Source organism: Streptococcus ratti FA-1 = DSM 20564 (assembly GCF_000286075.1).
GTDB lineage: Bacteria > Bacillota > Bacilli > Lactobacillales > Streptococcaceae > Streptococcus > Streptococcus ratti.
In genome coordinates this window covers 115,343-173,013 of record NZ_AJTZ01000003.1, presented here as the reverse complement: position 1 = coordinate 173,013, position 57,671 = coordinate 115,343, and the positions used below count along the sequence as shown (strand labels likewise).

At 40.0% G+C, this 57,671-nt stretch carries 51 protein-coding genes and 1 pseudogene (2 of these 52 running past the window's edge); 48 read left to right on the top strand and 4 right to left on the bottom strand.

All coding sequences use genetic code 11. The features are described from left to right. Both SRA_RS01560 and SRA_RS01555 read left to right on the top strand, forming a co-directional pair. Positions 1-174, top strand: partial view of a metal ABC transporter ATP-binding protein gene (locus tag SRA_RS01560; RefSeq protein WP_003086864.1) — the 3' end only. Its footprint begins 528 nt before the window's first position; the window shows 174 of its 702 coding nt (coding positions 529-702); its start codon lies beyond the left edge, outside the window; the stop codon is at positions 172-174. Further along, positions 174-986, top strand: a complete 813-nt coding sequence (locus tag SRA_RS01555) for a metal ABC transporter permease (RefSeq protein ID WP_003086863.1) — start codon at positions 174-176, stop codon at positions 984-986. The genes SRA_RS01560 and SRA_RS01555 overlap by 1 nt, the downstream gene beginning before the upstream one ends. An 80-nt stretch (positions 987-1,066) precedes the next feature. On the opposite strand, the gene tyrS is transcribed toward SRA_RS01555, so the two are convergent. Further along, a complete protein-coding gene (gene tyrS / locus SRA_RS01550; protein WP_003086861.1) occupies positions 1,067-2,323 on the bottom strand; it encodes a tyrosine--tRNA ligase in 1,257 nt (418 codons plus the stop codon). Between the two features lie 159 nt (positions 2,324-2,482). Between tyrS and pbp1b the strand changes: the two genes are divergently transcribed. From pbp1b to SRA_RS01465, 17 genes are all read left to right on the top strand, one after another. Beyond that, positions 2,483-4,852 carry a penicillin-binding protein PBP1B gene (gene pbp1b, locus SRA_RS01545; RefSeq protein ID WP_003086859.1) on the top strand — a complete coding sequence of 790 codons (2,370 nt, stop codon included), beginning with the start codon at positions 2,483-2,485 and terminating at the stop codon, positions 4,850-4,852. A 262-nt stretch (positions 4,853-5,114) separates the two neighbouring features. Then, a complete protein-coding gene (gene rpoB / locus SRA_RS01540) occupies positions 5,115-8,678 on the top strand; it encodes a DNA-directed RNA polymerase subunit beta (protein WP_003086849.1) in 3,564 nt (1,187 codons plus the stop codon). Between the two features lie 77 nt (positions 8,679-8,755). After that, entirely contained in the window at positions 8,756-12,385 is a 3,630-nt protein-coding gene (rpoC, locus tag SRA_RS01535; protein WP_003086847.1) for a DNA-directed RNA polymerase subunit beta', read from the top strand. A 120-nt stretch (positions 12,386-12,505) separates the two neighbouring features. After that, positions 12,506-12,874, top strand: coding sequence for a DUF1033 family protein (locus SRA_RS01530; protein WP_003086846.1), 369 nt, complete (start codon positions 12,506-12,508; stop codon positions 12,872-12,874). 247 nt (positions 12,875-13,121) lie between these two features. Next, the gene (locus SRA_RS01525; protein WP_003086844.1) at positions 13,122-13,730 is read left to right on the top strand and encodes a PepSY domain-containing protein; all 609 of its coding nucleotides are present in this window, start codon (positions 13,122-13,124) and stop codon (positions 13,728-13,730) included. Between the two features lie 143 nt (positions 13,731-13,873). After that, positions 13,874-14,566: a response regulator transcription factor gene (locus tag SRA_RS01520; protein ID WP_003086843.1), complete on the top strand. Its 693-nt coding sequence runs from the start codon at positions 13,874-13,876 to the stop codon at positions 14,564-14,566. Then, a complete protein-coding gene (locus SRA_RS01515; protein ID WP_003086842.1) occupies positions 14,529-15,878 on the top strand; it encodes a sensor histidine kinase in 1,350 nt (449 codons plus the stop codon). The genes SRA_RS01520 and SRA_RS01515 overlap by 38 nt, the downstream gene beginning before the upstream one ends. Positions 15,879-15,930: 52 nt before the next feature. After that, positions 15,931-16,872 (top strand): competence type IV pilus ATPase ComGA, encoded by a 942-nt coding sequence (gene comGA / locus SRA_RS01510; protein ID WP_003086841.1) that lies wholly within the window; start codon positions 15,931-15,933, stop codon positions 16,870-16,872. Next, positions 16,796-17,839, top strand: coding sequence for a competence type IV pilus assembly protein ComGB (gene comGB / locus SRA_RS01505; RefSeq protein WP_404827213.1), 1,044 nt, complete (start codon positions 16,796-16,798; stop codon positions 17,837-17,839). The genes comGA and comGB overlap by 77 nt, the downstream gene beginning before the upstream one ends. Beyond that, on the top strand, positions 17,839-18,153 hold the full coding sequence (gene comGC, locus SRA_RS01500) for a competence type IV pilus major pilin ComGC (RefSeq protein ID WP_003086839.1): 315 nt from the start codon (positions 17,839-17,841) through the stop codon (positions 18,151-18,153). Before comGB ends, comGC begins: the two co-directional genes overlap by 1 nt. After that, positions 18,140-18,547 (top strand): competence type IV pilus minor pilin ComGD, encoded by a 408-nt coding sequence (gene comGD / locus SRA_RS01495; protein WP_003086838.1) that lies wholly within the window; start codon positions 18,140-18,142, stop codon positions 18,545-18,547. Before comGC ends, comGD begins: the two co-directional genes overlap by 14 nt. After that, complete coding sequence (gene comGE / locus SRA_RS01490; protein WP_003086837.1) at positions 18,519-18,812, top strand: competence type IV pilus minor pilin ComGE; 294 nt, start codon at positions 18,519-18,521, stop codon at positions 18,810-18,812. The genes comGD and comGE overlap by 29 nt, the downstream gene beginning before the upstream one ends. Then, positions 18,799-19,233, top strand: coding sequence for a competence type IV pilus minor pilin ComGF (gene comGF / locus SRA_RS01485; protein ID WP_003086836.1), 435 nt, complete (start codon positions 18,799-18,801; stop codon positions 19,231-19,233). The genes comGE and comGF overlap by 14 nt, the downstream gene beginning before the upstream one ends. Further along, positions 19,211-19,618, top strand: coding sequence for a competence type IV pilus minor pilin ComGG (gene comGG / locus SRA_RS01480; RefSeq protein ID WP_003091335.1), 408 nt, complete (start codon positions 19,211-19,213; stop codon positions 19,616-19,618). The genes comGF and comGG overlap by 23 nt, the downstream gene beginning before the upstream one ends. Positions 19,619-19,666: 48 nt before the next feature. Continuing rightward, complete coding sequence (locus tag SRA_RS01475) at positions 19,667-20,620, top strand: class I SAM-dependent methyltransferase (RefSeq protein WP_003086833.1); 954 nt, start codon at positions 19,667-19,669, stop codon at positions 20,618-20,620. Positions 20,621-20,679: 59 nt separating this feature from the next. Beyond that, on the top strand, positions 20,680-21,879 hold the full coding sequence (locus SRA_RS01470; protein WP_003086832.1) for an acetate kinase: 1,200 nt from the start codon (positions 20,680-20,682) through the stop codon (positions 21,877-21,879). A gap of 202 nt (positions 21,880-22,081) precedes the next feature. Then, positions 22,082-22,759, top strand: coding sequence for a CPBP family intramembrane glutamic endopeptidase (locus SRA_RS01465; RefSeq protein WP_003086831.1), 678 nt, complete (start codon positions 22,082-22,084; stop codon positions 22,757-22,759). A 115-nt stretch (positions 22,760-22,874) separates the two neighbouring features. On the opposite strand, the gene proC is transcribed toward SRA_RS01465, so the two are convergent. Both proC and pepA read right to left on the bottom strand, forming a co-directional pair. After that, positions 22,875-23,645 (bottom strand): pyrroline-5-carboxylate reductase, encoded by a 771-nt coding sequence (gene proC / locus SRA_RS01460; protein ID WP_003086830.1) that lies wholly within the window; start codon positions 23,643-23,645, stop codon positions 22,875-22,877. Positions 23,646-23,736: 91 nt separating this feature from the next. Further along, positions 23,737-24,804, bottom strand: a complete 1,068-nt coding sequence (gene pepA / locus SRA_RS01455; protein WP_003086829.1) for a glutamyl aminopeptidase — start codon at positions 24,802-24,804, stop codon at positions 23,737-23,739. A 118-nt stretch (positions 24,805-24,922) separates the two neighbouring features. On the opposite strand from pepA, the gene SRA_RS01450 reads away from it, so the two are divergent. The 16 genes from SRA_RS01450 to SRA_RS01375 all read left to right on the top strand — a co-directional run bounded on the left by SRA_RS01450 (position 24,923) and on the right by SRA_RS01375 (position 39,325). Beyond that, positions 24,923-25,210 (top strand): DUF4651 domain-containing protein, encoded by a 288-nt coding sequence (locus SRA_RS01450; protein ID WP_003086826.1) that lies wholly within the window; start codon positions 24,923-24,925, stop codon positions 25,208-25,210. Beyond that, positions 25,207-25,536, top strand: coding sequence for a thioredoxin family protein (locus SRA_RS01445; RefSeq protein ID WP_003086824.1), 330 nt, complete (start codon positions 25,207-25,209; stop codon positions 25,534-25,536). Before SRA_RS01450 ends, SRA_RS01445 begins: the two co-directional genes overlap by 4 nt. Before the next feature lie 63 nt (positions 25,537-25,599). Next, positions 25,600-26,226, top strand: a complete 627-nt coding sequence (gene ytpR / locus SRA_RS01440; protein ID WP_003086821.1) for a YtpR family tRNA-binding protein — start codon at positions 25,600-25,602, stop codon at positions 26,224-26,226. 392 nt (positions 26,227-26,618) lie between these two features. Continuing rightward, positions 26,619-27,014, top strand: coding sequence for a single-stranded DNA-binding protein (locus SRA_RS01435; RefSeq protein ID WP_003086820.1), 396 nt, complete (start codon positions 26,619-26,621; stop codon positions 27,012-27,014). A 469-nt stretch (positions 27,015-27,483) separates the two neighbouring features. Continuing rightward, the gene (locus SRA_RS01430) at positions 27,484-28,443 is read left to right on the top strand and encodes a sugar ABC transporter substrate-binding protein (protein ID WP_003086818.1); all 960 of its coding nucleotides are present in this window, start codon (positions 27,484-27,486) and stop codon (positions 28,441-28,443) included. Beyond that, positions 28,443-29,768 carry a sensor histidine kinase gene (locus SRA_RS01425; RefSeq protein WP_003086816.1) on the top strand — a complete coding sequence of 442 codons (1,326 nt, stop codon included), beginning with the start codon at positions 28,443-28,445 and terminating at the stop codon, positions 29,766-29,768. The genes SRA_RS01430 and SRA_RS01425 overlap by 1 nt, the downstream gene beginning before the upstream one ends. Next, positions 29,765-30,445, top strand: coding sequence for a response regulator transcription factor (locus SRA_RS01420; RefSeq protein WP_003086814.1), 681 nt, complete (start codon positions 29,765-29,767; stop codon positions 30,443-30,445). Before SRA_RS01425 ends, SRA_RS01420 begins: the two co-directional genes overlap by 4 nt. Then, the gene (locus SRA_RS01415) at positions 30,438-31,745 is read left to right on the top strand and encodes an ABC transporter substrate-binding protein (protein ID WP_003086812.1); all 1,308 of its coding nucleotides are present in this window, start codon (positions 30,438-30,440) and stop codon (positions 31,743-31,745) included. Before SRA_RS01420 ends, SRA_RS01415 begins: the two co-directional genes overlap by 8 nt. A gap of 295 nt (positions 31,746-32,040) precedes the next feature. Continuing rightward, positions 32,041-32,478, top strand: coding sequence for a PTS sugar transporter subunit IIA (locus SRA_RS01410; protein ID WP_003086811.1), 438 nt, complete (start codon positions 32,041-32,043; stop codon positions 32,476-32,478). A 14-nt stretch (positions 32,479-32,492) separates the two neighbouring features. After that, on the top strand, positions 32,493-32,987 hold the full coding sequence (locus tag SRA_RS01405; RefSeq protein WP_003086809.1) for a PTS sugar transporter subunit IIB: 495 nt from the start codon (positions 32,493-32,495) through the stop codon (positions 32,985-32,987). Positions 32,988-33,009: 22 nt separating this feature from the next. Continuing rightward, on the top strand, positions 33,010-33,864 hold the full coding sequence (locus SRA_RS01400; protein WP_003086807.1) for a PTS mannose/fructose/sorbose/N-acetylgalactosamine transporter subunit IIC: 855 nt from the start codon (positions 33,010-33,012) through the stop codon (positions 33,862-33,864). Between the two features lies 1 nt (position 33,865). Then, a complete protein-coding gene (locus SRA_RS01395) occupies positions 33,866-34,702 on the top strand; it encodes a PTS system mannose/fructose/sorbose family transporter subunit IID (protein ID WP_003086806.1) in 837 nt (278 codons plus the stop codon). Positions 34,703-34,719: 17 nt separating this feature from the next. Further along, entirely contained in the window at positions 34,720-35,016 is a 297-nt protein-coding gene (locus tag SRA_RS01390; protein WP_003086804.1) for a hypothetical protein, read from the top strand. Between the two features lie 121 nt (positions 35,017-35,137). Beyond that, on the top strand, positions 35,138-35,425 hold the full coding sequence (groES, locus tag SRA_RS01385) for a co-chaperone GroES (protein ID WP_003086802.1): 288 nt from the start codon (positions 35,138-35,140) through the stop codon (positions 35,423-35,425). Positions 35,426-35,550: 125 nt separating this feature from the next. Continuing rightward, positions 35,551-37,176, top strand: coding sequence for a chaperonin GroEL (gene groL / locus SRA_RS01380; RefSeq protein ID WP_003086800.1), 1,626 nt, complete (start codon positions 35,551-35,553; stop codon positions 37,174-37,176). A 445-nt stretch (positions 37,177-37,621) separates the two neighbouring features. Beyond that, the gene (locus SRA_RS01375; RefSeq protein ID WP_003086799.1) at positions 37,622-39,325 is read left to right on the top strand and encodes a zinc ribbon domain-containing protein; all 1,704 of its coding nucleotides are present in this window, start codon (positions 37,622-37,624) and stop codon (positions 39,323-39,325) included. Positions 39,326-39,544: 219 nt separating this feature from the next. Here SRA_RS01375 and SRA_RS01370 read toward each other — a convergent pair whose 3' ends face one another. After that, on the bottom strand, positions 39,545-40,423 hold the full coding sequence (locus SRA_RS01370; RefSeq protein ID WP_003086797.1) for an RluA family pseudouridine synthase: 879 nt from the start codon (positions 40,421-40,423) through the stop codon (positions 39,545-39,547). 43 nt (positions 40,424-40,466) lie between these two features. Between SRA_RS01370 and pbp2a the strand changes: the two genes are divergently transcribed. From pbp2a to SRA_RS01310, 13 genes and pseudogenes are all read left to right on the top strand, one after another. After that, positions 40,467-42,737 (top strand): penicillin-binding protein PBP2A, encoded by a 2,271-nt coding sequence (pbp2a, locus tag SRA_RS01365; RefSeq protein ID WP_003091354.1) that lies wholly within the window; start codon positions 40,467-40,469, stop codon positions 42,735-42,737. Positions 42,738-42,788: 51 nt separating this feature from the next. Then, entirely contained in the window at positions 42,789-42,941 is a 153-nt protein-coding gene (gene rpmG / locus SRA_RS09875) for a 50S ribosomal protein L33 (protein ID WP_003086794.1), read from the top strand. Positions 42,942-42,952: 11 nt separating this feature from the next. After that, positions 42,953-43,129, top strand: a complete 177-nt coding sequence (gene secE / locus SRA_RS01360) for a preprotein translocase subunit SecE (RefSeq protein ID WP_003086793.1) — start codon at positions 42,953-42,955, stop codon at positions 43,127-43,129. Positions 43,130-43,347: 218 nt separating this feature from the next. Then, entirely contained in the window at positions 43,348-43,887 is a 540-nt protein-coding gene (gene nusG / locus SRA_RS01355; protein ID WP_003086790.1) for a transcription termination/antitermination protein NusG, read from the top strand. A 212-nt stretch (positions 43,888-44,099) separates the two neighbouring features. Next, positions 44,100-44,943, top strand: a pseudogene (locus SRA_RS01350) (patatin-like phospholipase family protein). Positions 44,944-45,032: 89 nt separating this feature from the next. Further along, positions 45,033-45,491 carry a ferritin-like domain-containing protein gene (locus SRA_RS01345; RefSeq protein ID WP_003086786.1) on the top strand — a complete coding sequence of 153 codons (459 nt, stop codon included), beginning with the start codon at positions 45,033-45,035 and terminating at the stop codon, positions 45,489-45,491. A 205-nt stretch (positions 45,492-45,696) separates the two neighbouring features. Beyond that, positions 45,697-48,198, top strand: coding sequence for a leucine--tRNA ligase (gene leuS / locus SRA_RS01340; protein ID WP_003086785.1), 2,502 nt, complete (start codon positions 45,697-45,699; stop codon positions 48,196-48,198). A 191-nt stretch (positions 48,199-48,389) separates the two neighbouring features. Then, complete coding sequence (locus SRA_RS01335) at positions 48,390-49,253, top strand: Rgg/GadR/MutR family transcriptional regulator (RefSeq protein ID WP_003086783.1); 864 nt, start codon at positions 48,390-48,392, stop codon at positions 49,251-49,253. 252 nt (positions 49,254-49,505) lie between these two features. Further along, on the top strand, positions 49,506-52,385 hold the full coding sequence (locus tag SRA_RS01330; RefSeq protein ID WP_003086781.1) for a lanthionine synthetase LanC family protein: 2,880 nt from the start codon (positions 49,506-49,508) through the stop codon (positions 52,383-52,385). A gap of 10 nt (positions 52,386-52,395) precedes the next feature. Then, positions 52,396-53,220, top strand: coding sequence for an ABC transporter ATP-binding protein (locus SRA_RS01325; RefSeq protein WP_003086779.1), 825 nt, complete (start codon positions 52,396-52,398; stop codon positions 53,218-53,220). Further along, the gene (locus SRA_RS01320) at positions 53,210-53,926 is read left to right on the top strand and encodes an ABC transporter permease (protein ID WP_003086777.1); all 717 of its coding nucleotides are present in this window, start codon (positions 53,210-53,212) and stop codon (positions 53,924-53,926) included. The genes SRA_RS01325 and SRA_RS01320 overlap by 11 nt, the downstream gene beginning before the upstream one ends. Continuing rightward, positions 53,926-56,541, top strand: a complete 2,616-nt coding sequence (locus SRA_RS01315; protein WP_003086775.1) for a type 2 lanthipeptide synthetase LanM family protein — start codon at positions 53,926-53,928, stop codon at positions 56,539-56,541. The genes SRA_RS01320 and SRA_RS01315 overlap by 1 nt, the downstream gene beginning before the upstream one ends. A 36-nt stretch (positions 56,542-56,577) precedes the next feature. After that, positions 56,578-57,671, top strand: partial view of a peptidase domain-containing ABC transporter gene (locus SRA_RS01310; RefSeq protein WP_003086773.1) — the 5' portion only. It continues 1,003 nt past the right edge of the window; the window shows 1,094 of its 2,097 coding nt (coding positions 1-1,094); it begins with the start codon at positions 56,578-56,580; its stop codon lies off the right edge, out of view.

Here is a 57,671-nt window from a genome sequence, read left to right as displayed (position 1 = left end):
TATGAGTTGATGCATCATAGTGCTCATCAGCACAGTAAAGCAGTCTTGATGATTACGCATGATCCTGAGGAGGTCAAGGCATATGCGGACCGAAATATCCATTTGGTACGCAATCAAGATTTACCTTGGCGCTGCTTTAATATTCATGAAAAAAATAAGGGGGGCAAAAGATGATGTTAAGTGATATATTAGCTTATGATTTCATACAGCGTGCCTTGCTTGCTGTTGTGGCAATCAGTCTTTTTGCTCCGATTTTAGGTCTCTTTCTCATTTTACGGCGTCAGAGTCTGATGAGTGATACTTTGAGCCACGTCTCTTTGGCTGGTGTTGCTTTTGGAGTTTTGCTGGGAATTTCTCCGACCTGGACGACGCTTTTAGTGGTTACTTTGGCTGCTGTTGTACTTGAATATCTGCGAACAGTTTACCGTCACTACATGGAGATTGCGACAGCTATTCTGATGTCGATGGGCTTAGCCCTTTCTTTAATTGTTATGAGTAAGGCTGGTGATGCCAGCAACGTCAGTTTGGAACAATACCTTTTTGGTTCTATTATTACGATTAGTTTTGAACAGGTGGTTGCCCTTTTTACAATTGCTGCGATTGTCTTAATTCTCACTGTCTGCTTTATTCGTCCTATGTATATTCTGACTTTTGATGAGGATACCGCTTTTGTGGATGGGTTGCCTGTTCGGTTGATGTCCATTTTATTCAATGTTGTTACAGGAGTGGCTATTGCTCTAACTATTCCGGCAGCCGGTGCACTTTTGGTATCAACGATCATGGTCTTACCCGCCAGCATTGCGATGCGATTGGGAAAGAGCTTTAAAACTGTTATTGCTCTGGGGATTCTGATTGGTTTTATGGGAATGGTGTCTGGCATCTTTATTTCTTATTTGGCAGAAACTCCTGCCAGTGCAACTATAACCATGATTTTTATTGCTATTTTTTTGATTGTCGGTCTTTTGAATCGGTTGATAAAAGACTAAAGTTAGGTGAGTGTTTGTAAACTTGTTTTTAATCTTTATAATTGAAAAGCTGGAGCACTCACTCCAGCTTTATCATATTCTTAATAAGTTAAGACAAAATATTTTTTCTTACCGCGGCGGATAACCGTTAATTCATTGTCAATCTTGTCGCTATCAGAGAGGATATAATCTAAATCTTGTACGCGTTCACCGTTGATATAAATAGCGCCGTTTTGCACATCTTCGCGAGCTTGTCGTTTAGAATTGACAATGCCGGTAGCGACTAAAATATCAACGATATTAAGGCTGTTCTCTGATTTTACAGCATAGTTAGGCACATTGCTGAGGCCTTGTTTGAGTTCTTTAGCAGAAAGGCTCTTGATGTTTCCTGCAAAGAGCTGCTCAGTGATTTTTACAGCTTCTTTATAGGCTTTTTCACCGTGAACAAAGGTGACAACTTCTTTTGCCAATGTCTTTTGTGCTAAACGTTCATGAGGAGCTGCTTCGAATTTGATACGAATGTCTTCGATCTCATCTAAACTCAGGAAAGTAAAGATTTTCAAGAAGCGAACAGCATCAGCATCCATAACATTTAGCCAGAATTGATACATTTCATAAGGAGAAGTTTTATCAGCATCAAGCCAGACAGCATTGCCTTCTGATTTACCAAACTTTTTGCCGGTGGCATCTGTGATTAAAGGAACAGTAATTACATGTCCCTGTGTGTCAGCCTTACGGCGAAGCAATTCAGTACCGGCAGTCATATTGCCCCATTGATCAGAACCGCCGATTTGCAGGGTAACACCATATTTTTGATTGAGAACGTAAAAATCATAGGCCTGCATAATTTGGTAGGCAAATTCAGTATATGAAATTCCGGTTTCAATGCGTTTTTTAACAGATTCCTTGCTCATCATGTAATTGACTGTAAAATATTTGCCGACATCGCGCAGGAAATCAATAAAGCTAACAGATTCAAACCAGTCGTAGTTATTAACCATCTGTGCTTTGTTATCACCGCTTTCAAAGTCAATAAAACGTTCCAGCTGACTGCGAATGCTTTCTACCCAGCCTTTTACAGTCTCTTTGGTCTGAAGGCTGCGTTCATCGTCTTTAAAGGAAGGGTCGCCAATCAAGCCGGTAGCTCCTCCTACGAGTGGGTAAGGTTTATGTCCGGCTAACTGCAGATGCTTCATGACCAAAATGGGTACCAGATGACCTAGATGGAGGCTGTCCGCTGTTGGATCATAGCCTGAATAAAAAGAGACATGTCCTTCATCCAACGCTTTTTTCAGGGCCTCTTCATCAGTAGTTTGAAAGACTAAGCCGCGTGCTTTGAGTTCTTCAAAAATAGTCATAGCTTTTCTCCATATTCTTATAACATTACAAAGCATTATATCAAAAACAACAGGGGCTATGCAAGTTCTTATGAACGAGAAAGAAAATAATTGACTTGATAGAAACAACGGCTATGTCAAACATGAGAAATTTGATATAATGTAAACTGAGGTATGATTATGTTCCTGCTAGAAAAAATTAAAAGAAAGTTCAAAGCAACAATTGCTAAAAGGCCTGATTTTAACAAAATTAGTTTTGTTAAAACAATTAAAAACCTGAAGTTAAAGGAATTAAAGCGAGCTGACTATCTGGATTTCGGTTCAGTTTTTTTGCGCACCCTTAAACTGCTGTCAGATTTTGCTTATATTCTTATTCTTTTGTTTCTTTTTTTAGGCCTTGGTGTTGGATTTGGCTATCTGGCGAGCCAGGTTGAAAATGTAACTGTTCCTAAGAAGACGGACTTGGTTACTCAGGTTAATACTTTAACTAGAATTTCTAAAATGACTTATTCGGATCAGTCGCTGATTTCAACTATTGATACAGATCTTTTAAGAACACCAGTAGATAGCAAGGATATTTCGGAAAATGTGAAGAAGGCCGTGATTGCAACGGAGGATGAAAATTTTAAAGAACACAAGGGGGTTGTTCCCAAAGCTGTTTTTCGGGCAACGCTTGCCTCAGTTTTAGGCCTTGGTGAAAGCAGCGGCGGCTCTACGTTGACACAGCAGCTCTTAAAACAGCAGGTTTTGGGAGATGATCCCACCTTTAAACGTAAAACCAAGGAAATCATTTACGCCCTTGCGCTTGAGCGCTATGAAGACAAAGATAAGATTCTGACCAATTATCTTAATGTCTCTCCATTTGGGCGCAATAATAAGGGGCAAAATATTGCCGGCATTGAAGAAGCGGCTCAGGGAATTTTTGGTGTTGCTGCTAAAGATTTAACCATTCCTCAGGCAGCCTTTTTAGCTGGACTGCCGCAGAGCCCTATTGCTTATTCGCCTTACACAGCTGCAGGCGAACTCAAATCAGCAGAAGATATGCAGCTGGGTTTGAAACGTTCACAAAATGTGCTATACAATATGTATCGCACAGGCGTCTTGTCAAAGGCTGACTACGAAAATTATAAGAAATACGATCTTAAAAAAGACTTTAAAAAGCCGCAGGCAGCGCAGACAGACTCCCATGATTACTTGTACTATTCCGTCTTCGAAGAAGCTCAGGATGTTATGTATGACTATCTTGTCAAAAAGGATAAGGTTTCTTCACAGGATTTAAAGAATGATAAAACCAAGGCAGCCTATAAAGAAAAAGCTCTGCAGGAGCTGCGCTTAGGCGGTTATACCATTACAACGACTATCAATAAGAAGGTTTATAAAGCTATGCAGACAGCGGTTGCTCAGCATGGCGGCTCTCTTGATGACGGAACGGGAAAAGTTGAAGTCGGCAATGTTCTTATGGATAATTCCAGCGGAGCTGTTCTTGGATTTGTAGGGGGACGTGACTATAAAAGCAATCAAAACAATCATGCTTTTGATACGGCAAGATCACCTGGATCCAGCATCAAACCATTGCTGGCTTACGGTCCTGCTATTGATCAGGGGCTTATGGGCAGCTCAAGCATGCTTTCAAACTATCCTACAACGTTTGCCAGCGGACAGAAAATTATGCATGCCGGAGACGAGGGAACGGCTATGGTTAATCTGCAGGAAGCGCTGGATGTCTCCTGGAATATTCCAGCCTACTGGACCTATCAGACCCTATTGCAAAAAGGTGTAGATGTTCCTGCTTATATGGAAAAAATGAACTACCACATTCCTGAATATTATATCGAGAGTCTTCCTTTAGGCGGAGGGATTGAAACAACGGTCGCTCAGCAGACAAATGGCTATCAGACTCTTGCCAATGGCGGTGTTTATCAAAAACAATACATGGTCGAAAAAATTACCGACAGCCAAGGAAAAGTTATTTATCAGCATACTGCTAAGCCAGTTCGGGTCTATTCCAAGGCAACTGCCAGCATCTTGAATGAGCTGCTTAGAGGTCCCATTAGTTCAGGCAAAACAACAACTTTTAAAAATAAGCTGAAAGCTATCAATTCAGGGCTGGCTGGTGCTGACTGGACAGGGAAAACGGGAACAACTGACGATTATACTGATGTCTGGCTGATTCTGTCTACGCCTAAAACAACCCTTGGCGGCTGGGCTGGCCATGATAATAATACTTCTTTAAAATCAATGTCGGGTTACAACAACAATGCCCAATATATGGCATACTTGGTCAATGCGATTAATCAGGCAGATCCAAATGTTTGGGGAACCAATCAGCGCTTTAGTCTTGATTCTAGTGTTATTAAAGCTAATGTTTTGAAATCAACAGGTCTGAAACCAGCGACGGTCAATATTAACGGAAAGACTATTTCGGTCGGCGGTGCCACCACTACGAGCTACTGGGCCAAGAACGGTCCGGGCAATACGGTTTATAAATTTGCCATAGGCGGTACAGACAGCGACTATCAAAAGGCCTGGTCAAGCATTGGTGGAAGGTAGTATTTCTTGACAAGTATAAAGAGATAGTGTATAATATATGTAACTATTTGTCGTCTGCTTTGGTTGAAATATTGTCCAATCAAGGCTTACAGCAGTTAAATCAAGCTTTAAAGAGTCAGATTTAGCTGCTCTTTTTGTGCTTAATTTTAGGGAACGGCTTTATTTGTAATACACATTTAAAGTTTCTGAAAATTGGTGCAAACGGCAGATTTGCTAACGTTTTGGCCTCTTAAGAGGTCTAGAAAGAAGAAGGAGTTAAAACTTGGCAGGACATGAAGTTCAATACGGTAAACACCGTACTCGTCGCAGTTTTTCAAGAATCAAAGAAGTTCTTGATTTACCAAATTTGATTGAAATTCAAACGGACTCATTCAAAGACTTTTTAGACACTGGTCTTAAGGAAGTTTTTGAAGATGTTTTTCCTATTTCAAACTTTACTGAAACCATGGAACTCGAGTTTGTGGGGTATGAAATTAAGGAACCTAAGTATACTTTGGAAGAAGCAAGCGCTCATGATGCACATTATTCAGCGCCGATTTTTGTGACCTTCCGCCTAATTAATAAAGAGACTGGTGAAATCAAGACTCAGGAAGTTTTCTTTGGCGATTTTCCGCTGATGACTGAAATGGGAACCTTCATTATCAATGGAGCTGAGCGGATTATTGTTTCCCAGTTAGTTCGTTCACCAGGTGTTTACTTTAATGATAAGGTTGATAAAAACGGTAAGGTCGGCTACGGCTCTACTGTTATTCCCAATCGCGGTGCTTGGCTTGAACTTGAGACTGACTCTAAGGATATTGCCTACACAAGAATTGACCGGACACGTAAAATTCCTTTCACAACACTCGTTCGGGCTCTTGGTTTTTCCGGCGATGATGAAATCCTTGATATCTTTGGCGACAGCGAATTGGTTCGCAATACTATTGAAAAAGATATCCACAAGAATCCTAATGACTCTCGTACAGATGAAGCCCTCAAAGAAATTTATGAACGTCTGCGTCCGGGTGAACCTAAGACAGCGGACAGCTCGCGCAGCCTTTTGATTGCTCGCTTCTTTGATGCTCGCCGCTATGATTTGGCAGCTGTTGGCCGTTATAAAATTAATAAAAAATTAAACGTCAAGACCCGTCTCTTGAATCAAGTTCTTGCTGAAAACTTGGTAGATCCAGAAACAGGAGAAATCCTTGTGGAATCAGGTACGGAACTGACGCGCTCAGTACTGGATTCAATTGCGGAACATTTAGACGGTGATTTGAATAAAATTGTCTACACCCCAAATGACTACGCCGTTTTAACCGAACCGGTTGTTTTGCAAAAATTCAAAGTTGTATCACCGCTTGATCCGGAACGTGTGGTGACGATTATTGGCAATGCTAATCCAGACGACAAAGTGCGTCATCTGACACCGGCAGATATTTTAGCGGAGATGTCTTACTTCCTTAACCTGGCTGAAGGGCTTGGTAAGGTTGACGATATCGACCATTTAGGGAACCGTCGTATCCGTGCAGTAGGTGAGCTGTTAGCGAACCAATTCCGTATTGGTTTGGCGCGTATGGAGCGCAATGTCCGTGAACGGATGTCTGTTCAGGACAATGAGGTTCTGACACCGCAGCAAATTATCAATATTCGCCCGGTCACAGCTGCTATCAAAGAATTCTTTGGTTCTTCTCAATTGTCACAGTTCATGGATCAGCACAATCCGCTGTCTGAGCTGTCTCACAAACGCCGCCTGTCGGCCTTAGGGCCTGGTGGTTTGACCCGCGACCGTGCTGGCTATGAAGTGCGTGATGTACACTACACTCATTATGGCCGCATGTGTCCAATTGAAACGCCTGAGGGACCTAACATCGGTTTGATTAATAACCTGTCTTCTTACGGGCATCTGAACAAATACGGATTCATCCAAACACCCTACCGCAAAGTTGACCGCACTACAGGTGTGGTTACCAATGAGATTGAATGGCTGACTGCGGATGAAGAAGATGAATTTACAGTAGCGCAGGCAAATTCAAAACTCAATGAAGACGGCACATTTGCTGAAGAAATCGTTATGGGTCGCCACCAAGGGAACAACCAAGAATTCCCAGCAAGTTCTGTAGAATACATGGACGTTTCACCTAAACAGGTAGTTGCGGTTGCAACAGCATGTATTCCATTCCTTGAAAATGATGACTCCAACCGAGCTCTTATGGGTGCCAACATGCAGCGTCAGGCTGTGCCTTTGATTGATCCAAAAGCTCCGCTTGTTGGAACAGGGATGGAATATCAGGCTGCCCATGATTCAGGAGCTGCTATTATTGCTCAAAATGATGGGAAGGTTGTTTACTCTGATGCGGACAAGGTTGAAGTCCGCCGTGAAGACGGCTCCCTTGATGTTTACAATATTACAAAATTCCGCCGTTCTAACTCAGGAACTGCCTATAACCAGCGGACACTTGTTAAAGTAGGCGACAGTGTTGAAAAGGGAGACTTCATTGCTGACGGACCTTCCATGGAAAAAGGCGAGATGGCTCTCGGTCAAAACCCTATCGTCGCATACATGACATGGGAAGGCTACAACTTTGAAGATGCTGTTATTATGAGTGAGCGTCTGGTTAAAGACGATGTTTATACATCGGTTCATTTAGAAGAGTTTGAGTCAGAAACCCGCGATACAAAGCTTGGCCCTGAAGAAATTACCCGTGAGATTCCAAATGTTGGTGAAGAAGCCCTCAAAGATCTTGATGAGATGGGTATTATCCGCATTGGTGCCGAAGTAAAAGAAGGAGATATCCTTGTCGGGAAAGTAACTCCTAAAGGTGAAAAAGATCTGACTGCTGAAGAACGTCTCTTGCATGCTATCTTTGGTGATAAGTCACGTGAAGTGCGCGATACTTCGCTTCGTGTACCTCACGGCGGAGATGGTGTTGTCTGCGATGTTAAGATCTTTACCCGTGCTAATGGTGATGAACTTCAGTCAGGAGTTAACACACTGGTTCGTGTTTACATTGCACAAAAACGTAAGATCAAAGTCGGGGATAAAATGGCCGGACGTCACGGAAACAAAGGTGTTGTTTCACGTATTGTACCTGTTGAGGACATGCCTTATCTTCCAGACGGAACTCCTGTTGATATCATGCTAAATCCTCTTGGGGTGCCATCACGGATGAATATCGGACAGGTTATGGAACTCCATCTTGGTATGGCTGCCCGCAGCTTAGGCATTCATATTGCAACTCCGGTCTTTGACGGTGCAACATCCGATGACCTTTGGGAAACTGTTAAAGAAGCCGGTATGGCTTCTGATGCTAAGACCGTTCTTTATGACGGCCGAACTGGTGAACCATTTGACAACCGTGTATCTGTCGGTGTTATGTACATGATTAAACTGCACCACATGGTTGATGATAAACTGCATGCTCGTTCTGTTGGTCCTTACTCAACGATTACTCAGCAGCCGCTGGGAGGTAAGGCTCAATTTGGCGGACAGCGTTTTGGTGAAATGGAAGTTTGGGCGTTGGAAGCTTACGGTGCATCAAACGTTCTGCAAGAAATTTTGACCTACAAGTCTGATGATATCACAGGCCGTCTTAAGGCTTATGAGGCCATTACCAAGGGCAACCCAATTCCAAAACCAGGGGTGCCGGAATCATTCCGCGTTCTTGTGAAGGAACTGCAGTCATTGGGACTTGATATGCGCGTTCTTGATGAAGATGACAGAGAAGTTGAACTTCGCGACCTTGATGAAGGCGAAGATGAAGATATCATGCATGTTGATGATCTTGAAAAAGCGCGTGAAAAACAAGTTATTGAAGCTGCCGAATTTGCAAATGGTGATGAAAAATAACAGATAAATAAACTGCTAGCTGTTTAAAATTGTTTTAGGCAGTCTGGCTGCTGATAATCATAAGAAAGGTAAAAATAGTGGTTGACGTAAATCGTTTTAAAAGTATGCAAATCACATTAGCTTCGCCTAATAAAGTCCGCTCATGGTCTTACGGCGAGGTTAAAAAACCTGAAACAATCAACTATCGGACCTTAAAACCAGAACGTGATGGTCTGTTTGATGAGGTTATTTTCGGTCCAACGAAAGACTGGGAATGTGCCTGCGGTAAATACAAACGTATTCGCTACAAGGGGATTATTTGCGACCGCTGCGGTGTTGAAGTGACTCGTACCAGAGTCCGCCGCGAACGCATGGGACATATCGAATTGAAAGCGCCTGTTTCTCATATCTGGTACTTCAAAGGTATCCCTTCTCGCATGGGTCTCACCCTTGATATGAGTCCTCGTTCCTTGGAGGAAGTTATTTACTTTGCAGCTTATGTGGTGATTGATCCCAAGGATACACCGCTTGAGCCAAAGTCTCTCCTGACTGAGCGCGAATACCGCGAAAAACTTCAAGAATACGGTCCGGGATCGTTTGTTGCCAAAATGGGTGCCGAAGCTATCCAAGATCTCTTGAAACGTGTTGATTTAGAAGCAGAAATTGCAGAGCTGAAAGCTGAATTAAAAACAGTTTCTGGACAAAAACGCGTGAAGGCCGTCCGCCGTTTGGATGTTCTTGACGCCTTTCAAAAATCAGGCAACAAACCTGAATGGATGGTGCTTAACATCCTGCCTGTTATTCCTCCGGATCTTCGTCCAATGCTGCAGTTGGACGGCGGCCGCTTTACAACTTCTGACTTAAATGACCTCTACCGCCGTGTTATCAACCGTAACAACCGTTTGGCACGTCTGCTTGAATTGAACGCTCCAGGCATTATCGTTCAAAATGAAAAAAGAATGCTGCAGGAAGCGGTAGATGCTTTGATTGACAATGGTCGCCGCGGCCGTCCTATCACAGGACCCGGAAGCCGCCCGCTTAAGTCTTTGAGCCATATGCTTAAGGGTAAGCAGGGGCGTTTCCGTCAAAACTTGCTCGGTAAACGTGTTGACTTTTCAGGCCGTTCGGTTATTGCCGTTGGTCCTACACTTAAGATGTATCAATGTGGTGTTCCGCGTGAAATGGCTATTGAGCTCTTTAAGCCTTTTGTCATGCGTGAAATTGTCGCTCGCGACATCGTGCAAAATGTTAAGGCAGCAAAACGCTTGATTGAGCGCGGAGATGACCGTATTTGGGATATTCTCGAAGAAGTTATCAAAGAGCACCCTGTTCTTCTTAACCGCGCACCGACCCTTCACCGTTTAGGGATTCAGGCTTTTGAACCAGTTTTGATTGACGGTAAAGCTCTCAGACTTCATCCGCTTGCCTGTGAAGCCTACAATGCCGACTTCGACGGAGACCAAATGGCTATTCACGTGCCGCTGTCAGAAGAAGCTCAGGCAGAAGCCCGTCTCTTGATGTTAGCTGCTGAACACATTCTTAATCCTAAAGATGGTAAACCAGTTGTAACGCCTTCGCAGGATATGGTTCTTGGTAACTACTATTTGACTATGGAAGATGCTGGCCGTGAAGGTGAAGGCATGGTCTTTAAGGATCGTGATGAAGCTGTTATGGCTTACCGCAATGGTTATGTGCATCTGCACAGCCGTGTTGGTATTGCTGTTGACAGCATGTCCGACAAACCATGGACAGATGAACAAAAGCATAAAATCATGATTACAACTATTGGTAAAATTCTCTTTAATGATATTATGCCGGCAGATCTTCCTTACCTTCAGGAACCAAACAATGCCAACTTAACAGACAAAACTCCTGATAAGTACTTCTTAACTCCTGGTTCTGACATCAAGGAAGTTATCAAAAATCTTGATTTAAATATTCCGTTTAAAAAGAAAAACCTTGGAAACATTATCGCTGAAATCTTTAAACGTTTCCGCACAACAGAAACCTCAGCCTTCCTTGACCGCCTGAAAGATCTCGGCTACTACCACTCAACCCTAGCTGGTTTGACAGTGGGAATTGCAGATATTCCGGTTATTGATAACAAGCAGGAAATTATTGATGCGGCTCACCATCGTGTTGAAGAAATTTCCAAAGCTTTCCGCCGCGGTCTGATGACTGATGACGATCGCTATGAAGCTGTTACTGCGACTTGGCGTGATGCTAAGGAAAAGCTGGAAGAGCGTTTGGTTGAGACACAGGATGCTAAGAATCCAATTGTTATGATGATGGACTCTGGAGCACGCGGTAACATCTCTAACTTCTCCCAGCTTGCCGGTATGCGCGGCTTGATGGCTGCTCCTAACGGTCGTATCATGGAACTTCCTATCCTGTCTAATTTCCGTGAAGGTCTGTCAGTTCTGGAAATGTTCTTCTCAACTCACGGTGCTCGTAAAGGGATGACCGATACGGCGCTTAAGACAGCTGACTCAGGTTATCTGACCCGCCGTTTGGTTGACGTTGCACAGGATGTTATTATTCGTGAAGATGACTGTCATACTGACCGAGGTCTGACAATTACAGCTATTACTGATGGTAAGGAAGTAACTGAAACGCTTGAAGAACGCCTCGTCGGCCGTTACACTAAGAAGACAGTTAAACATCCTGAGACAGAACAGGTTCTTGTTGGAGCTGATGAGTTAATCACCGAAGACATGGCTCGTAAGATTGTTGATGCTGGTGTTACTGAAGTGACTATCCGTTCAGTCTTTACATGTAACACGCGTCATGGAGTCTGCCGCCACTGTTATGGTATCAACTTAGCAACAGGCGATGCTGTTGAAGTTGGTGAAGCAGTCGGTACGATTGCTGCCCAATCAATCGGTGAACCAGGTACACAGCTGACTATGCGTACCTTCCACACGGGCGGTGTTGCTTCCAATGCCGATATTACACAGGGTCTTCCTCGTATTCAGGAAATCTTTGAAGCCCGCAATCCTAAAGGTGAAGCTGTCATTACAGAAGTTAAAGGGCAAGTCACGGATATTGAAGAAGATGCAGCTACCCGCACTAAGAAGGTCTATGTTAAAGGTGCAACGGGGGAAGGCGAGTATACTGTACCGTTTACAGCCCGCATGAAAGTTGAAGTGGGTGATGAAGTTCATCGTGGTGCACCGCTGACAGAAGGTTCTATTCAGCCCAAACATTTGCTGGAAGTCCGTGATACCTTATCTGTTGAAACTTACCTTCTTTCTGAAGTACAAAAAGTTTACCGCAGCCAAGGGGTAGAGATCGGAGATAAGCACGTTGAGGTTATGGTTCGCCAAATGCTTCGCAAAGTACGTGTTATGGATCCAGGAGATACAGATCTTCTTCCAGGTGTTCTGATGGACATTGCTGACTTTACAGATGCTAATAAGGATATTGTTATTGCTGGCGGCATTCCTGCAACAAGCCGTCCAGTTCTCATGGGAATTACCAAGGCTTCTCTTGAAACCAATTCCTTCTTATCAGCAGCTTCCTTCCAAGAAACAACTCGTGTTCTTACAGATGCAGCTATCCGCGGTAAGAAAGATCACCTTCTTGGTCTTAAAGAAAATGTCATTATCGGTAAGATTATTCCAGCCGGTACTGGTATGGCCCGCTATCGCAATATTGAGCCTCAGGCTGTTAATGAAGTTGAGCTTATTGAAGATACTGAAGAAGATGAGAATCTTGTAACAGAATAGAAAAAGTCCTGCTTAGCAGGGCTTTTTCTATTACAATTCTAATTTTTCTCACAAATGAGCAAAACTTTTTTAAAATTGAATCTTTTCCTATATAATGAAACTATCAAGGAAGTAACGTCTATGTATCAAGTAGTAAAAATGTACGGCGATATGGAACCCTGGTGGTTCTTAGATGGCTGGAAAGATGACATTGTTCAGGTCTATGAGTTTGACCATTATTATGAAGCTCTGAAATGTTATAAAAAGGAATGGATAAACTTGCGCGGTTCTCATTCAAGTTTTGACAGCCGCAGCAGTATTATGGCAGCTTTTTGGGATGAAGAGGATCAGTGCTGGTGTGAGGAGTGTGATGACTACCTTCAGCAATTCCATTCTTTACTTCTCTTGACAGATTGGCATAAAATTCCTAAAAAATGGTACCGGCCGGGCTATAACCGTCGTAATAATCAACCTCATCCCAAACCGGCCTGCCCTTTAATCGGCAAATAGGAGGGCCCTCAAAGGGTTATTTCCTAGGATTGTGCTGCTTTAAGACGGCTAAAGAGAGGTGGCTGATCCAAAAAAAGACTGCTTAGCCATAACCTCTTTAAACTAACGACTATCCTACAAGAAACTGGGTATTTTTACTCCGGTTTCTTTTTTTTTAAACTTTTTTGCCTTGGTTCATCTTCAGTTCATTTTTTGTTTGTATACTTAACCTATAAAATAAAAATTATTTAAAAGTGAGGTATTTCATATGTTAGGCAAAAAAGCAGTTGTTTTAGGGATGTCAGGTCTTGTTGTGGCAACTGGTATGATCTTTTCAGTAAAAGCTGCTCAGGCTGACAGTGATCTTAGCGCATCAGATATTAGCAAAGCAAAAATTTCCTTGGTCAAGGCAAGTGAGCTTGCTCTTAAGGAAGCTAAGTCAGGGAAAGTTGTTGCTATTGACATTGATGACGAAGGAAGTAGCCTGCGCTATGATGTTACCGTCTTAACAGATAAGGCTGAGAAAGAGTATACGATTAATGCCAATTCGGGAGAAATTTTACGTTCTTCCAACGAAAAACTGTCTTCGACTGATAGTGAAGAAAAAGAGTTAGCCAAAGCCAGCCCTAAGAGAAGCCTGTCTGAACTTCAGACATCCTTAACGAAGAAATATTCTGGTTACAAGGTGGTTAATGTCGATCTTGAGTATAAGGGTACAAAACTGGTTTATGATGTTGAACTTGTCAGCGACAGCAAAGAAATTAAAGCTGTCGTGGATGCTAATACAGGCAAGGTGACTAAAGAAAAGACGGTTAGTCTCAATCAAGATGACGACCGACATGACGAAGATCATGATGAGGATCATGATGAAGATTAAGCCTCTGACTGGAACCTAAGTTTGTCTTAGGTTTCTTCTTGTGTCCAGCAAAATTTGTTCGTTTGATTTGTGGTCGGCGGCCTTTTAAAAAGACCGTTTAATAGGTTATAATAAAGAAAAGACTCAAAGAGGGATAAGGTGATATGAAATTATTACTGGTTGAAGATGAGAGGGATTTGAATCAGAGTTTGACGAAATTGCTCAAGAAAAATCAGTTTAGTGTTGATTCGGCTTTTGACGGTCAGGAGGCGCTTGATTATCTGGCGGTAGGTGATTATGATGTCATTATCCTGGATGTCATGATGCCAAGAATAGACGGTTTTCAGTTTATTCAGCGTTTGAGGCAGGATAATCATAAGGTAGCTGTTTTGATGCTGACTGCCAGAGATGCCTTAGAAGACCGAATTAAGGGGCTTGATTTGGGAGCAGATGATTATGTGATCAAACCGTTTGAATTTGAGGAGCTGTTAGCGCGTATCAGGGCTATGCTGAGGCGCCGTTACCGACCATCAGCCGATAATTGCCTTAAACTGGGCAGGATTACTTTGGATATGTCCAAGAAGCTGGTGTTGAAAGAAGGGGAAATCATTGATCTCACAGCTAAGGAATACGAAGTCTTAGAGTATCTGGCCCGCAATCAAAATCAGGTTTTATCCAGAGAGAAGATCAGAAATCACGTTTGGGATTTTGATTATGAGGGTGAATCAAATATTATTGATGTTTTAATCAAGAATATCAGGCGTAAAATAGGAGACAGCCGACAGGATTCACTTATTCAGACAAAGAGAGGTTTGGGTTATGTCATTTGGCAAAAAGATGTCCATCTTGAAGACTAGTATTATTTTTAGGGTCACATTATGGTACAGTATTTTTATTAGTTTGCTGGTCTTGTTCATGTTGGTGTCTGCTTTTATGGTCTCAGGTTCTTTTGCAGATGCTAAGCATCGGCGAGAATTGGAAAGATCTGCCAGAGAAATAAGTCACGACAAGGAAGATTATGAGTCTTTTGATGACGGGATTTATTATGCCATTTACCAATCAGACGGATCGGTCTCAGAGGGGGCTTTCCCTAAGGGTTTTAAGCAAGGCCTTGCCTATAATGGCGGGCAAGTTAAGGAGTACTCGGTCAATGGGAAAACCTATTATTATTTTGATGTTAAATTTTCCAATGGTGGTTCCTCGTGGCTGAGAGCTATGATGGAAAAAACGTCTCTTAATGATGATGTCATGCTCTTGTTTATCGTGATGGTGTTGGTCAGCCCTGTTTTGCTGACAGTTATCATCTGGGGGGGATATGCTATCTTGAAGAGGGCTTTTCGTCCGGTTGAGCAGATGTCCCAGACGGCTCTTGCCATTCAGCGAGAAGGGGATTTTTCGAAGCGGATTGCATTGGGACCTAAGGACGATGAATTACATCGTTTGGGACAGACCTTTAACCATATGCTGGATTCTGTTGAAGCGTCTTTTGAGCGTGAAAAGCAGTTTAATAATGATGTCTCGCATGAATTAAGGACACCTGTTGCGGTCATTTTATCCGAAAGTCAGTATGGCGCTGATTACGCTGATACGCTGGATGAGGCTAAAGAGTCACATCAGATTATCAATCGTCAGGCCAAACGGATGCGAGAGCTGATTGATCAAATTATGGACCTGTCCAAAATAGATTCTGGAAGGATTCAAGCTCTTTCAGGGCTTAATTTATCGGACTTGGTTGCTGGACGCCTGAAAGAATTTCAAAAACTCTGTCAAGAAAAGTTGGTGACACTTGAAAGTGCCATTGTTCCAAATTGTATGATTCAGGGGAATGAGCTCCTTTTGCTCAGGCTTTTGGATAATCTCCTGTCAAATGCGCTTAAATTTACCAAGGATAGGATTGAGGTGAAGGTAGAAGCAGCTGATGGCTGGACCTACCTTAAGGTTAAAGATAATGGACCAGGTATTCCTCAGGAGGAGCAGGCTAAAATTTGGGATCGCTTCTACCAAGTTGACAGTTCTCGACACAAAACGGAAGAGTCAGGTTCAGGTTTGGGACTTTCCTTGGTGAAAGAGATTGTGCATGTGCATCAAGGCCAAATCTTTCTGGCCTCTCAAATAGGCCAGGGCAGCCAATTTCAAGTGGCTTTTCCCAGTTTGTCAATAAATCATTAAAAGTCCAAGGAATTTCCTTGGGCTTTTTCGAATAATCAAGAGAGGAGGTACTATGGTTCAGGATTTAGGGAAAAAAATAATTGCTCAGGCAGTTGAGGAAAAGGCGCAGGATATTTATATGATCCCGCGGGCGGAAGCTTATGAGCTTTACATGAGGATCGGTGATGAAAGGAGATTTATTGATGATTACGAACATCAGTTTATGGCAAATCTAATCAGCCATTTTAAATTTGTCGCAGGAATGAATGTTGGTGAGAAGAGACGAAGCCAGCTAGGAGCTTGTGATTATCATTATGATGACGGCAAGACCATCTCTTTACGGCTGTCAAGTGTCGGGGATTACCGCGGTTACGAAAGTTTGGTCATTCGTCTCTTATTTGACGGCCGTCACGATTTAAAATTCTGGTTTAATGGTATGAAGCTCATTTTAAAGGAAATCAAGGGGAGGGGACTTTATCTTTTTTCAGGACCAGTTGGCAGCGGGAAAACTACCCTTATGTACCAGCTTGTTAAGGAGAAATTTAGCAGCAAGCAGGTAATCACTATTGAAGATCCCGTGGAAATTAAACAAGACAATATGCTGCAGCTGCAGCTTAATGAAAGTATTGATATGACTTATGACAGTCTTATTAAGCTGTCTCTTAGGCATCGGCCCGACGTTTTGATTATTGGGGAAATCAGAGATAAGGAGACCGCGCGAGCGGTTATTAGAGCGAGTCTGACTGGGGCGGTTGTCTTTTCAACTGTTCATGCTAAAAGTATTCCCGGCGTCTATGCCAGACTGCTGGAATTGGGTGTCAGCCAAGAGGAGCTGGGAAATGCTTTGCGTGGAATTGCTTACCAACGTTTAATTAAGGGAGGAGGTGTAATTGATTTTGCCCAAAGAAACTACCAGAAACATTCAGCTCAAAGGTGGAATAAGCAAATTGACAGCCTTTTTGCAGAAGGATATATCACTAAGGAAGAAGCCGAAACAGAAAAAATTGAAGAGTGAAAAACAAAGGAAAGTTATTCAATTATTTAATAATCTTTTTGCCAGCGGCTTCAACCTGACTGAAATTGTAGATTTTTTAGAGCGAAGCCGCTTACTGGCAAAGGTTTACACAGACAGCATGCGTCAAGGGCTTCTAAACGGCTTGAATCTAGCGGAAATAATGAGTTCCTTAGGTTTTTCAGACAATGTCGTTACACAGTTGGCGCTTTCTGAAATTCATGGGAATACTCATAAAAGTCTCTTAAAGATCGAGTCCTACTTAAGCAACCTTATTGTTGTTAAAAAGAAACTAATTGAGGTAGCTACCTATCCTGTTATTTTAATCATTTTTCTTATTCTCATCATGCTAGGATTAAAAAATTACCTGCTTCCTCAGCTTGAAAATGGAAATTTTGCGACAGAACTTATTTCTCATTTTCCGTTTATTTTTCTCTTAGTCTGCGGATTTTTCATATTTTTAACGGGATTTCTTTATTTTTCTTCAAGACGAATGAGCCAGATTCGCTTAGTGGCAGTTTGCAGTCAGTTACCATTTGTTGGCAGCTATTTTCGGCTGTATTTGACAGCTTATTATGCACGAGAATGGGGTAATCTTATAGGACAGGGAGTAGAGATGTCTCAGATTGTTCGCTTGATGCAAAAGCAAAAATCAAAGCTCTTTAGAGAAATAGGTAAGGATATGGAAATAGCACTTATATCCGGTCGGGAATTTCATCAGAAAGTTTTAGACTATCCTTTCTTTTTGAGAGAGCTTAGCCTAATGATTGAATATGGGGAGGTAAAGTCAAAGCTGGGCAGTGAGCTTGAGATCTATGCTGAGGAGAGTTGGGAACATTTCTTTAGCAGACTCAATAAGGCTATGCAACTCATCCAGCCTCTTGTCTTTGTTCTGGTAGCGGTGATTATCGTGATGATTTATGCGGCAATGCTGCTGCCGATTTATCAAAATATGGAGGTCAATTTGTAATGAAAAAATTAAAGAAAGTTACCGTTAAAGGGTTCACATTGATTGAAATGCTAGTCGTTTTGCTAATCATCAGTGTTTTGCTGCTTTTGTTTGTACCTAATTTAACAAAGCAAAAAGATAAGGTAAAGGATACAGGCAATTCGGCTGTTGTCAAAGTTGTCGAAAGTCAGGCTGAACTGTATGAATTGGATAAGACTGACTCGGCAACCCTTTCAAAATTAGTAGCTAGCGGTAATATTACTCAGGAACAGGCAAATTCTTATAAGGCTTATTATGCAAAACATCCTGAAAAGGCACGCCATGTGGCGAATTAAAGTTAAAGCTTTTACTCTTTTGGAGAGCCTAATAACTCTAGCCATTACAGCTTTTTTAATTCTGAGTCTGTCTGGGGGAATTGAGCAGACCTTTGCCAGTGTAGAAGAGCAGCTCTTTTTTCTGTCATTTGAGCATCTTTATCGTGACACACAGAAGTTCAGTGCTCTATCTAAACAGGAAATGACTCTGACTTTAGATAAAGGAAAAATTTCTAATGGCCTTGAGACGCTTGATGTTCCTGAGCATATTAAATTAGGAAAAGACATGACGCTGCATTTTGATCAAGCAGGCGGGAACTCGTCGCTAGCTAAACTTAGTTTCCAGACTCCAAAAAAGACAGTAACTTATCAATTATACATAGGGAGTGGTCAATATAAAAAGACAGAAAATTAAAGCTTATATTCTTCTTGAAAGCCTAATTGCTCTAGGTCTTTTAGTAACAATCACATCTTTAATTCTTCAGCAGATTAATCATGATCAAAAAAGGGCAGCCGACAATTTGCAAAGACAAGAAGTGATGAACGCAGCGATAATGGCTGTTCAAACGAAACAAGATAAGCTGAGCCTCAATGGTATCAGTGTGAGGGTTATCAGAGATGAAACTTCAATCGCCGTTTACCACGAGCAAAGGGAGGTCATAAGTCTTGTTAAAGAATAAATTAAGAGCTTTTACACTTCTGGAGTGTCTGGTTGCCCTGCTTGTCATTGCCGGCAGTGTTTCAGTTTACAGTGGCTTAACTAAAGTGATTAGCAGTAATATTCACTATTTGTCAAATAATCAAAAAGATAAATGGCTGCTCTTTTGCCAGCAATTTCGTTCAGAACTTGAGGGGACAAGTCTGCAGAAATTAGATAGCCATAAACTTTATGTCAGTAAAGAAGGACAGAATTTGGCTTTTGGCAAGTCTAAAGCGACAGACTTTAGGAAGACAAATGCTGACGGGCGTGGTTATCAGCCTATGTTGACAGGGGTTAAGACAGCTTATTTTAATCAATCCGGAGAAATTGTGAGGCTAGATATTACTTTTGATGATGGATTAGAAAGGACTTTTGTCTATGCATTTGATGAAAAAAGTTAAGGCAGGTGTTCTTTTATATGCCTTGTTAATGGCAGCAATATTTAGCCTTTTATTGCAGTTTTATCTTAACCGTGTTCTTGTGACGCAAAGGCAGAATCAGTTACAATTATCAGCCAGTCAGGCTTACCTTATAGCAGAATTGACTCAGGATTTAGCCAAAGAGAACAGTGGGCAGTTTACTTTTAATTATGGCAGTTCAATTTATCAGAAGGAGAATCAGAAGATTCTGATTGAAGTACATTTGAAAAGCGGTCAGTCTTACCGCTATCACTTTAAAAAAGAGAGTGCTAAGACAAAGGAAAAGTTGGCTGAAAGGAAGCTTGAAAAAGAGAAAACACCCCCTGAAGAATCAAGGGAAAAGAGACGTTCTCAAACACATAATTGATTTTGCCAGTTCCATCTATTTTTGATATGATAGGTGCTGGAGGAAATTATGGATTTTGAAAAAATAGAAACAGCCTACAATTTACTATTAGATAATTGTCAGCAACTGGAAGCGAAAATTCAGACAAATCTTTACGATGCTTTAATTGAGCAAAATGCTTATTATCTGGGAGCCGACGGAGCCGATGACATGATTAGACAGAACAATTATCAGTTACGGCAGCTGAATCTCAGTAAAGAAGAGTGGCGCAGAACCTTTCAATTTCTGTTTATTAAGGCAGCTCAAGACTCTCAGCTGCAAGCAAACCATCAGTTTACTCCAGACAGTATCGGCTTTATACTTCTTTATTTACTGGAAGAATTGACTGACAGTGATCAGTTAGATGTTCTTGAAATTGGTTCAGGAACAGGAAATCTCGCTGAAACGCTGGTTAATAATAGTTCGAAAGAGCTAGACTATATGGGTATTGAGGTGGATGACCTTTTGATTGATTTATCCGCAAGTGTTGCAGATGTCTTAGATTCTCCTGTTCATTTTATTCAAGAAGATGCTGTGCGGCCGCAAATTTTAAAGGAAAGTGATGTTATTATCAGTGATCTGCCTGTTGGTTTTTATCCTAACAATGACATTGCTAAACGCTACGAAGTTGCAGCGGCAGAAGGTCACACCTATGCTCACCATCTTTTAATGGAGCAGTCGTTTAAGTATTTAAAGAAAAATGGACTGGCTATTTTTCTAGCACCTGTCGACTTGCTGACCAGCGAACAGAGCCCTTTATTAAAGGCGTGGTTGCAGGAAAAAGCTGCTGTTTTATCGGTTATCTCTTTACCGGAGAAAGTTTTTAGTCATAAAAATAATATGAAATCTATTTTTATCTTAAAGAAGCAGGAAACACAAGATTGCGAGACCTTTGTTTACCCGCTGACGGATTTACAGAATCCTGATATTTTACGAAGTTTCATGAAAAATTTTAAAAAATGGAAGGAAGATAATGTCATTTAAATGATAATCTGCTATAATAATCTTATATTATCGTAAACGATTTCATGAAGGGGTATCTTATGTCAAAAACAATTTCTATTAATGCAGGTTCTTCAAGTTTGAAATGGCAGCTTTATCAAATGCCTGAAGAAAAAGTATTAGCAAAGGGCTTAATAGAGCGTATTGGTAAGGAAGACGCCATTTCAACGGTAAAATTTGATGACCAAAATGTTTCTGAAACTTTGGCGATTAAAGATCATACGGCTGCTGTAAAGATTCTCTTGGACGATTTAATTCATCTAGGAATTATCAAATCTTATGATGAAATTACAGGTGTAGGGCACCGTGTGGTTGCAGGCGGAACTTATTTTAATGAGTCTGTTCTGGTGGACAGTGAAGAGGTCATTGAAAAAGTTGAAGAGCTAGCCCTTTTGGCACCCCTGCATAACAAGGCTAATGCTGCAGGAATACGAGCATTTAAAGAAATTCTTCCAGACATTACCAGTGTTGTGGTGTTTGATACAGCTTTCCACACAACAATGCCGGAGGTTGCTTACCGCTACCCATTGCCAAATAAATACTTTACAGAAAATAAAATCCGTAAATATGGGGCTCATGGTACCAGCCACTATTATGTTGCTCATGAAGCGGCTAAAGTTTTAGGTAAGCCTATTGCAGAGCTTAAACTTATTACGGCTCATATGGGAAACGGTGTTTCTCTCACAGCGGTTGACAGCGGAAAATCGGTGGATACTTCCATGGGATTCACTCCGCTGGGCGGTGTTATGATGGGAACGCGTACGGGGGATTTGGATCCTGCGATTATTCCTTATCTGATGGATAACACAGATGATTTCAAAACGCCAGAAGATATTCGCCGTATTTTCAATCATGAGTCTGGTCTGCTTGGTATCTCAGGATTGTCTAATGATATGCGTGAGATTGAGACAGCAACAAAAAATGGTGATAAGGATGCATCCTTGGCTTATGCTATGTTTGTTGACCGTATTGTTAAACATATCGGTGCCTACGCAGCAGTAATGAATGGTGTTGATGCTATTGTCTTCACAGCAGGTATTGGTGAAAATGATGCTCATATTCGAGAAGAAATTATCAAGCACTTTTCATGGATTGGTGCGGATATTGTTGCTGAAAGGAATGAAGTGCGCCCAGCCTATGGTGTGGTATCGTCGGATGATGCTAAGGTCAAAGTGCTGGTTATCCCGACCGATGAAGAGCTTGTCATTGCGCGTGATGTTGAGCGTCTGAAAGTTAAATAAGTTATCACATTTTATGATAAGACCGAAAAAGCTGATAGATATTTACCTATCAACTTTTTTGTTAAATCAAAGCTCAGTTATGTATGCGAAAAAGATTTGCAATAATCACTTGAGCAGCTGGTTTTTCATTTTACTGGGCAGGAATTATAAGGTTAACCTTCTGTAAAATTATGGAAAAATATTTATTAGTCAAAGGAGAGATATGAAAGGAATTTTAAAAAAAGCAGCGGCTGCAGTCGCTATTGCTGGTTTATTTGTTGTGAGTCAGGTACCTGATTTAGTAATGATAATTTGGAAAAAGGAGAGCTCAGTTCTTAATGTGTGGCAAACATTAACGATTGTTATTATGCAAGTCCTTGTGATTGCTGGTTTTTATGTGTTGGCTAGACGCAAAGAACTGCTTAGTTCTGGAATCAAGCACTGGCTGAGCTGGAAAACTTTTGCGGTGGTTTCGCTGGGATTTATAGCATTATTTATTGTCAAGCTTATCGGCGGCATTATTTTAACGATAGAAGGTAAGACGACTACGAACAATCAGGCAACGATTGATCAGCTCTTTGAAAATTCCTCGCTTTTGCTTATGTTCATCTTTATTGTTATTGTAGCTCCTCTAACGGAAGAAATTATTTTTAGAGGTCTTATTCCTAAATTATTTTCAAAGCGGTTTGAAGGTTTGGGATTTGCTCTTGGCGCTCTGCTTTTCGGCCTGCTCCACGGGCCCAGCGATATTGGCAGCTTTGTCTTGTATGTTGGTATGGGAGCTGTTTTAGCTATTGTTTGCTACAGATTTAAGCATCTGGAGTACAGTATTTGGATACACGGTCTTAACAATGCCTTAGGGTTTGTTGCCATACTTGTGACGAATATGATGAGTCAGTAAGTTTGAAGCTTTTGTTTTTTCTTTGCTGGGGGAAATGGCTCGTTTACAGATTTTCAATTATCATTTAAAAATAAAATGCTCGCAAAGTATAAGTAGCTTTACGAGCATTTTTCTTTTACATGTTTTTAGCTTTTTCGATAGTTGTATCAATAGCTGAGACAGTACTGGCAGTAAAACCGGTTTTTTCCAGATCTAAGAGCCCTGCGATGGTTGTACCGCCTGGGCTTGAAACCTTGTCAATAAAATCGTTGGGCCTGATGCTGTTTGAGAGCAGATTCTGGCTGGTAGCCAGTACCGTTTGACTGACAATATCAAGAGCCAAATCTTTAGAAAAACCATATTTTAAACCGGCCTTAGCCAGAGCTTCAATAAAAAGGGCAATATAGGCGGGGCTGGAGCCTGCCAGAGCAGTAAAAGTATCGAAGTCTTTTTCAGCAATTTCAAAGGTTGTGCCGAATGAGTTAGTAATTTGTTTGGCTGTTTCAAAGAGTTGATCAGAGACCGTATTATTTCGGCAAATAGCAGTAGTGCTCTGAAGCAGCTCTGCATTGAGATTAGGCATAATACGGATAATAGGCAGGCCTGCCTGAGTTAGTTCAGCTAAACGGCTCAAGCTTGTTCCGGCAGCCATTGAAAGAATAGGCTTGTTAATATCCAAATTTGTTAGAACAAGAGGCAGAACCTGTGGCTTAAGGCCTAAAACAATAAGGTCAGCTTTGTCAATAAGATCTTGCTGAGAGGCTGCAAAATCAACATCCAATGCTTCGGCCTTTTTCCTGCTTTTGTCGGGATTGCTGTCTGAGATGATTACTTTGAATTCTGTTTTTTTTAGTCCAGTAATGATGGCGCTGGCCATTTTTCCAACGCCGATAAATCCAATAATCATAATGAGAGATTTGAGAGATGCAAGGTGCTAATGAGACTGTTATTGATTAACTCAGCTGAGAACATAAAGCACTTGTTCTATCTCGTCCTTTCTAGTAATTTTTAATAAGCTCAACCGTTGAGCGGTCAAGTTTTCTTATAATAGCTTGGAGGAAATTTTGCGCCTGCAGAAAATCATCCAAAGAATAAAGTGTTTGATGTGAGTGAATATATCGGGCGCAGACACCGATAGTTGTAGAAGGGATTCCGTTGTTTTGAAGATGAGCTGCACCGGCATCTGTTCCGCCTTTGGCAGCATAGTATTGGTACTTAATGCCAACTTCTTCTGCTGTTGTCAGCAGAAAATCCCGCATATTTTTAAGCATCAAGTGTCCCGGATCGTAGAAGCGAATCAGGGTTCCTTGTCCGATGTTTCCCTGATCGCCGTAAACATCGCCGGCAGGCGAACAATCAACTGCAAAGAAGAGTTCTGGATCAAATTGAGTTGTTGAAGCGTGAGCTCCGCGCAGGCCTACTTCCTCTTGAACATTGGCGCCGGCAATGAGAGTGCTGTCTATCTGTTGGTCTTTGAGGCTTTCTAATAATTCTGTTACCATAAGAATTCCATAGCGGTTGTCCCAAGCCTTAGAGATAACATTTTTTTGATTGGCTGTTAAAACAGCTTTTGTCTGCGGCACGATAATATCGCCTGGAGAAATACCGTAACACTCAGCTTCTGCCTTATCAGCAAAGCCTCCGTCAAAGACAATATCTTCAACTTTTGGCAGTGAAGGAGAGCCGTTGCTGTGACGCAGAAAATGCGGCGGCACAGAGCCAGAAATAAGGGGGATGGCCTGATTGTCCCGAGTATAAAGGGTAAAACGCTGGGAGCTGATAACCAAAGGATTCCAGCCGCCGATAGCCAGAGCGCGCAGCGTACCGTCTTCTTTGATCTGACTGACCATAAAGCCAACCTCATCCATATGGGCTGCGACCATAACTCGAGGTGCCTTTTCAGCAGAACTGTGTTTGATGCCAAAAAGGCCGCCCAGCCCGTCTGTTTGGATTTCATCTGTTAAAGGTGTTATTTTAGAACGCAGAAAATCGCGAACCGTATTTTCATAACCGGCAATACCGTCTAATTCAGTGACGGTTTTGATTTTATCAAATAAATCTGTCATTTTTACCTCTCATAGTTATAAGGGGATGTGTCAACTAAGCCTTGTCAGATGTACTTCTTAAATCCCTGCTTAATTCTATACTTTATATTTTAGCATGTTTTATGATAAAATAAAGCTTATGAAAAGTAAAAAAATAACACTGGTGTCTGCCGGTCTTGCGGGAATAGGCGGTGCTGCTCTTGCCGGCCTGATTATTAAGCAGCGTTTGGCAGATCAAAGGCGAAACAGGATTAAAAAGAAAATCCGGCAGTTTTTTAGCCGATTTGGTGAGATTGCTGTTCTTTATATCAATGAATTTGAATCTGACAAAAAACAGCTTCGCGGCGGTGTAGTCATGCAGGATGATACTATCTATCAATTTACGTATCAAAATGGCAGCATTGATTATAGGGAGGAAAAAAGATGATTGCTCCGCAGTCCTATGAAGAATTAGCCGCGTATCTGGAACAAAGGGAGAAGACTGTCTTCTTTTTTACAGCAGATTGGTGTCCGGACTGCCAGTTTATTTATCCAGCCATGCCTGAGATTGAAGCGGAAAATTCCGATTTTACTTTTGTGCGTGTGGATCGCGATGCCTTTATGGAAGTGGCTCAAAGATGGAATATCTTTGGTATCCCAAGTTTTATTGTGGTGGAAAATGGGAGAGAACTCGGACGTTTGGTTAATAAACAGCGCAAGACAAAAGCCCAAATCAATGCCTTTTTGGCTGAATTCAAGGCGCATCAGTCTTAAAGTCTCTGTTAGCTAATTGACGTTAAGTTTTATTTGAAAACTGCATAATTGAAAGGAATAGAAATGATTTTTACTTACAATAAACAATATGTCGGTGATGTTTTGATGATTATTGTCAAAGACAGCAAGGGCGGTAAACTGTCTTCTGAGCGCAAGGGGAGAGTTGCTCGTGTTTTTTTGCAAGAAAATAATGAAACGGTTGCCTGGAATATTTTTGAAGTGTCTGAACTGATTGCTCTTGAGGGAGTTGGCCAGGTATCGCTGACGGATGAGCAAATAGCTGTTTTAAATTCTGAATTAGCTAAGGAAGGATTTCAAGAAAGCCTAGAAAACGACTCAAATCCTAAGTTTGTGGTTGGTGAAATTGTTGAAATGGTTCCCCATCCGGACAGTGACCATCTCAATATTTGTCAAGTTAAGGTAGCGGACGATAAAATTATTCAGATAGTTGCCGGTGCTCCCAATGCAACTCTCGGTTTAAAGACAATTGTTGCTTTGCCAGGTGCCATGATGCCAAACGGCAGCTTGATTTTTCCAGGGAAGCTCAGAGGTGAAAAGAGTTTTGGTATGATGTGCGCACCGCGAGAACTTGCTCTGCCGAATGCTCCGCAAAAACGCGGCATCATTGAGCTTGCTTCTCATACGACTGTAGGAGAAGCTTTTGATGCCAAGAAGCATTGGCAAGGATAAAAAAATCAGGCGGTAAAACAGATAGCATTTTTAGGAGCTTAGCTAACAGGAGCTTTGCTCCTTGTTTTTTGATTAAGATAGCAGTGATGAATTATTCTGGCATAAAATAGGTTATCAGATTCAGACAATTTGATTTAGCTGGCATAGAGTCAAAAATTGCCGTTGAGCAAAAATTTGCTTGAATATCTGGAAATGGGGATTAGGCTCGACAAGCTATAATCAAATTAGTGGGGGGAAGGTCTGCCTGCCTGCTGTCAGTTAGGAGAAAAGTTCGACCCAAGATTGCCTAATCGGTATTATGTCAGCGATTATTAAACCTGTTCGTAGTATTTTTTATGTGTGCTGTCATTTTTTTGTCTGCTTTTTCGAATAATAAAGCAGGAGGAAAAATGATGTACAACAAAGTTATTTTGATTGGCCGTTTAACAGCAGTACCGGAGGCTGTTAAAACGGCTAACGATAAGACAGTGTCGCGCGTAACCATAGCTGTCAATCGCCGCTTTAAAGGACAGGATGGTGAGAGGCAGGCAGATTTTATTCAGATTGTTTTTTGGGGGAAATTAGCTGAGACCCTAGTCTCATATAGCAGCAAGGGAAGTCTTTTATCGCTTGATGGCGAATTGCGCACTCGAAGATATGAAAAAGACGGGGTTACGCATTTTGTGACGGAGGTTTTGGGACATTCTTTTCAGCTGCTTGAAAGCCGGGCTCAGCGGGCTATGCGCGAAAACAATGCTGAAAATGAATTGGCTGATCTGGTTCTTGAAGAGGAGGAACTGCCATTTTAAAGCCGGCCAGCAGGACCTCCATTAAAAGACACGTAAATTTGGTTTTTTAGGGCTATTGGCTGCGTGGCCGGATTTTAAACTGCTTATCGGAGCGCCTCTTGCCAGCTGCGACTTGGTTTACTTTGCAATATCTTGTATCTGCTCTCTTAGGATTTTATCCTGAGAGAGTTTTTTATGTGACTTTCAGTCTGCTTTGCGGATGATTGCGCCGCAATCATGGCTGTCTGTCCCCTCTCTGATTCGTCCAGATATGATCAGGCAGATAAAAAAACTGTTCAAGAGTCCAATCTGTATCAAAAGCCGTCTGTCTTTAGAGCACTTAATGATGTTTGCCATGGATAGCTGAAAGTGTTAAACTAAGGTAATAGACAGGACGCTGTAAATGTTTCAAGAAGAAAGATTTGTAAAAATTCTCGTTTTAATCTGCTAGATATTTTTTAAGGATGATTGTAAAGACAGGGAGGAAGATATGAAATACAAACAGCTTCTCAAGCTTCTGGCTTGCCTTTTTGTCACAGCAGTGGTTTGTGTCTTATTTTTCCATTACAAAGAAGCACCCGTTTTTCCCCAGCAAACAAAAATTGGTGCTACATATATGACCATGAATAATGATTTTTATAAGTACCTGAATGCTGAAGTTGAAAAAAGTGTTAATGAGCGGCACGATCAGCTCTACACACGCGATCCGGCTCTCAGTATCAAAAAACAAGTTGAACAGGTTCGTTTTTTCATCAGGGAAAAGGTTGATGTTATCATTATTAATCCAGTGGATAGCAACAGCAGACAGCTGATTGCCAGTCTCAAAAAGGCTAAAAAAGAGGGAATTAAAGTGATAGCGGTGGACAGCCAGTTTAAAGACAGCTCAGCTGTTGATACCACAATTGTTTCCGATAATTATAAGGCAGGCGTCTTATGTGCTGAGCAGATGATGAAGACGAAGAAAAGTGCTGATATTTTGCTTTTAGAACACCGGGATGCTTTGTCTGCAACAAGCAGGATTCAAGGTTTTCTCGATACTATCAAAAAACACAAAGCCTACCGAATTGTATCTCGGATTGACAGCTTAGGGCAGACTGAGATTGCCATGCCCAAGGTCAAAAAACTGATTCAGGATGGTCTTGACTTTGATACGGTGATGGCACTTAATGACCGAGCTGCTATCGGCGCTTTGGCTGCTATCAAGGGAGAGCAGATGGCTGACACGCAGATTTATGGCATTGATGGCTCTCCTGATATGAAAAGTCTGCTTGCTGCGACTCCGGAAATTCAAGCGACTGTTGCTCAGTCCCCTTATACCATGGGGCAGGAAGTTATCAAAGCAACTTCTAAACTTTCCAAGAATCAAACGTACCCCAAAGAAATTATTGTACCAGTTCAGCTGCTGACAAAAAAGAACATCGGGGAAGCTGATCTAGCAGGGTGGCAGTAATGAATAGTTATAAATACTTAAAATACAGTCAATATGCCAAGCAGGCTTTGATTTTTATCAATTTGCTTGCAGTGATTTATTATGCTTTTGTTTATCTTTTTGCCAGTAAGTATATTGTTGCCAAAAACTTAAGCCATGTCCTTTTGGACAATTTAGATGTTGTTCCCACAGCTCCTGAAAGCATCTTTTTTTCGACCATATTCTTCTTTGCCCTGTTCTTAATAGTTATGTTTTATCGCGAAAGCATCCTTAATAAGAAGGAAGAAATTAACGATTGGCTGATTGCTGCGGAAGTTATGCTGATTATTCTCACCTTTATTTCCTTGCAGTTTTCTTATAATGGCTTATTTCTCTTGGTATTTGCGGATGTCTTTTACAGCTACGCTAATTTCTATAATGTCAAGGAACAAAAGTACTGGCTGCTCTTTGTTTTTCTGGGCTTCGGCCTGCTGTTGATATCTAATTTTGATCTTCTGTCCCTAGTCATGAAACTGCCGTCTTTGGACGTTTACATTAGTTTTTTCCCCAGCACCAGCCGTCTGGTTGTACTCTTTATTAAAAACTTTCTTTATTCTTTAAATATCATCGTTTTTATCGTATCACTGGTAGCTTATATTATGTACTCAATTGCTGAGAATCACAAGATTGAGGAAGAACTGCGCATGGCTGCGCGTGCTAATACAGAATTGAACGATTATGTCTCTCTGGCTGAAAAAATTGCCGAGGACAAAGAGCGTAAGCGTATTGCCAGAGAAATTCACGATACCTTAGGACATGCTTTAACAGGTATCTCAGCAGGAATTGATGCGGTCAGTGTTCTAGTGGATTTAAATCCCAGCCATGCTAAGGAACAGCTGAAAAATGTTTCTGACGTTGTCAGGGAGGGTATTCAAGATGTCAGAAGGTCCTTGGAAAAAATGAGACCCGGAGCACTGGAAAAGGGAAGTTTAAAAGAAGCTCTCCTGAAGATGATTGCTGATTATGAGAATCTGTCCAAATTGCAGGTCAGCCTAGATTATAAATGGGATAATGTTGATTTAGATATAACGAAAGAGGACATTATTTTCCGTGTTATCCAAGAGACCATTACTAATTCTTTGCGCCACGGCCATGCACGCCATGTTAGGATTGAAATGCTCAATACAGATTCCTACATCATTAAAATCAAGGATGACGGTTTGGGCTGTAAGGAGCTAAAACTGGGTTATGGACTGACGCAGATGCAAGAACGTCTAGCTATCATTGGCGGACACGCCAGTTTTGAAAGTCAGGATGGTTTTCAAACCACTGTCATTATCCCCAAGAAAAAAGGAGAAGAAAAGTGATTAAAGTACTTATTGCTGACGACCAAGAGCTCATTAGAGAATCGCTGAAAATTGTTCTATCATCTTATAAGGATATTGAAGTTGTCGGTGCTGTTGCTGACGGTGCTGAGGTTTTAGAGAGCCTGAAGAAAAGCCAGCCTGATGTCATTCTGATGGATATCCGCATGCCAAAGATGGATGGGGTTTTATGTACCAAGGAAGTCAAGGAAAATTATCCTCATATCAAAATCATTATTCTGACAACTTTTGACGATGATGATTTTATTTTCAAGGCCCTCCAGTATGGTGCTTCGGGCTATATTTTAAAGGGCATTTCAATGGAAGATCTGCATCAGGCCATTGTGACAGTCAATAAGGGCAATGCCATGATTAATCCGGATGTTGCAACGAAAGTTGTCAAATTGTTTTCTCAGATGGCCCAGTCGAATTCAGCCATTCAGGTGCAGGAAAAGAGCGTTGAGAATATCTCCAAGGCAGAGTGGAAAATTATTCAGCAAATTGGCTTTGGTCTCTCTAATAAAGAAATTGCAGCTAAACTCTTCCTGTCGGAGGGAACGATTCGCAATTACCTGTCAACCATTCTGTCCAAGTTAAATCTGCGTGATCGGACGCAGCTAGCTATTTGGGCTGTGCAGACAGGCGTTACCAGCAGATACTTTGGAGATGATAATGATTAAACAATGGATTAGGCGCCGCAAGTTTCCTTTGATAGGCGGTTTGGTCATTTTAACAGCCATGCTGAGCTTTTTCGTCTTTCAATCAAGGCAAAAGAAAATTTTGCGCTTAGGTGTCTATGCCGGCAGCAGCTGGGATGTTCCCAGCGGCAAAGAATACCAATTCTTAGATGAAGCTATCAGCCGTTTTGAAAAGAAGCACCCTAATGTTGAGGTTCGATATGAAAGCGGGATTTTAAAAGAGGATTATTCTTCCTGGCTGTCCGGAAAGATTGTTGAGGGCACACAGCCGGATGTCTTTGTAGTTCCTGAAAATGATTTTAATCTTTTGGCTTCGACAGGGGCTCTGGCCAATTTGGACGGCCGCATTAAAAAGGAACTGGATACCTCTCAATTCTATTCTTCGGCCTATAAGGCCGGACACTTTGGTCAAAATCAGTTTGCTCTTCCTTTTGAAAGCAATCCCGTCATGATGTGTATTAACATTGATTTATTAAAAAAAGAGGGCATAAAGCTGCCCGCTTCGGATTGGACAATAGCAGATTTTTATAATATTTGTAAAAAAGTCACTAAGGATACTGACGGTGACGGTGTTATTGACCAGTATGGCAGTTTTGGCTATGGCTGGGAAGAGGCTCTGGCAGCCTATAACATCGAACTATTTAATAAGACGGGAACACAAGCGTATTTCAACACGAAGAAAGTTCGCACAGCCTTATCCTTGGTTACGAAATTAAAGAATCTAAATGGCAGTTACCGTGTAACACTTAAGGATTTTGATGAAGGCAGGGTAGCCTTTTTCCCTATGACTTTAGCTCAGTATAGAACCTATAAACCTTATCCTTATCATGTTTCTAAATATTCTTCCTTCTCTTGGAGCTGCGTTGAAATGCCCTCTCAGAAATCATCCTTAGCAAGGACTCAATCCAGCACGTCTTTATATGCCATATCTGCTAAAACGTCCCAGTCTAAGCTGGCTTGGGAATTCTTGAAGCTTTTGTGCGCAGATAAAAAGACCCAGCAGCAACTTTTTGAAGACTCACAGGGAGCTTCTGTCTTAAAATCGGTAATGAACAGCCAGGAAAGCAAGAATCTCTTGCAAAATGATAGTTTTGGAGCCAGGGCTTTGACGGTAAACACGCTTGACAGCATACTGAAAAAAGCGACAACGGCCCCTAGGTTTAAGTCCTATAACACCATCTATGAAAAGGCGGGCTATCTCATCACTAAGTCTTTGGAAGATGACACTGTTGAAAGTGATTTATCAGATATTCAAAAAGACATTGAGGATGAGCTGAAATAAAAAATGTCTCTTTTATCGCAAGGCAGTGATTAGTAAAGCGGACAGCAAACTTTACAATATCAGCTGTTCGCTTTTTGCTGCCCTTATAATTTCTTTTACGCTATATCAGTCTGCTTTTCCTTTAGTGGTGCTTTTACGTTTCAGACAGCTTTGTTGGGCGTTGATAGGGATTACCTGACAAATGTCATTTGGCGAGTGACATTTGTCAGGTGGTCAAAAATGACAAATGACACTGCAAAAGCGTTTTCAAACATTATAAAATAAGGGTGAAATTAAAAGAAGGTAGGGGGTAGTCATGAAATACCTAATACTTGTAAGTCATGGCGGTTTTGCGCAGGGTTTAAAAACGTCTTTAGCCATGTTTGCTGAAGATAAGATTGACCAAGTGATAGCTGTCGGTTTGGAAAATGGCAAATCTGTAGATGATTTTGCTCAATCCTTCAGAGCAGCTCTTTCAGAGCTTAAGGAAGAAGATTCAGTGGTCGTTTTGGCTGATATTGTCGGCGGCAGTCCTTTGACAACGGCCTGCAATGTTCTGGCAGAATTAGGCAAACTGGATGATGCCGTTGTTCTAGGCGGAATGAACCTGCCAATGGCAGTGAATGCAGTGGTTATGAAAGATATGCTTGAAGGATCAGATTTTGTAACAACTGTTTTGGGTGAAGCGACAAGTGCTTTGCAGGAATTCAAGGTCACTTCTGATGACGAAGATGACGACGATGATGACATCTAATAAAGGAGAAGAAAATGACTGTATCATTTGTAAGAATTGATGATCGTATGATTCACGGTCAAACTGTAACACGCTGGGCTAAGGAGTATCCATGTGATGGCTTGATTGCCGTTAATGATGCTGCTGCTAAAAACAAGGTATTAATCCAAGCTTATAAAGGAGCTTCAGACAAGAAGACCTTTGTTTGGACTAAGGAAGCCTTCGCTCAAAAATCACAGAAAGTATCAGAATCAGACAGCCGCTACTTCCTAATCACTAAAAATCCTATTGATATGAAAGAAATTTTAGTTGATCAAGGTTTTGTTCCGGGAGATGTGAAAGAAATTATCGTCGGCCCTGCCAATGACCGTCCAGGTGCTGTTAAGCTCGGCAACAACCAGTCAATTACTCAGGAAGAAGCGGATGCTATTGAAGCTATTGAAAAAGCTGGCTATAAAGTAAAATTCCAGCTTTTGCCGGATGTTTCCATCGGTTACTGGTCTGATTTCAAATCTAAATTTGGTTATTAAGGTAGAAAGAAGGAGAAATATTATGACAATTTCTTGGTTACAAGCAGCCATTCTTGGCTTGTTTGCCTGTTTGTCTTCAATGCCCGGTCTGGGTGGTACTACCATTGGTAATTACACTTTAGGCCGTCCCTTAGTCGGCGGCTTGGTCTGCGGCTTGGTTCTTGGAGATGTTAAGACTGGTATCGTTTGCGGGGTTGCTATGCAGCTGGTTTACATCGCTTTGGTAACACCTGGCGGTACGGTATCGGCCGATGTTCGTGCAGTGTCTTACATCGGTATTCCTTTGGCAATGGTCGCTATTCATTCGCAAGGACTGTCCGCTAATTCAGCTGATGCAGCTAACCTTGCAAAATCAATGGGTACTCTGGTAGGAACCATTGGTACCGTGCTTTTCTACGGAACAGCTACTATGAATCTGGTTTGGCAGCACATCGGCTGGAGAGCTGTTGAAAAAAGAGACTATAAAAAACTGTATGCAGTAGACTGGGGCTTCCCTTGGATTTCTCATATCGTCTTCTCATTTATCCCAACTTTGATTATGTGTAAACTGGGAGCAGATGCTGTTACAGCTCTGAAAGAAGCTCTGCCAATGGACGGTATCCCAATGAAAACCCTCTTTACCGTTGGTTCTCTTCTGCCATGTGTAGGGATTGCCATTCTGTTGAAACAAATTGTTGAAAAAGCTGTTGACTTTGTTCCATTCTTTGTTGGATTTACTTTAGCAGCTTCACTGGGATTGAATCTGGTATCATGTGCCGTAATTTCCCTAATCTTTGCTGTATTGTTCTATGAATTAGAAATGGCTAAAAATGCTAAAGCTACGGCAGCAGTCGGTGCAGATAGCTTAGATTTTGATGACGATGAGGAGGATATCTAAGATGGCTCAAAAGAAAATTTCAAAGAAAACCCTAAGCAAGTCCTTCCATCATTGGTACTATGGTAACCTGACCTGCTTCTCACAAGAGCATATGCAGACTTTTGGTTACCTGACTTCTATGCTGCCAATCGTTGAAGAACTTTATGACAATGAAGACGACAAAGCTCGTTCAATGCAAACTTATACAGCCTTCTTTAACACTGAACCGCAATTGGGTTCCCTTATTGTCGGTGTTACTGCGGGTCTTGAAGAAGCGCGTGCCAACGGTGCTGACGGTGTTGATGATGAAACCATCAATGGTCTGCGTGCTGGTCTGATGGGACCAGTTGCCGGTATCGGAGACTCTCTGGTTGTCGGTACTTTGATTCCAATTATCCTAGGAATTGCTCTTGGTTTGTCAACGGGTGGTTCACCAGTCGGCGCAATCTTTTATATCGTTGTCTGGAACCTTCTGGCTTACTTTGGTATGCGCTTTGCCTACTTCAAAGGTTATGAATTGGGAGATAAGGCAGTTGAAGTTCTGGTTGGTCCTCAAGGACAAGCCATTCGTAAAGCCGTAGCTATTGTCGGCGGTATGGTTGTCGGTGCGGTAGCGGCAACTTGGGTACCTATTAAGACTGCCTTTGAACTGAAAAATTCTTCCGGCAAAGCTTTCTTGGTGCTCCAAGATCAATTGGACGGCGTCTATCCAGGATTGTTGACAGCCTTGTTCACTGTATTTTGCTGGTGGCTGATGGCTAAGAAGAATATGTCACCAATCAAAGTTATGCTGTTGCTAGTAGTCATTGCTCTTGTTGGTGTCTTGACAGGATTCTTCGATCCAGGATTGAAATACTAAGTTAAAAAGGAGAGATTATGCTGACAAAAGAAGAATTTATCAAAGGCTATGAAGAAGAAATAGCTTATCAAAAGCATATGATTGAAAATCTGGGCCGCTGGTTTACCTTGATGTTTATCATTGCCAGTATCGGAGTTGTCTTGATTTATTCCTTTTCAGCTAATCTGATCGGACTTATTATTGGCATTGTTTTGACAGTTCTGGGTATCTTGGCCATGTTGATTTTTGGCTATGGTATTTATAAAGGTCGGATCAATGTTCAGAAGGTTGTTGATGATTTTGAAGAAAAGCTGAAACTTTCTGAGTCCAAATAAGTAAAAAAACTTTACCGAAAGGTAGAGTTTTTTTCTTGACTATTTCTGACCAAGTGATACAATAATAATTGTAATTAGCACTCGATGAATAAGAGTGCTAAAAAATCTACGGAGGTATGTTATGTTAAAACCCTTAGGAGACCGAATGGTCGTACAATTGATTAAAGAAGAAGAGAAAACAGTCGGCGGCTTTGTTCTTGCCGGTACCAGCCAAGATAAGACGCAAAAGGCAAGGGTAGCAGCTGTTGGTGAAGGTATTCGTACATTGAGCGGTGACTTAGTTGCTCCAAGTATCGCTCAAGGTGATACTGTCTTGCTTGAAAGTCACGCGGGAACACCTGTTAAAGATGGTGACAAGGACTATCTCATTGTTCGTGAAGCAGACATTCTGGCGGTCGTTCAGGACTAATTAGAAGGTCTGTAACATATATCTGAAAATGTAATATTGCAGTTTTAAGGTTTTGGCGCTAAAAAGCGTCTGATGAGACTGACAATTATTAGATTTTATATTATTTAGATAAAGAGGATTAGATTATGGCAAAAGATATTAAATTTTCAGCAGATGCCCGTTCCGCTATGGTACGCGGCGTAGATACTTTGGCAGATACCGTTAAGGTGACTTTAGGCCCTAAAGGACGCAATGTGGTTCTTGAAAAGTCATTCGGCTCTCCTTTGATTACTAACGATGGGGTAACCATTGCTAAGGAAATCGAATTGGAAGATCATTTTGAAAATATGGGAGCCAAGCTGGTTTCAGAGGTTGCTTCAAAAACCAATGATATTGCAGGTGACGGTACGACAACAGCGACTGTTTTGACTCAGGCGATTGTTCGCGAAGGTCTTAAAAATGTAACAGCTGGTGCCAATCCAATCGGCATCCGCCGCGGAATTGAAACTGCCGTTGCGACAGCTGTGGACGGTTTGAAAGCTATTGCTCAGCCTGTTTCTGGTAAGGAAGCTATTGCGCAGGTTGCTGCTGTATCTTCACGTTCTGAAAAGGTCGGGGAATACATTTCTGAAGCTATGGAAAAAGTTGGCAATGACGGTGTTATCACGATTGAAGAATCACGCGGCATGGAAACTGAGCTTGACGTTGTTGAAGGAATGCAGTTTGACCGCGGCTACCTGTCTCAATACATGGTAACAGATAATGAAAAAATGGTTGCCGATCTGGAAAATCCTTATATTTTAATTACCGATAAGAAAATTTCAAACATTCAAGATATTCTTCCTTTGCTGGAAGAAGTTCTTAAAACTAATCGTCCGCTTTTGATTATTGCTGATGATGTGGATGGTGAAGCTCTTCCAACCTTAGTTTTAAATAAAATCCGCGGTACCTTCAATGTTGTGGCTGTTAAGGCTCCCGGCTTTGGTGACCGCCGTAAGGCTATGTTAGAAGATATTGCTATCTTAACTGGCGGAACTGTCATTACAGAAGACCTTGGTCTCGAACTTAAAAATGCGACAATGGATGCTCTAGGCCAAGCGGCCCGCGTCACAATTGATAAGGATACAACTGTCATTGTTGAAGGTTCAGGCAGCAAGGAAGCTATTGAAAACCGCGTTGCACTTATCAAATCGCAAATTGAAACAACAACTTCAGACTTTGACCGTGAAAAACTGCAAGAACGTTTAGCTAAATTATCAGGCGGTGTTGCTGTCATTAAAGTCGGAGCAGCTACTGAAACAGAGTTAAAAGAAATGAAACTTCGTATTGAAGATGCGCTTAATGCGACACGTGCTGCTGTTGAAGAAGGTATTGTATCAGGAGGCGGTACCGCTCTTATCAATGTAATTGAAAAGGTTGCTGCCCTTGACTTGGAAGATGATGCTGCAACAGGCCGCAATATTGTTCTGCGTGCCTTGGAAGAACCTGTTCGCCAAATTGCTAAGAATGCTGGCTATGAAGGTTCGGTCGTTATTGACAAATTGAAGAACAGCCCTGTAGGAACAGGCTTCAATGCTGCCAATGGTGAGTGGGTTGATATGATTAAAGAAGGCATCATTGACCCTGTGAAGGTGACCCGTTCAGCTCTGCAAAATGCGGCTTCTGTAGCAAGCCTTATTCTGACAACAGAAGCAGTTGTAGCTGATCATCCAGCACCAGAAGCTCCTGCAGCTCCAGCCATGGATCCAAGCATGATGGGCGGCATGATGTAATTTAAAATAAAATCAGAAAACAAGCCTGCAGAATCAATGAAATTCTGCAGGCTTGTTTGTTTACAATACTGATTGACAACAAAGTCAGATACTTAAGAGCAATTAGTTTGATAGGAGTGAGACAGAAAGATCATTATTGGTGTTGCCGCCTCGCTTTTTTGCTGGACTGGCACAGATAGGTAAAATGAAGTATTCAGCCGATTATAAATGAGAAGAAATGAGGATATTTATCTAAAAAACAGTTGATTTTGATTGTTTTGTTATCATTTTGTTATAATTTAAAAAAAGAAAAACAGTATAATGCGATAATAGCTTAAAAGTCTGATTCCTGAAAGGCATCCGCTTAGACTCTGCCGTTCTTTTGATCTAGAAGGATAGTAAGAATAAAGGGTTGATAACAATCGATTGAAGCGCAGTCAGTGCTTTTAGTGGTGAGGAGTAAAAAATGGAGAATTTAAAGAAAAAGTGGCAGCTAGTCATTCAAAAGCTCAAAAAGCTGCTGGGGCCGCTTTTTGAAAGAATGAAGAAGGAAGGCCAAAAACTGCTCCAAAGAAAGCCCATACGTACACTTCTCGTGATTATTGGGGTTCTTTTAGTCATCTTTGGTTTATGGGGAAGTCTTCATTATTCTAAAACAGCTACACTGGATCGCTATATCAAGGCTCGAAGCGCTCCAAGCAAGACTTTTGAAAACATCAAGGAATACATGGTTTGGGATGATACCAATGAGCTGATTACCAATGATGAAGCTCAGTATACCAAGTTTTCGCGCCTGAAAACAAAAGCTGCCCAGCGCAGCCTGCGCCAAAAACTATTGGCGGCTGATGCTTCTGATACTGTTTACCTCAAACGTGTTGGGCGCCGATTCTTCTTTTTTTCAGACTATCGCTTAGCAATGAAGCCGCTAAAATTAAAGTTAAAAACAAATGTTGCAAATTTGGATGTCCTTTTAAATGATAAGAAGGTTGCTAGCAGTGATTCTGATCACTATCAGCTGACTCTTGAGCATTTACCGGTGGGGGACTATCGTTTTACACTGAGTGGTTTACACAATGGAAAAGAAGTTGAATTCAGTAAAGATTATGATGGCAAGCATAAGACAGTTGATATGACTTTGGCCTTTAAGAATTTCACGGTCAAAAGCAATCTTGCAAATGGTGATCTTTATTTTGGCAAAAAGAAGATTTCTTCTCTTTCTAACGGCGAATATGCGGTCAGTGATTACCCCGTTATGGGAAGCAAAGCTGTCTATGTTAAAAAGACTTTTTCAGACGGTGAAATAAAATCTAAGAAACAGTCGCTCCTTGATATTGCTGATGGCAGCACAGTTCAGCTGGATGTTCCTGATCAGCTGGACGATGCGACTGCTCAGAATTTGCTGAAGTCTGCTTTTGAAAAATTTTCTGCCTATGCTACCAGCGGGCAGGATCCTGCAGATTTGGCTGCTCTTTTTGAAAAAGGCACAGCCAATCAGTTTTACAGTGCTTTAAAAGGCAGTATCAAGCAAAAAATGGTAACGGACAGCCGAAAACCGTCTAGCTTTGCCATTACCTCTGTGACGCTGAGCGACCTGCACCAAACAGGTGTTAAAACTTACAGTCTGTCTTATGCATCTACCTATGATTATTACTATGATGAAGCAACAGACTCAGAAAAGAAGACCTCGGGTCATCTGCTGCAAAGCTTTACAGGTCAAATCAGGGTGAAAAAAACAGCAAAAGGTTATACTATTATTAAATCAATTAGCGGTCCAACCATGGTCGGCGAGGATAATCAGGTAAAAAGTCCGACACCGCTGCCTGAGGAGCTGATAGGAACTTGGGAGACCAAGGAAGATGATAAGACAGTGACTATGACCTTCTCAGAAGACGGAACTGTAACGAAAAAGACTGATTATAAGGATGATAAGAAAGAGGATACGACAAAAACGGCTAAGGTTGAAAAAACTGAAAAAACATCGGACGGCACTTATCGCTATTACTATCAATCCGGCGATAAAGCAGCCTTTACCGTTTTGGATGATATCGGTGCTGATGATCAGTACACCTACGGTGTTAAAATTAATGGCAGCAGCATTACAACTGTTTATTGGGAAACCGATGATACCAGCGGTGCTCCTAAGACAGGTATCAGTTTGAATAAAAAATAGGAACTGGAAGTTTTTGAATTTAGCTGTATTGGCAAAGCCCAGTCGGTTTTACTGCTATACCAAGTCAAAGCAGAAAAAAGAGGCTGGGCAAAAACTTGTCCAATATTCCTGTTTTGGAATAAACTCTTGGCGCAGTGGTTGGCTGGTTTTCCTTTTGCCACAAGGCCAAAGCGGAAAACCTAGCCAACTGTGCGGGGGTGGGAAGACGAACCAAAATTTTCAATTTTTGGGTTCTTTCCCACTCCCTTTTTCAAAGCTGTCTGATTGTGTTCGCACGGTTATTTTCTGTAAGGTTAAAGGATGTATGAAACTTAATTGATGGGCATGCAGCATGAGCCTATCGGCGGTTTGCTTACTGTAAAGAGGATCTCCTATCAGAGGATAGCCATGGTAAGCCAGGTGAACACGGATTTGGTGGGTACGGCCTGTTTGGAGCTGGCATTTGATTAGACTGGTATTATTGGGAAAATACTTTAAGAGTGAAACGTGGGTGAGGGCTGTTTGACCGTGCTTTTGATCCACCAGCCGTTTACGTCGGTCATGCCGGTCACGCCCGATTTTTTCTTTAAAAACAGCTGTTTTTTGAGGAAACTGACCTTTTACTAAGGCCCAATACTCACGCTGAATGAGTTTGTTTTCCAGCAGCCGATTGACGATAGGCAGGATAAAAGGATTCTTAGCAAACATGACAGCCCCGCTGGTTTCCTTATCAAGCCGATGGACAACATAGCAGGTCTGTCCTGTATAGCTGGACACATGGTTTAAAAGAGCGATTTCTCTAGGTTCATTGCCGTGTACTTTCATCCCTTCGGGTTTATTGACGATAATCAGATGTTCATCTTCATAAAGGCAGTCTGCCAGATCTTTATTGCCCATGGGAATAGTCTTGCTCGGGTAGTCATTATCATCAAAGATTAACTCAATGAGGTCTCCTGTGTTAACAGGGCTTTGCCAATTAATATTTTGACCATTAATAAAAACATGTTTCTTGATTCTTAGAAAATGTCTGATTTTCCTTGGAATCAGCAAATGCTCCTCTAAAAGCTCTTTAACAGTCCCTTTAGGATAGGGAGTGGTAATTTTTACAGTAAAAGTCATGATTTTATTATATCATTTTCGTCAAAATTGATATAATAGGGACATGAGTATATTAGAGTTGTTAAAAAAGAAATTTTTTCCCAAACAATATCAGGCTGAACAGGAACGCCGCAAGAAAGAGGAAGCTGCCGCCCAAGTCAAGGAAGACGAAGCAGATGACAGCGGCTATCATCGCAGTTACGGTCAAAAGGCAGACACTGGTAAATTCAATACCTTCTTAAGTAAGATTGGTCTGGCTAAAAATGGGTTGGTGCGCAGGTACTGGCGCCGTTATCATGTTGGAAAAATTTTGCTGATTGCTTTTGGAATCTTTGTCCTTTTGACAGGCTCTTATCTTTTTTATCTTGCCAAAACGACCAATGTTTCCAATTTGCAGCAGGCTTTGAAAGCAACAACAGTCATTTATGACAAGAATGAAAAGCAGGCCGGCTCTCTTTATGGGCAAAAGGGGACTTATGTCGAGCTGGATGCGATTTCGGACGATTTGGAAAATGCTGTTATTGCAACAGAAGATAGAAGTTTCTACGAAAACAGCGGTATTAATTACAAACGGATGCTTTTAGCTATCGTTACTTTAGGCTATTCCGGCGGCGGTTCAACCATTACCCAGCAGTTAGCCAAAAATGCCTTCTTGACTCAGGAACAGACTGTTAAAAGAAAGGCGCGGGAGTTTTTCCTGGCTTTGGAACTGACGAAAAAGTACAGTAAAAAAGAAATCTTGACCATGTATCTGAACAATGCTTATTTTGGCAATGGTGTCTGGGGGGTTGAAGATGCCAGTCAAAAGTATTTTGGGACGACAGCTGCTCAGCTGACACTTGATGAAGCAGCGACTCTGGCGGGTATGCTTAAGGGGCCTGGAATTTATAATCCCCTTTATTCTATTGAAAATGCAACCAACCGGCGCGATACAGTCTTGCAAAATATGGTAGCTGCCGGCAAGATTTCCCAAAATCAGGCTAATGAAGCGCAAAGTGTCGGTATGGGCAATCGCCTGAATGATACCTATGTGGCTAAAACAGATGACTATGAGTATCCGTCTTACTTTGATGCTGTCATCAGTGAAGCCAGCTCTGTTTATGGCATTAGTGAAAAAGACATTGTCAATAATGGCTACAAAATTTATACAGAACTGGATCAGAACTACCAGACCGGTATGCAGCAGACTTTTGATGAAGATAGTCTCTTTCCTGTTTCGCCTTATGATAATAGCAGTGCTCAGGCTGCTAGTGTGGCTCTTGATCCCAAAACCGGCGGTGTCAGAGGCTTGGTCGGCCGGGTGAACAGTACCGAGGATGTCACTTTTAGAAGCTATAACTATGCAACACAATCCAGCAGAAGTCCGGGCTCAACCATTAAGCCTTTGACGGTCTACGCTCCGGCTGTTGCTTCAGGTTGGTCTATAGATAAGCTTCTTCCAAATAAAGCCAGAGATTTTGACGGCTATAAGCCGAATAACTACGGCAATATTGAAACAGAAGATGTGCCTATGTATCAGGCTCTAGCTAATTCTTATAATATCCCTGCTGTGTATACCCTTGATAAATTAGGTATTAACAAAGCTTTCTCTTATGGCAAGAAGTTTGGTTTAAATATGGATGATGCTAAGAGAGAATTGGGCGTCGCCTTAGGGGGCAGCGTTACAACCAATCCGCTGGAGATGGCTCAGGCCTATGCGGCTTTTGCCAATGGCGGCGTTATGCCGACAGCCCATCTTATCACTCGGATTGAGACTGCCAGCGGTGAAATTCTAAAGAAATTTACACCGAATGATAAGCGTGTCATCAGTAAATCGGTAGCGGATAAAATGACCAGTATGATGCTTGGCACCTTTTCTAACGGTACTGGAGTTAATGCTAATGTCTACGGTTATACCTTAGCTGGAAAGACAGGGACCACAGAAACTAACTTTGATGCCAACCTTGCCAGCGACCAGTGGGTCATCGGCTATACACCGGATGTTGTTATTAGCCAGTGGTTAGGTTTTAATAAGACCGATGAAAAGCATTACCTGAGTGATTCCAGTTCGGGAACGGCCTCAAATATCTTCAGTACTCAGGCCAGTTACATTCTCCCTTATACGAAAGGCACGGAATTCAAGGTTAAAAATGCCTACTTACAAGACGGCATTGAATCAACCTATGACCCAGATGATACTTCAAATGCAACCAACACAGGCTCTCAAGACATCATTGACAGTATCCGGGAAAAGGCAAAAAATGCCACAGACTCAATCAAGAAGCAAGTGGATGATGCCAATCTGGCAGACAAGGCTAAAAATCTTTGGGACAAGGTCGTCAATTATTTTGAGTAAACTTGCAAGAATAATTGAACCATGTTAAAATAAGGAAGCTATGGAGGCATTATGGCACAGAAAAAAGCAAGTCTAGCCTGTGTGGAATGCGGATCGCGCAACTATTCTATCGGAGTGAGCAGCAATCCTAAACCCAATCGGCTGGAAGTTAATAAGTTTTGTAAACATTGTAAGAAATACACACTGCACAAAGAAACACGTTAGGAGAAGGAAGGATGAAATTTATCGGAGGCGTATTTTCCGTCTTAAAAAATACCACTTGGCCGACGCGCAAGCAGTCTTGGCATGATTTTATTTCGATTCTTGAATACTCAGCATTTTTTGCCCTGCTTATCTTTTTATTTGATAAGCTGCTGAACCTTGCTTTAACAGATTTGTTGAATCGTTTTTAACTACCTGGCATGAAGAAAATCTAAGCAGCATCTCTTACGAGCCTAGCTGGATCTTAGACTTCTTGGCTGATTCATTTGTGGAAAGCGGGAAGGCTTGGCTGTGCCCCGCTTTTGCTGCCAAGAATACAAAAAAGCCTATCGTTTTTGACACTTTTATGGTATAATATAACAAAAGTTTCAAAAGCCGCATAGGCTTTTTTATAATGGAGGCAATTATTATGTTAGATTCATTTGATAAGGGCTGGTTTGTTTTGCAAACTTATTCAGGTTATGAAAATAAGGTTAAGGAAAATCTTTTGCAGCGCGCCCAGACCTACAACATGCTGGATAATATCCTGCGCGTGGAAATTCCCACACAAACTGTCAATGTTGAGAAAAATGGAAAATCAAAAGAAGTTGAAGAAAATCGTTTCCCAGGTTATGTTTTGGTTGAAATGGTCATGACAGATGAAGCTTGGTTTGTCGTGCGTAACACACCGAACGTTACCGGCTTTGTCGGTTCGCACGGGAACCGTTCTAAACCAACACCGTTGCTTGAAGAAGAAATTCGTTCTATTCTTCTGTCAATGGGGCAAACGGTGGATGTCATCGATACCAACATCAAAGAAGGTGATGTGGTTCAAATTATTGACGGTGCCTTTATGGGACAGGAAGGCCGTGTTGTTGAAATTGAAAACAATAAAGTCAAAATCATGATTAACATGTTTGGCGCTGAAACACAGGCAGAACTGGAATTGTATCAGATTGCAGAACTATAAGTATATGAGGCTGAAACGTTTGTTTCGGCTTCTTTTTCATATCAAGAGTCAACAATAGTGTAAGTCAGGCTCATTGTTCTGTTTTTTCAAAAACAGTGCTTTGTGTTTGGCTGATGAGAGGGGCTTGCCTGTGAAAATCAGCTCTAGTTTTCCGCATTTTCGGCAAGCTTTTGTTATAATAAGGACAATTGATTGGTGAAAGGAAGGATAAGATGTCTGTTGGTTTGGTTTTAGAAGGCGGTGGCATGCGCGGTTTGTATACGGCTGGTGTGCTGGATGCCTTTTTAGATGCAAAGATTAAGGTTGATGGCATTGTTGCGGTGTCTGCGGGTGCTCTTTTTGGGGTTAATTATGTATCAGGCCAGCGCGGCCGTGCCCTGCGTTACAATAAAAAATATATCTCTTACCCTAATTATATGGGGCTGCGCAGCTGGCTGACAACCGGCAATGTGGTTAATAAGGACTTCACTTATTATAAGATTCCCATGGAGTTAGATGTTTTTGATGAAGAGGCTTTTGAGAAAGCGAACATTCCTTTTTATGCAGCAGCGACGAATATAGAAACCGGCAAGCCTGACTATATCCAAATTACAAACGTTTTTAAACAAATGGAAGCTCTTCGGGCCAGCTCGGCTCTTCCTCTAGCTTCTAAAATTGTCGAATGGGAGGGCAAAAAGTATCTGGACGGCGGTCTAGCTGACTCTATTCCGGTTGATTTTGCCAGAAGTTTAGGCTTTGATAAGCTGATTGTGGTTTTAACACGGCCCATTGATTATCGCAAAAAACCGTCCAGCGGTCGAATATATAAGCTCCTCTACCGCAAATACCCAAACTTTATTAAAGTAGCTTCGAGGCGTCCTGAGCATTACAATGCGACAGTTGAGCATATTATTAACCTGGAAGAAAGCAGGGAACTCTTTGTTCTTCGCCCCAGCCGTACGGTTGAAATCGGCCGTTTGGAGAAAAATCCTGAAAAATTTGATGAGATAATATCGTTTAGGACTGACTGATGCTGAAAAACGAATGCCTGATCTGAAAACCTATTTAGCAGATTGACCAGAAAAAACTAAAAAATTGATTTTAAAAAATAAAGTGATAAACTTTAAGAAGTAAAATGTATATGGTCAATTTGAAAGGAGTTCCTTATGACGAAAGAAGCAGTTTCATATTTGCAAAAGCTTGTAACAACAATGAATACGCAGGCAACCTATCATCAGATGCAAGCTAGAATTTTTGGAGCACTCGGCTTTAGTAAGTTAGAAACAAAATATGACGGTCATGCAGAAGAAGAACGTGATTTTATGAATCAATTCATTAACCGTATCTTGGATTTGGGCGGAGAACTGAAAATGGAAGTGGGACAATCAGAACCGCTTTTTCAAAACCCAATTGATTATTTGAAGCACGACCTTGACCTTTCAAGAGAGGGATTTGCTTTCTTAAAAGCGAATAATCTTTTTGAAGATTTCAAGACAGACTATGCCACTTATGATCTTTTGAAAGCTTACTACAAAGATGAAGAGGAAGACATGCTTTGGACAGAGGCACAGCTTGATTTGATTGAGCTGATTGGGGTACAAAACTGGCTGACACAGCAGCTATAAAAAGAAGAGTAGTGAAGAAATTCTAAGGACAGACTTCTTCGCTTTTTTGTTGGAAAATAAATTTTAATTCCGCAGATTCTGTTGAATTCATTGGAAAAAATGGACAATAGGATGTTGTAAATCTACCAAGCGAGATATTTATTTGCCCCTGTTCATTCCTTGTAAAAATGATATAATAAGGAGACTATATTTTTTGGAGAATACTATGGTTTACTACAATCACAAAGCAATTGAGAATAAATGGCAGGAGTTCTGGAAAGATCATCATACATTTAAGACTGGGACAGATGCCTCTAAACCGAACTTTTATGCCCTGGATATGTTTCCTTATCCGTCTGGAGCAGGGCTCCATGTAGGACACCCGGAAGGATACACTGCGACTGATATCCTCAGCCGTTTCAAGCGTGCTCAAGGCTACAATGTCCTCCACCCAATGGGCTGGGATGCCTTTGGCCTGCCTGCTGAGCAGTATGCTATGGATACGGGCCATGATCCCGCTGATTTTACAGCCCAAAACATTGCGACTTTTAAACGTCAAATTAAGTCACTTGGCTTTTCATACGATTGGGACCGTGAAATTAACACAACTGATCCTAACTACTACAAGTGGACCCAGTGGATTTTTACCAAATTGTATGAAAAAGGTTTAGCATACGAAGCTGAAGTACCAGTCAACTGGGTTGAAGAATTAGGTACAGCCATCGCCAATGAAGAAGTCCTGCCTGATGGGACATCAGAGCGCGGCGGCTATCCCGTTGTTCGTAAACCTATGCGCCAATGGATGCTGAAAATCACAGCCTATGCAGAGCGTCTCTTAGAAGATTTGGAAGACCTTGATTGGCCAGAGTCTATTAAGGACATGCAGCGCAACTGGATTGGTAAATCAACAGGTGCCAATGTAACCTTCAAGGTTAAAGGCACTGACAAAGACTTCACAGTCTTTACGACTCGTCCTGATACGCTTTTTGGAGCCACTTACGCTGTTCTTGCTCCCGAGCATGACTTGGTAGATGCGATTACAACAGCCGACCAAGCACAGGCAGTGGCAGACTACAAACGTCAGGCCTCTCTCAAATCAGACCTGGCCCGTACAGACCTTGCCAAGGAAAAGACAGGTGTTTGGACCGGTGCCTATGCTATTAATCCTGTTAACGGCAAAGAGATTCCTATCTGGATTGCTGACTATGTCCTTGCCAGCTACGGAACAGGTGCTATTATGGCCGTTCCTGCTCATGATGAGCGTGACTGGGAATTTGCTAAACAGTTCAATCTTGATATTATTCCCGTTCTTGAAGGTGGCAAGGTAGCTGACGCTGCTTATACAGAAGACGGTCTTCACATCAATTCCGAATTTTTAGACGGGCTTGACAAGGCTGCCGCTATTGACAAGATGGTAGCTTGGCTGGAAGACAAGGGTGTAGGCAATAAAAAAGTGACCTACCGCCTGCGCGACTGGCTCTTTAGCCGTCAGCGCTACTGGGGTGAACCAATTCCAATCATTCATTGGGAAGATGGCACTTCGACAGCAGTTCCAGAGGATCAATTACCACTTGTTTTGCCAGTGACTAAGGACATTCGCCCGTCAGGTACAGGTGAGTCTCCGCTTGCTAACTTGACAGACTGGCTGGAAGTAACCCGTGAAGATGGGGTCAAGGGCCGCCGGGAAACCAACACCATGCCGCAGTGGGCAGGCTCCAGCTGGTACTTCCTGCGCTATGTTGATCCGCACAATGACCAAAAACTGGCTGATGAAGAATTGCTTAAACAATGGCTGCCAGTTGATATTTATGTCGGTGGTGCTGAACATGCTGTGCTTCACCTTCTTTATGCCCGTTTCTGGCATAAGTTCCTTTATGATTTAGGTGTTGTTCCGACCAAAGAACCCTTCCAAAAACTCTTTAACCAAGGAATGATTTTGGGTACTAGCTATCGTGACCACCGCGGTGCCCTTGTGGCAACAGATAAGGTTGAAAAACGTGACGGTTCTTTCTTTAATATTGAAACGGGAGAAGAGCTGGAACAAGCACCAGCTAAGATGTCTAAATCCCTCAAGAACGTTGTTAACCCTGACGATGTTGTAGAACAATACGGTGCCGATACCCTTCGTGTTTACGAAATGTTCATGGGACCGCTCGATGCTTCCATTGCTTGGTCCGAAGAAGGTTTGGAAGGCTCGCGTAAATTTCTCGACCGCGTCTATCGTCTCATCACTTCTAAAGACATAGTTGCTGAAAACAATGGTCATCTAGACAAGGTTTATAATGAAGTTGTTAAAACAGTAACAGAGCATCTTGAAGCTATGCGCTTCAATACGGCCATCTCTCAGCTTATGATCTTTGTCAATGCTGCTAATAAGGAAGAACAACTCTATGCCGAATACGCCAAAGGTTTTATTCAGTTACTTGCACCATTTGCGCCGCACTTAGCTGAAGAACTTTGGCAAAAGCTGACGCAAAGCGGAGAATCCATTTCTTATGTAGCTTGGCCGACTTACGACGCAAGCAAATTAGTTGAAGATGACGTTGAAATTGTCTTGCAAATTAAAGGAAAAGTCCGTGCCAAAGCTGTTGTTCCTAAGGATTCCAGCCGTGAAGAACTTGAAAAGATTGCTCTTGCCAATGATAAAATTCAGGCTGAAATTGCAGGAAAAGATATTGTGAAAGTAATTGCGGTACCGAATAAATTGGTCAATATTGTGGTTAAATAAAAATATGAGGACTGGACAAGTTTTTGCTCAGTCTTTTTTAGAAAAAGCATATTTCCGAATAATAAAGTGAGATTTCTATCGAAAATTTTAACCATTCAGGACAAATGACGACTATTCACGAATAGACAAATAAAAACAGGGATATTTGCTATAATCTGAGTACCCTATCTATATGATAAAGGAGGCTGTCAATGGACCAAGAACAATTAATGCAATTGGGTGAATTATACCGTGACCTTCGTATAGCGCGTGGGCTCAAGCTAAAGGATGTCGCTAGAGAAAATCTTTCCTTGTCCCAGCTATCTAGATTTGAAAATGGGCAAACCATGCTGACAGCAGATAAGCTGCTATTAGCTATTGAAGCTATACATATGACTTTCCCAGAGTTTAGTTATGCCGTTAATCATTATCAGGAAACAATTTATTTTAAACGTTCCCAGCAACTTGCTCAACTTTATAACCAACATGATATTGATGGTTTAAAAACCATGTTGGAAGACATTGAGGGAGATGAAGTATTTGATGTTTATGAGAAGTTAAATAAATTAGTCGTTAAAGTGGCTCTCTTTAATCTGGATAAGAGTTATCAAGTTCCTGATGATGATAAAAAATTATTAGTTAACTATCTATATGCTATTGAAGAGTGGACGACTTATGAGCTCTATATATTTGGCAATACCATGACAGCTTTAAGCAATGAAGATCTTATCTTTTTAGGTAAGGCCTTTATCGAGCGGGACAAGCTCTATAGTTCCATACCAACTCATAAACTTCTCTCACAGCAGACACTTCAAAACTTATCACTAGTTTTATTAGAACGACGAGAATTTTACTACACGAGATATTTTATCAGCCACTTACGACAGTTAATTACCTTTCAAGATATATTTACTAAGATTAATATAGATTTTTATGAGAAACTCCTCGACCACATGGAAACAGGAGCAACGACAATGGCAGATTTAGAGCAGTTTATTGACAGAGTAAAGGAGCTGGCAGACCCAATATTTCCAATGTTTTTAAGAGAAAATTTAAGGCAAATATTAGAAGTGTAAAATAGAAATGAGCTATTAGAATAGCTCATTTTTTCTATAGAAAAAATAGTAAAAGTGGAACGACAAGGTTAATAAAGATAAGTTTCTTTTTCATTTTTATCATCCTCCTAATACTATTGTATATCCAGAAAGTCGAAATATAAAAAAGTTGCAAATGTGCAAAAAAATAAAAAACTAATTTCATATTTGGGAATATCAGAAAAATATGGTTTTAGATAGTAAAATGGTAAAAAACTTGGTAAGGGGGAAGTTGTGGAAGCAAGGCCTGATAATATTTTTATTAAATTAAGCGATAACCCAAATATTGAAAAATTGTACGAAAAATTTGGTATGTGTCTATTAGAAGATATAAACGCTAGCATAAACGAGCTTGAGGTTTATGAGATATGGAATAGATTTCATCTTCTTAGCAGTAATACTTTTTCTAATTTGTATTTATCATTTCTTGAGCCGTATTTATTTGAGATAAGAAATCAATTACAGAAATATGATGACAGTTTTCAAAGTGATACCATTGAACGAACTATAACAGAGAATATGTTAGAAAATATTTATTCTCTATCTGAAGGTATCTGGATAGCAGAGATGAGAAATATTAATAAAAATCAAGCTGAATATTTAGCTTATTTAAATCAGGACTATAAAAATTTAGCAGAAGTTGTTAAAAAGTATCCTTACTGGTATTTTTCAATAATTTTATTTATAAGAGATACCACAAAGTATTTACTAGAGTTTCTTTCTCATTTGATTCAAGATAAAGCCTTGGTTGCTAATCAGTTTTTGGAAGCAGATGGAATGATAACAGATATTAAACTATCTATGGGAGACAGACATAGAGGGAAATTTGTCATCAAGGTAGAATCAGAATTCGGTAATTATTTTTATAAACCGAGAAGAAGTAAGTTAGATACATTATTTAAAGAAGTTATAGATAAAATAGGGGATCAAGATGGAATATTAAAAATGAAAGCTCCTAAAATTATTGATCAAGGAAGCTATTCTTGGGCTGAAGAAATTCGATATATCCCATTACAATCAAAGAATAAAAATGAGAGATATTATATTAGGTTGGGACAGTTATTAGCTATTGCATATATACTTAATGGTAGCGATTTACATTATGAAAATATTATATCTTGTGGAGAATTTCCTGTAGCAATAGATGTTGAGACACTTTTGACTAGTAGATTGAGGTTCAAGAAGCAAATGACTCCAAAAATGTTACAAGAGGATAATATTAACTATTTGGAAGACTCTGTAAGTAATTTGATAATATTACCTACAATTGTAAAAAGCAATGGAGATTTTTATGATTTGAGCCCGCTGAAAATATATAGTGGAGAGTTACCAAATACTTTTGCAGAAACTTGGAAAAAATCTAACCATCTAGTCCAAAAAAATGAATTAAAAGATGTCATAGATTTTATACAGAGAGGTTTTACTAATATTTATAATGAGGTTCTCAAAGACAAAGAGCGTTATAAAGAATATTTCAATCGGCTATTTAACAATATTCCTATTCGCTATTTAAATAGAGAAACCCATGATTATTCGCAAATATTAAGACTATTAAAGAATCCAGTGTGCCTATTTCATTTTAAATATGCTTTTGCAGTATCTATGAAACTTCTAAGTGAGGAAATCCAGGAAGAAGAAGTACAAGAGTACAAGGAGATGTTAAAGTTTAACATCCCATATTTTGAATTAAATACTGGTAGTACCGATTTACTTTTATCCAATGGAGAGAAGATAAAAAATTACTTTATAGAAACACCTCTAGAAAGTCTAGAGTATAAATTGAATTTACTATGTGAGGAAGATCTTGAAAGACAATTAAGACTAATAACTCAAATGTTGACAGTAGTTTCTACAGAATTTGACGTAAAAGAGATAAATGAAGTAACAATTCATGAGGGAGAGAATCCACAAAAGCAAAGGGCGCAGACGATTGAACAAATGATTGCGACTGTTTTTGAAAATAAACTGATAAATCCATTAACTAAACAATATTTTTGGATAACTCCTGAATTAGAAGGTGATAATAATAGAAGCTTTTACCAAATTCATGAAAATCCTGATAGTTATTATTCGGGTAGCGTTGGAATACTAAGGTGTTTGCTACTGCTCGAAAAATCAGGCTATAAAGATTTACCTATTAATAAATTAATAAGTGATATTGAAATTGATATAGATAAAATTATTAAATATGGGACATCAGACATCAGTATTGGTGCTTACAACGGAGTGGTTGAATATTTAAGATATTATGCTTATATATATAAGCATAACAACTTTAGTGATGTCTTATCTTTGAAACGCATCCATTACTTATTAGACTTAATAGAAAATAGCTTTAAAAAGGATGAAAAATTAGACATCTTAGACGGAACGGCAGGTGTCATATTAACTTTAATAGAGATATTTCAATTACATTTGAGTGATTGTTTGAATAATCGTGTGATTAAATTAGTTGAGAAATGTCGCTTACATCTAATAGATTCGATTATTTATGATAAGGGGGAAGTCTATTTTCCTATTGCACAGGAAAAAAAACGTTATTTTACTGGTTTTGCACATGGGTCATCTGGAATTATTTTAGCTATTTACAGAGCAAACAAGCTATTAGATATAGATGACTATACTCTTATTCAATCATTACTAAAAACAGAAAGACGCTTATTTGATAAGACAAATCAAATGTGGTTTAAGGACAATAATAGAAACAGCTATTCATGGGGATGGTGCCACGGAATTCCAGGTATTCTTTTATCAAGACTTGAGCTTATAAAACATGGCTATCAGGATGACTATATTATTGAAGAAGCTTATGAATTATATGAGATTGCTATGCAAAAATCTCTAGGTGTGAATCTAACTTTTTGTCACGGTGATTTAGGAAATCTTGTGATTTGTAAGTATGCTGAGGCGATACTTAACATTGAATACAGTAAGGTAGAAATATACATTCAAGAAATTCTTCCTTATTTATTAAATTCAATGGAATATAACATTAGAGGAACTGAAACGGTAGGAGTAATGCATGGCTTAGTTGGGATAGCCACTTTTTTGGACAGTACGATTTGTGACAACTATCTCAGACTTTTGGATATTTTAAAAATAACATCAGATTAAGGAAGTGGATATGAAAATTTTAGAGATTCAAAACGTAAATTTTAAATATGGAAAAGATTATGTCTTGAAAAACATTAATCTTACGTTAGAGCAAGGAGATATCCTAGGTTTGGTTGGTGAAAATGGTGCTGGAAAGTCAACTTTGATGAAGCTCATTTCAGGCATCATTCCCAACTATAAAGGAGATATTAAGATTCAAGCTCATAATGTTGGTACTTTAATTGAACACCCCAGCCTCTATGCTGATATGACAGTGTTGGGTAATTTGAAATTTTACTGTCGTTTATTTGGCAAGAGTTACAGCGTCATTGATGATTATAAATATGTTCTACAGGTGGATAGTTATTTACATAAAAAAGTTTCAAAACTATCTTTGGGGATGAAGCAGAGAGTTGGACTCTTTATTGCTCTCATTGCTTCTGAGGAGTTTATCTTATTAGATGAACCGACAAATGGTCTGGACCCTACTGGTATTAAAAATTTACTGGACTTAATAAAAAAATTGTCATCTGAAAAGGGTATTACTTTTATTATTTCCAGTCACATCTTACAAAATTTGGAGCAAATTTGTAACAAAGCAGTTCTGCTGAGGGATCACACAATTAGCAGCTTGGATGCTAAGGAGCATATGAAATATAAGATTTATCATCCTGATTTATCTCAATCTGAGCTAATCTGCTTATTAGAAGATAATGGTTTCGACTATGAACAAAATGGTAGGGATATTATTGTTCGTGATATTGATGCCATTGAAGAAATGTTACAAAGAGAGAAGAATATTACTCTTGAGAAGGAAAAAATAAGTTTGAGTGAGGTATATTTTGATGAACAATAAATGGGCAACGGTCTTGTTTGTAAGACTAACTATTGTGAAATTTAGTGTATTTATTTTTCTGATGCTATCCCTATTGCTTGGTGGGGGAATCATCTATTCTATTGAGAATTTAAAGGGACCTTTTCAGGTTTATAATATCTACAGTGTATTTTCTACCGTTTCCAATTTCTTATTGATGTATGCAGCTATCAATGCCTTTGGTAGAGAGTTTCGCTATAAAACCATCAATCAGCTTAGAATTAGTGGGCGATCAAGTATTGAAATTATTTTGAGAAAGTTATTAGCAGTTGAGCTTTTAGCTATTTTGACTAGCCTAGTTTCTTTTGCGGAAGTTGCATTTTATAAAATTTATTTTAATCATCCGCAGATTGATTTATTTGAAATTTTTAACCATCTGGTACCTGCTTACTTAGTTTATGCGCTATTTCTCTTTTCATTAGGAAGCATTATCACATTAGTTTTAAAAAGTTCATTATATTCATTCATCACTCTATTCCTTACATTAAGATTAGGGGTGACTATCATGAATGTTATGAATAATTTTGAATCTACAGCTGATTTGACTAAATATATTCCTTTATCATTTGTTGAAAATGCCTTTAGTTTTGCTAAATACACTCCGGAACAGTATGTGGTTACTATTGTTTGGAGTGTTGCATTGATGGCATTATTACCTGTGATTTATCGTAAATGGGGTTATGCATAGTGGAAAACATAAGAAATTCGGCTTATCCCAGTATAGAGGGTAAATTTGAAAACTATTTTTCTCACTATATTTCAAAGATATATGAGCAATTATTATCTATTGATTCAAAAGGACTATTCAGTAGCCAAAAAGATCAGGACAATTGTTACTACACACTTATCGATGGTATCTTAGAGAATATATCATCAGTAGCAATTAATTCTCTGATTGACTATTATCAGGAAGAAAGAGCTATAAATCCTAATTTATCATACAAAGATTATAATGAAAATCTTCAAAAAGATAGATATTTTCAAGAATTTCATCAAATTTATCCAACAGTGAAAGATAATTGTGAAGTTGTTATTTGTAATTATATTCAAAGGATTAAAGAAGTATTTAGTCTACTTCAAAATTACCAAGTAGAAATAAGGAACTTTGCTAGCTTAAAAGAAAGTGAGTCGCTGTCTCTTAGTAAACTTAATACCTTTGAAGGTGATTTTCATATTAATACATTTGTAGCTATACTTACACTAAATGAAAAAAGAATATTGATCAAGAAACGTCCTAATTTAGGGGATCGTCTTTTGAGAATTTTTCAAAAATATTTTGATAAGGAAAATATCAAACTACCTATTGCAAATACAATTTTCTTAGACGATGACTTATGTCTTCAAGAATACATCAAGTCAGATAGTGCAGTTTTAAATAGTATAGAACTCCAAAATTTTTATTATAAATTTGGAATTATAACAGCTATTTTTACAATTTTAGGAAGTAAGGATCTTCATAGTGAGAATATTATTTCTACAAAATATGGTCCCTATTTTATTGATTTAGAAGCTGCTATAACGGACACACTAAATAGAGAAAAATTAGACTCACTATTGACAGAAACTTATCTATTTAATTCTAGAGAAAAAAGACTTGTATATGGTTCACTAGATTTAAGTGCATTTAGTGGAGGTGATATAACCACTTGGCGGCATGGTGTAATTCATAAGGGACAAGATGACATTAATCTAGGAGTCTACAGTTATACTGAAAAGCATAGTAATATACCACAAGACATAAATGGCATCAAGGTTAATCCTGAAGAGTATTCAGCAGATGTACTGAAAGGTTTCGATACAGGAATTAGAGTTTTTCTCAAATATAAGGAGAGGTTCATTCAGGAACTAGAATTAATAGAGAGCTATGATTATAGGGTTGTGCTTCGTAATACGGCTTTTTATGGTAAATATTTAGATGATTTAAACTTACCAATGTACACTAAGAGTAAGGAAAAGTCAGAAAATTATATCAACCTATTGAGGAAGCACAGTAAACGCGATAAAAAAATAGTTGACAAAGAAATGGCTTGTTTGAAACAACAAGCTATCCCTTATTTTTTAATCAGCGAAGTAACTGATAATAAAATAATTAAGGACAACCTCATAAAGAGAATTGGAGGGCTTAGCCTTAATGATTTGAATAAAGAAAAATACTATTTGCAGCTAATTTTGGGATTAGATATTCCAATAGAAAGAGAATCTCACTATTTGGATAATAGAAACAGAGTGGATAATGAACTACAAGCATTTGAATCATTTTGCTCGAATGATATGGGTTTTAAATTTGGAGTGATTGATCACACTGTTCAGAATACGCTGTTACATTATTGTAATGATATATATACATTTGGTGGTTCTCTCTTGTTTTTAGCTAGCTATTGTAAAAATAGTAAATTGAGAGAAAAAATAATAGCTACAGTCAGGAGTGGTGACACAAGTGAAGGTCTTTCTGGACTAATAGGTAGACAATCGTCATACTTGCTCTATCATTATTTTAATTTAGAATCTGAGAAGCAAAACTACACATCTTCAAAAGACATAGTACATGAAAAAGATATTGTAGATTTTTCAACGTATGGGAGTGCCATTCTGGTTTTAAACTATCTCTACAAAGAAACTTCAAATAAGGCTTATCTGGATGATATAAAACTATTAGGAGAAATATATTTAAAAACTTACACTAAGCGTAATCTTACTGGTTTATTTCATGGATATGCAGGCGATATTTTAGTGTTATCAGTTCTCCGCCAATATATAGAACATCAGACTATTGATAAAGATATTCTCGACCTTATTCAACTCGAGAATTCTAATTTTAACAAAGTTTCTAATAATTGGAATGATACTAGGCACAATATTTCTAATACTGAGGATCTATGTGCATTATCGTATGGAGCTGTGGGAATACTTTTCAGTAGGTACTTACTCTATCGTTCATCCAATCTTTCCAAGAAATTAAAAGATATTGTTATAACTGATCTCTTTAAAGCTCTTAATTGTATTTTGGTCAGAAAAAGGAGCGATTATATGGATGATTCTCTAGTTAATGGCTATGCAGGTGCTCTTGTGGTTCTAAAAATAATTTTACAATCAGGTTTATTGAATAACCACTATAGTAAAGTGATAAAAGTTAAAACCTATATAGAAGAAGGAGAAAAATTATTAGAAAACAGCCAATGGCGTTATGAGCAATTTAGTAATCTTTTAAATCCTTCATTTTTTAATGGGAGATTAGGTACAGTATTTACTTTATGGTTCATAAGCCAAAATGATTTTTATATTGAAAAGTTCTTGGGGGTGTAGGAAATTAAAAAGAAAAAAATTACACCACTTCTACAGATGAGCCAAACAGAATGTGGATTATGTGTTGCTGTAATGTTAATGGAATACTATGATGTTCGCTTAACTTTGAATGATATTCCTAAGGAATTCTCTGCGGGAAGAGATGGGACGCGTATTAGGGGACTTAAGAAAATTTTTGACCACTTTGGTTTTTCCATGAATATGTTTAAGGTGACTGATAGACTCTCAGAGATAAAAAACTCCTCGTTACCAGGCATCGCTTATAGAATCGGAGGACATTTTGTCGTAGTAGAATCAATCTCTTCTAATGAGGTTATTATATTGGATCCAGCTTTTGGACGAACAAAAATTTCAAAGGATGAACTTGATAATGACTATAAAAATTTAATACTTAAGATAACGCCTAACGAAAATTTTAAAACCGTTAATACTAGAGGACAAGAATTTTCACTGATTAAAGAAGCAGTATTCTTTAACAAGAAACTCGTTGTACAGGTGCTTATTGCAGCGGTGATTGTCTATTCGTTGACACTAATTGCTCCGTTACTATTAAAAGGACTTGTTGATAATTTTTTAGTTAGCAAACAGATAGATACTACAATTTGGGCACTATCTATAGGTACAATCGCAAGCAGTTTGGTCTACTTTGTAGTGAATAGAGTCAAGCAAATTACTAGCATTCGTCTGTCTATCTCCGTTGATAAATTTTTATCAAAAAAGGTTGTTGATAAATTATTTAAAAATAAATTTGAATTTTATCTTAACCGTACTAGCTCGGATATCCAATATCGATTAGTACTATTAAAAAATTTAAAAATGATAATTAGTGATATTATCATTCAAACTTTTTTAGATATAGGTTCTATGGTTGTTATCCTCATTTACATTATGAATTTACAACCTTTATATGCAGTCTTTTTAGCATTTATCACATTGCTAGTATTATCCATGAGCAGGTTTATGCGAGAGAAAATGTTGTTGTACAAAAACAAGGAGTTGGCAACGGATAGTAAATTGCAAGTTTTTCAGTATGATATTTTTCGTGCAATTTTTGATGTAAAAGTGTTAGGGATAAGCTCAAAAAAGCATAGGTCGTGGCATAGATATTATGAGGATTATATCAAGTCTCA

Bases quoted from the DNA above. Each gene is read 5' to 3' on its own strand.
- SRA_RS01555 (WP_003086863.1), top strand. From the start codon at position 174: ATGTTAAGTGATATATTAGCTTATGATTTCATACAGCGTGCCTTGCTT.
- tyrS (WP_003086861.1), bottom strand. From the start codon at position 2,323: ATGACTATTTTTGAAGAACTCAAAGCACGCGGCTTAGTCTTTCAAACT.
- pbp1b (WP_003086859.1), top strand. From the start codon at position 2,483: ATGTTCCTGCTAGAAAAAATTAAAAGAAAGTTCAAAGCAACAATTGCT.
- SRA_RS01530 (WP_003086846.1), top strand. From the start codon at position 12,506: ATGTATCAAGTAGTAAAAATGTACGGCGATATGGAACCCTGGTGGTTC.
- SRA_RS01525 (WP_003086844.1), top strand. From the start codon at position 13,122: ATGTTAGGCAAAAAAGCAGTTGTTTTAGGGATGTCAGGTCTTGTTGTG.
- SRA_RS01520 (WP_003086843.1), top strand. From the start codon at position 13,874: ATGAAATTATTACTGGTTGAAGATGAGAGGGATTTGAATCAGAGTTTG.
- SRA_RS01515 (WP_003086842.1), top strand. From the start codon at position 14,529: ATGTCATTTGGCAAAAAGATGTCCATCTTGAAGACTAGTATTATTTTT.
- comGA (WP_003086841.1), top strand. From the start codon at position 15,931: ATGGTTCAGGATTTAGGGAAAAAAATAATTGCTCAGGCAGTTGAGGAA.
- comGC (WP_003086839.1), top strand. From the start codon at position 17,839: ATGAAAAAATTAAAGAAAGTTACCGTTAAAGGGTTCACATTGATTGAA.
- comGD (WP_003086838.1), top strand. From the start codon at position 18,140: ATGTGGCGAATTAAAGTTAAAGCTTTTACTCTTTTGGAGAGCCTAATA.
- comGG (WP_003091335.1), top strand. From the start codon at position 19,211: ATGCATTTGATGAAAAAAGTTAAGGCAGGTGTTCTTTTATATGCCTTG.
- SRA_RS01475 (WP_003086833.1), top strand. From the start codon at position 19,667: ATGGATTTTGAAAAAATAGAAACAGCCTACAATTTACTATTAGATAAT.
- SRA_RS01470 (WP_003086832.1), top strand. From the start codon at position 20,680: ATGTCAAAAACAATTTCTATTAATGCAGGTTCTTCAAGTTTGAAATGG.
- SRA_RS01465 (WP_003086831.1), top strand. From the start codon at position 22,082: ATGAAAGGAATTTTAAAAAAAGCAGCGGCTGCAGTCGCTATTGCTGGT.
- proC (WP_003086830.1), bottom strand. From the start codon at position 23,645: ATGATTATTGGATTTATCGGCGTTGGAAAAATGGCCAGCGCCATCATT.
- pepA (WP_003086829.1), bottom strand. From the start codon at position 24,804: ATGACAGATTTATTTGATAAAATCAAAACCGTCACTGAATTAGACGGT.
- SRA_RS01450 (WP_003086826.1), top strand. From the start codon at position 24,923: ATGAAAAGTAAAAAAATAACACTGGTGTCTGCCGGTCTTGCGGGAATA.
- SRA_RS01445 (WP_003086824.1), top strand. From the start codon at position 25,207: ATGATTGCTCCGCAGTCCTATGAAGAATTAGCCGCGTATCTGGAACAA.
- ytpR (WP_003086821.1), top strand. From the start codon at position 25,600: ATGATTTTTACTTACAATAAACAATATGTCGGTGATGTTTTGATGATT.
- SRA_RS01435 (WP_003086820.1), top strand. From the start codon at position 26,619: ATGTACAACAAAGTTATTTTGATTGGCCGTTTAACAGCAGTACCGGAG.
- SRA_RS01430 (WP_003086818.1), top strand. From the start codon at position 27,484: ATGAAATACAAACAGCTTCTCAAGCTTCTGGCTTGCCTTTTTGTCACA.
- SRA_RS01425 (WP_003086816.1), top strand. From the start codon at position 28,443: ATGAATAGTTATAAATACTTAAAATACAGTCAATATGCCAAGCAGGCT.
- SRA_RS01415 (WP_003086812.1), top strand. From the start codon at position 30,438: ATGATTAAACAATGGATTAGGCGCCGCAAGTTTCCTTTGATAGGCGGT.
- SRA_RS01410 (WP_003086811.1), top strand. From the start codon at position 32,041: ATGAAATACCTAATACTTGTAAGTCATGGCGGTTTTGCGCAGGGTTTA.
- SRA_RS01405 (WP_003086809.1), top strand. From the start codon at position 32,493: ATGACTGTATCATTTGTAAGAATTGATGATCGTATGATTCACGGTCAA.
- SRA_RS01400 (WP_003086807.1), top strand. From the start codon at position 33,010: ATGACAATTTCTTGGTTACAAGCAGCCATTCTTGGCTTGTTTGCCTGT.
- SRA_RS01395 (WP_003086806.1), top strand. From the start codon at position 33,866: ATGGCTCAAAAGAAAATTTCAAAGAAAACCCTAAGCAAGTCCTTCCAT.
- SRA_RS01390 (WP_003086804.1), top strand. From the start codon at position 34,720: ATGCTGACAAAAGAAGAATTTATCAAAGGCTATGAAGAAGAAATAGCT.
- groES (WP_003086802.1), top strand. From the start codon at position 35,138: ATGTTAAAACCCTTAGGAGACCGAATGGTCGTACAATTGATTAAAGAA.
- groL (WP_003086800.1), top strand. From the start codon at position 35,551: ATGGCAAAAGATATTAAATTTTCAGCAGATGCCCGTTCCGCTATGGTA.
- SRA_RS01375 (WP_003086799.1), top strand. From the start codon at position 37,622: ATGGAGAATTTAAAGAAAAAGTGGCAGCTAGTCATTCAAAAGCTCAAA.
- SRA_RS01370 (WP_003086797.1), bottom strand. From the start codon at position 40,423: ATGACTTTTACTGTAAAAATTACCACTCCCTATCCTAAAGGGACTGTT.
- pbp2a (WP_003091354.1), top strand. From the start codon at position 40,467: ATGAGTATATTAGAGTTGTTAAAAAAGAAATTTTTTCCCAAACAATAT.
- rpmG (WP_003086794.1), top strand. From the start codon at position 42,789: ATGGCACAGAAAAAAGCAAGTCTAGCCTGTGTGGAATGCGGATCGCGC.
- secE (WP_003086793.1), top strand. From the start codon at position 42,953: ATGAAATTTATCGGAGGCGTATTTTCCGTCTTAAAAAATACCACTTGG.
- nusG (WP_003086790.1), top strand. From the start codon at position 43,348: ATGTTAGATTCATTTGATAAGGGCTGGTTTGTTTTGCAAACTTATTCA.
- SRA_RS01345 (WP_003086786.1), top strand. From the start codon at position 45,033: ATGACGAAAGAAGCAGTTTCATATTTGCAAAAGCTTGTAACAACAATG.
- leuS (WP_003086785.1), top strand. From the start codon at position 45,697: ATGGTTTACTACAATCACAAAGCAATTGAGAATAAATGGCAGGAGTTC.
- SRA_RS01335 (WP_003086783.1), top strand. From the start codon at position 48,390: ATGGACCAAGAACAATTAATGCAATTGGGTGAATTATACCGTGACCTT.
- SRA_RS01325 (WP_003086779.1), top strand. From the start codon at position 52,396: ATGAAAATTTTAGAGATTCAAAACGTAAATTTTAAATATGGAAAAGAT.
- SRA_RS01320 (WP_003086777.1), top strand. From the start codon at position 53,210: ATGAACAATAAATGGGCAACGGTCTTGTTTGTAAGACTAACTATTGTG.